Genomic DNA, 55,425 nt, shown 5'->3' with positions numbered 1-55,425 from the left:
ACCCCCCCATGCACGAAGCACGCGCCGCATCCTAACCTGAGGCGGTTCCATGTCCACCAGCACCTCTCCGCTTGCCCTGCCGTTCCCCGCTCTGCCCGCAATTGATGGTGTCACGTTGCGCGTCGCGCGGGCGCGGTACAAGAACTGGGATCGCTGCGACCTGACCTTCGTCACGCTCGATCCGGGCACCAGCGTTGCGGGCGTGCTGACCAGCAGCAAATGCCCCTCGCCCGAAGTCGAATGGTGCCGCCAGGCGCTGCCGCTCGGGCAGGCGCGCGCGCTGGTGGTGAATGCCGGCAATTCCAACGCCTTCACCGGCAATCGCGGCCGCGCGGCGGTGGAGGCGATTGCCGCCCGCACCGCCCGCCATCTCGGCTGCGAACCCTCCGACGTGTTCGTCGCCTCCACCGGCGTGATCGGCGTGCCGCTGCCGATCGACAAGGCCGAAGCCGGCTTGGATGCAGCCTATGGGGCGGAGCCGTGCAGCTGGGAAGCAGCCGCCGCGACGATCATGACGACGGACACCTTCGCCAAGGGCGCCGTCACGACTGCGGTGGTCGATGGCCGCACGGTGACGCTGGCCGGCATCATCAAGGGGTCGGGCATGATCGCGCCGGACATGGCGACGATGCTGGGCTTTATCTTCACCGACGCCGCGATCGAGCCCGCCTTCCTCCAGCGCGCACTGGCCGACGCCAACGGCACCAGCTTCTCGTGCATCACAGTCGATGGCGACACCTCGACCAGCGATACGGTGCTCGCCTTCGCAACCGGCAAGGCGGGCAACGCCCCGCTCGCAAGCGATGACGATGCCGGCGCCGATGCCTTCCGCGCCGCGCTGGCCGATCTCTGCCGCCAGCTCGCGCTGCTGGTCGTCCGCGACGGCGAAGGCGCGCAGAAGCTGATCGAGATCACCGTCGAAGGCGCTGTGTCCGACGCCAGCGCGCACCGCATCGCCATGTCGATCGCCAATTCGCCGCTGGTGAAGACCGCCATTGCCGGCGAGGACGCGAACTGGGGCCGCGTGGTGATGGCGGTCGGCAAAGCCGGCGAACCCGCCGAGCGCGACCGGCTCGCCATCCGCTTCGGCACCACCCAGGTGGCGCGCGAGGGGCTGGCGGTCGAGGGCTATGACGAGGCGCCGGTCGCCGCGCACCTGAAGGGCCAGGAAATCGAGATCGGCGTCGATCTCGGGCTCGGCGAAGGCCGCGCGACGGTTTGGACCTGCGACCTGACCCACGGCTATATCTCGATCAACGCCGATTACCGGAGCTAATTGCAATGCATCACCACCACGCGGCCGTTGCGCAACTGATGCACACGGTTGCCAACTCTGTAATCTTACCGCGCTTCCGCAACCTCGCCACGCACGAGGTCATAGAAAAGACGCCGGGCGAACTGGTTACGATTGCCGACCGCGAGGCGGAACTACGTCTGACGGAAGGCCTTGCCGCCATCGACGGCGACGCGGTGATCTTCGGGGAGGAAGCCTGTGCCGCCGATCCTTCACTGATGGCGCAGGCGACGGCGGCACGCGCCTGGATCATCGATCCAATCGACGGCACCGCCAATTTTGCGAACGGAGAGCCTCCGTTCGGGATCATGATCGCGCTGGTCGAAGCGGGGGTGACACAGGCGGGCTGGCTTTATGACCCGGTGGCAGGGCGGATGTGCCATGCGGTGCTGGGCGGCGGCGCGTTCATTGATGATGTCGTTGTGCGCGCTCGACCGAGCGGCAGCAGGCCACTGGGAGCCGTGTCGCACGTCGGTCAGTCGGCAGAAGACTATACCGCCCGCGCTGCGCGGTTCAGTGAACAGTTCGACCTGGTGCCGCTGCCGCGCTGCGCGGCGGAAAATTATCCCCGGCTGGTGCTGGGGCAGAATGACATCGCCGTTTTCCGTCGCACGCTGGTGTGGGACCATGCGCCCGGCGCCCTCTTCCTCACCGAAGCCGGCGGCTATGTCGCCCGCTGGGACGGCAGCCCCTATCGCATCGGCGATGACGGGATAGGCATCGTCGCTGCCTCCACCCCCGAACTGGGCCGGCGCGCGACGGCATTGTTGTTCGGCTGAAGCACACGCTCCCCTCCCGCAAGCGGGAGGGGAGCGAAGACTGGGCAAGGCTCAGTCCCTCAAAGTTCCTTTTCGATCCACTGCTTGATCGCGCTCTTGGGCAGCGCGCCGACCTGGGTGGCGGCCTGCTGGCCGTTCTTGAACAGGATCATCGTCGGAATGCCGCGCACGCCATATTTGGTCGGCGCGTCGGGATTCTCGTCGATGTCGATCTTCACGATCTGCACCTTGTCCGCCAGTTCCTCGGCCAGTTCTTCCAGCGCCGGCGCGATCATGCGGCACGGGCCGCACCATTCGGCCCAGAAATCGACGAGAACCGGCTTGTCCGCCTGCAGCACGTCGGTTTCGAAAGTGGCGTCGGTGGTCGCCAGGGTGGCGGTACCCATATCATAATCTCCTGAACTTCGTGTTGGCCGGTAATCTATGTACGCTGCCGCTTTCGCTCAAGCGCGTAGTACCAAGCTTTGCTCCTACCCCGCGTAGCCCGGCTTGTGCGCGTCGAGAAGGGCTTCCGGTAATGCGTACAGCACCGGCCCGGCGGCATAGAGTAGCGCAGCCTCCACGTCCCGGCCCGGAAAGATCACCCGGAGCGCCGCGACATAGGCCGCCATCTGGCGCAGGTGATAGGCGGGAATGTCCGCCAGCGTGGCCGGCGCCCGCCGCCCGGTCTTGAAATCGACCACCCGCACCCGGTCGGGCAGCACCACCAGCCGGTCGACCGTGCCGGAGACGACAACGCCGTCCGCCACCACCGCCGCAATCGGCGCCTCGCCCAGCGAATCTGGCCCGAACAGTTCGGCAAAGCGCGGGTCTTCCGTCACTGCCAGCGCCGCGTCGATCAGCGCGGCGCGATCCCCGGGCTCGGCCAGCCCGCCCGCCCCCACCAGCCAGCGATCTGCAGCGGCGCGGCGCGCGTCGGGAGCGACACTCGGCAGCCTCTCAAACAGGGCATGAAGTAGCCGCCCCCGCTCGGCAGCGGCGCGCATCGCGGGGCCGGGCGGCGGATCGGCGACCTGATCCTCGCCCAGCGACGAAGGCGCCAGCGGGCGCGGCGGGCGCGATTCCTCCGGCGCCGAGGCGTGGAGCCAGCCTGGCAGCACAGGCGCAGGCCGCGACGGCGCTGGTGCGGGCGCCGTGACCGCCCTGACTGGCGCCTGCGGATGCAACCCTTGGAAGCTGCGCACCCCTGCCTTGTCCGCCGCGACGCCCAGCGCGTCGAACGCAGCAGCGCTCGCGGCATACCAGCTCTTTTCCGGCGGCTGGCCCTTGGCTTGCGGCCCCAGCGCGCCGGCAATCACCAGCCGCTCCTCCGCCCGCGTCGCCGCGACGTAGAAGAGCCGCCAATGCTCCTGCAGCTCACGCGCGTCCGCCTCGGCCAGCGCCTCGGCCAGCGGCCCGTCGCGCTCAGCACTGCGCGGGCGGAAGATCGGGAATTTCTCGGCTTCCTCCGGCGCCCATTTCAGGAAGCTGCGCGGGCTGCGCGTCGGGTCCACCGTGGCATCGGCCAGGATCACCAGCGGCGCCTGCAATCCCTTCGATCCATGCGCGGTCATCACCCGCACCGCCGGCTGCGGCTGGGCGGCATCGCGCACGATCTCGACATCGCCGCGATCGAACCAGTCGAGGAAGCGCTGGAGCGACGGCGTCGCCCGCGTCTCGAAGGTCAGCGCGGCGTTGAGCAGTTCCTCGATCGGATCGCGTGCTTCCTCGCCCAGCCGGAGCAGCAGCTTGCGTCGCCCCTGCAACGGCCCCGACAGGATTTCCTCCAGGAACCGGTACGGCGTGGCGATGTCCGCGCGGCGTAGCAGCTCGTACAGCGGCGCCAGCCTTTCGGCCGATTGGGTAGCGCGCAAATGCCGCCAGAGCCCGCCATGCGGCCGCACCGCCGCCGCCATCAGTTCCTCCTGGCTCCAGCCGATAAGCGGTGAGACCAACACAGCGGCGAGCGACAAGTCATCTTCGGGCTGAAGCACGAAGCGGATCGCCGCCAGCAGGTCCTGCACCGCCAGCGGCGCGTTGAGCCGCAGCCGGTCGACGCCCGCCACCGGCACGCCCTCGGCATAGAGCCGCGCGACGATCAGCGAGGCGAGCTCACCGCGCCGCTTCACCAGCACCATCACATCGCCAGGGGCGAGCAGCCGCCCCTTGCTCTCCAGCGGCAGCGTGCCGACCCAGTCGCGGATCTGGCGCGCGATCTTCGTCGCCAGCGCGCGAGTGGCGTCGCCGATCCAATCCTCTTCGTCCGCCTCGCTGCCACCATCGGTGACGGGCGGCCACAGCGTTACCGTGCCCGGCCCCGGCACTTCGCTGGCATGCGGCTCGCGGTCGCTCATCGGCCCCATGCCGGGCGCCGGCAACGCGGCAAGCGCGGCATCGACGAATTCCAGCACCGGCCGGGTCGAGCGGAAGCTGTGGGTAAGCGACAGCGATTCGAGCGGCGGCGCCTCCACCTCATAGTCGCTATGGATATTGGCCAGCGCCTTGAACCGCTCAAACGCGGCGCGGAAAAAGACCGGGTCGGTGCCCTGAAAGCCGAAGATCGCCTGTTTATAGTCGCCGACGGTGAACAGCGTCCGAACCATGTCGCCGCGCGCGCCCTCGCCGGCAAAAAACTCGTCGGCCATAGCACCGACAATCGCCCATTGCCGCGGATTAGTGTCCTGCGCCTCGTCAATCAGCAAATGCTCGGTCGTCTGGTCGAGCTTGTAACGAACCCATTCGCCCATTCCCAGCTGGCCGAGCAGCGCGATGGTGCGGCCGATCAGGTCGTCGAAATCGACCGCACCCAGCCGCCGCTTCGCCGCGGCATAGGCGCGGGCATAGTCGCGCCCTGCCTCCAGCCCGCGCGCGAGCAGATCGACATAGCCGGCGCGCACCTGCATCGCGAGCAGTTCGCCGCACCGGCCGTACAGGCGCATCGCCGCTTCGGCATAACCGGGCTCCTGCGGCGCCTGCCCCTTGGCGAAGCTGCGCGGATCGCCCTTGGCGGTCGCCCAGACGAGGTGCAGCTGGTCGAGCATCACGGCGCGTTCGACGGGCGAGCGGGCAAGCCAAGCGGCGATCACATCGGCACGTTCAAGACCGCGTGCGGTTCCCCATTGCGAATTATTCGCAGCGATAATGCGTAGCGTTCGCACATCGAACAGCTCATCGGTACAGCAGCGCTCGACCTCTTCGCCGATGTCGCCCTGGGGCAAATCGAAGGCGCGCCGTAGCCAGGGCTGGATGCCGGCGGGCAGCGCCTCCAGCGCCTCGCCGGCCCGCGCGCATTCCTGCAGGAAACCTTCCGCCCCGCCCTCGCCCAGCCGCAGGCTGAGCGCGCCGATCGCTTCGATCACGCCTTCGCGCCCCTCGCGGCGGGCATCGACCAGCATCTCGGCCAGCGTCTCGCGCGCCAGCACCGCTTCCTCGCGTGCCTCCAACGGGCGAAAGCCCGGGACCAGCCCCGCCTCGACCGGGAAGGCCGACAGCAGCGACTGGCAGAAGCTGTGGATCGTCTGGATGCGAATACCGCCGCCCGGCGCGTCGAGCACCTTGGCGAACAGCGTGCGGGCACGGGCGAGGTGCGCAGGAGCGATGCTTTCCCCCAGCGCCTCAAGGTCCGCAACTAGCTCCTCCGGCTTGGCCCGCACCCAATGCGCCAGCTTGCCGGTGATCCGCTCGGACATTTCCGCGGCGCCAGCCTTGGTGAAGGTAAGGCACAGAATCGCCGACGGATCGGTGCCCGCGAGCAGCAAGCGCCACACTCGCGCGGCAAGCACCTGCGTCTTGCCAGTGCCGGCCGAGGCCGACAGCCAGACATGCCGGCGCGGGTCGCTGGCGAGCTTCTGGTTCCCCCTCAGCGGATGGAGCTTGGCGGGGCCGCGGGTCATTCGAGCCCCCCAACACCAGAACGGCGGCAGCATGCGCTCCCCTCCCGCTTGCGGGAGGGGTCGGGGGAGGGGCTAAACAGTCGCTGCGCTTCTACTACGTCGCCCCCTCCCTCGCCCCCTCCCGCAAGCGGAGGGGGAGCGAAATTCGGCACCGCTCTAGTCCCGCCCATACCACTCGTCCCGGCGCATCAGCTGGTCATATTCGGCGTACGGCGCATATTCCGGCACCAGCTTCGCGGTGAACGGTCGCTCGCCCGTCAGCCAATCCTTCGCCGCCTCGGCAAATTCCCGCGCGGCGATGCTGACGAAATCCTCCACCGGGATCGGGTCGCGCTTCTTCGGATCGACCGGCGAATCGACGAAGCCGAACCCGCCGCTCCTCGGATTGCGCGCCAGCGACCAATATTCGAAGCAGCGCGCCTCACCCGCTATCCCCTCGAACCCGCCGCGCTCGGCGATCAGCCCCAGCAGGCCGAGTTGCAGGCTGAAACCCGCCTTCACTGCGCGGCTGCTAGGCGGCTGGCCGGTCTTGTAGTCGACGATCGCCAGGCTACCGTCGCCCAACCGGTCGACGCGATCAAACTTGCCGCGCAGCGTCACCCCGGCGAAATCGATCGCGCCGTCCCGCTCCACCGCCAGCACGCGGCGGCCCTTGGCGACATTGGCGGCCAGTTCGTCGGCAATCCAGTCGATCGCCTCCATCAAGCGCGGCTGCCACAGCGCGCGGATCAGCGGATGGGTGCGCGTGTCTGTCAGCATCGCCTCGGCACGCGCGCGCAAACGGTCGGGGCGGCAATCATCCTCCTCGAACCAGCGTTGCAGCACGTCGTGCACAGCCGTACCGCGCCACGCGGCGCTGGGATCGGCATCCACGGCATCGAGCGGCATCAGCCGCAGCATCCGGCGGGCGTAAAAGGCATAGGGATCGGCCTTCAGCCGATCGACCTCGGTCACAGAAATGACCTTGGGTCGATCCTTGGCGGGCGGCGCGGGTTCCGGCCGGGCCACGGGCGCGAAGTCCGCCGGTGCATCGATCGCCGCCAGCCATTCGGCAAGATCGTCCGCCCGCTCCAGCCCGCCCGACAGCGCCTCCAGCCGCAGCCAGAAGCGCGAGGCGATGGTCGGCGCGCTGGCGTCGCGGCGCGCGCGGGTGAGCAGCACCTGCTTCGCACCCAGCCCGATCGCCAGATCATGCGCCGAAACCCCGATCCGCCGCTCCAGCCCCGGCAAACCCAGCTCGGCGCGGATGCGCGGCGCCAGCCACGGGTCGGGCGCGGGCAGCCCCGGCCAGACGCCTTCGTTCAGCCCGCCCAGAATCATCAGGTCGGCGCTGTGCAGCCGCGCCTCGATCAGGCCGAGAATGGCCAGTCGGGGGTGTCCGCCCTGCGGCGGTCGCACGGCGACCTCGTCCATCAGCGTGCGCAGCATCGGCGCAAGGCTGTCCGGCTCTACCAGCGCCGGACCATGCGCTGCCTCGCGCTCCAGATCGTCGAGCAACGCGGCGGCCGCACGGCCATCCTCGCGGCTCCACAGCATGTCGCCGCCCAGCGCCTGTGCCGATTCTCGCATAACGGCCACGAGGCCGGGTAGCGGCTGCATACCGGCGGCGAAGATCGCCTCCAGCGGCGCGAGCAACGGCCGTGCCATTTCCCACCAACCGGCCGCAACGCGGCGAAGCGCCCCTTCCCGCCCGCTCTGTTCGGCCAGATACCGGTCGACCCCCTCCAGCCCCGGCGCCGGCCGCGGCCCGCGCAACGCCAGGTCGAGCGCGCGCGCGCCTTCCAGCCAATTTGCGCGGGCGTCCGGCTGGACCAGCGGGTGCTTGAGCAGTGTAAGCAGCGGCATCGGCGCAAAGCCCTGCGCGGCGGCATCGGCCAGCGCGAGCAGCAGTGTGCCCGGCGGGGTGAGCGACAGCGGCTGACCGGCAGAATCGTCGACCATGATCCCCCAGCGCGCGCAATGTGCTGCTACCCGCCTGGCAAGCGCCCGATCCGGCGTTGCCAGCGCGGCCGTGCGGCCTGGAGTCTCCACCGCTTCGCGCAACGCCAGCGCGATTGCCTGAGCCTCCTCTGCAGGCGTAGCAAGCTCCAGCGCGCGTACGCCGTCCAGCCGGCGTTCACCGGCTGGCAGGTCGGTCCAGCGATGCGTCAGTTCGGGCGGTTGCATCGCCGAGGCGATCGCCTTGCTGCGCGCCGGCGGTGCGTCCAGTTCGCTGGCCACTCGCCAGACATCGAACTCGTTGCGATGCACACCCATCCGGTCGAGCAGCAGCTTCAGATGAAATTGCGGATGCGCCTCCAGGCTGCGGCGTCTCCGACCGGTGACCGGATCGGGCACGTGCGGGCCGAGTGAGTCCCATTCGGCATCGTCCATACCGGTGGCGAGGCCCGGCAGTACCACCATGCCGGTCGGTAGTCCGGCAACCACCCGCAACAGCCGCGCAATTGCCGGCGCGCTGGTGGTGATGCCGGCGGCGCAGACAAAACCGGCGGGCGGCGCGTTTTTCCACCGCGCGGTCACACGCGCCAGCAACTGCCGCCGCCGCTCGGCCAGATCGATTCGGCCGAGCTTCGCGAGCTCCTCCGGCCAGCGCGACAGGACGATTTCGAACAGCGCCAGCGAGCGCTCCCAATGCGCCGACAGCTCCGGCCCCAGATCGAGTTCGCGGAGGCGGTGCGGTGGCACTTCCTCTACAAGCAACTGGTCGAGCGTCGTCGCCAATTCCCCGGCCAGCCGCACCGCCTCGGCCGCGTCGAGCCGGGTATCGTGCGCCTGGATCAGCCGGGCGAGGATCATCCGCCGCTGCAGCGGATCGACGGCAGGCGGAACGGGTTCGCTATCCTCCACCGCCTCGAACACCGCTTCGTCGAGTTCGGGATCGCCCACGGCCACCAGTCGCGGCAGCAACAGCCCGCCGCCGCTTTCGCGTACGAATGCATCCTGCATCGCCCGCTTGGCGCGGTTGTTCGGAAGCAGCACCACACCGCGCGCCAGCCGGAGCGGGTCAGCGCCGAACCGCCGGATCAGCCCGATCGCCAGCGCATCGGCAAAGGCGCGGTGCGGCGGGATGGTGTAGAGGTGCAGGCGGTGCGGCATCCGGCTCGGCGGCAAGGGAACGGAGCGCGAACCTTAGCGGCTCGCCACCCGAGCGCAACCACCTGCCTGCCCTTTCCCCGACCGGAAAAGGACAGGAACGATCACATCTCCGCCAGCGCGGCCTGGGCTTCGCGGATCGCGTGCGGTGAACCGACATCGAACCACAGGCCCTGATGCACCGCACCCCATAACCGCCCGGCTTCCAGCGCGCGGTTCCAGAACAGGTTGGTGGAGAAAGGTCCCTCCGGCCAGTCATGAATCAGGCGCGGCGACAGGATCTGGACGCCGGTGAACACGAACGGCGCCAGCCGGCCCGGCTTCCGCCGCTCGAGGATGCGGCCGAACGGATTGAGCCGGAAATCGCCGCGCCCGCTATGGCAATAGGCGCGCGCCAGCGGCACCAGCAGCAGCAGCGCATCCATCTTCGCATCGTCCCACTGCGCCGCGAGCAGGCGGATCGCATCGCTGGGGCCGTCGATCCACAGATTGTCGCTGTTCACGCAGAGGAACGGCTTGTCGCCCAGCATGTCGCGGGCCTGCACCAGCCCGCCGCCGGTTTCCATCAACTGCTTCCGCTCGTCCGAGATCAGCAGCTCCATGCCCTTCACCCGCGCGCGCAAATGCGCCTCGAGCTGATCGGCAAGATAGTGGACATTGACCACCGCCCGGCCGACTCCCGCCGAACGGAGACGATCGAACACATGGTCGATCAGCGGCTTGCCCGCCACTTCGATGAGCGGCTTGGGCCGCGACGCCGTGAGCGGGCGCATCCGCTTGCCCAACCCCGCTGCCATCACCATCGCGGTTTCGGGCACCACCACCGCAGGCTGCGGGCGGAGCGAATAGGTTGCGGAGGTGCTCATGCCGCTGCCACCAGCGCCATCGGGTCGCCGCGCAGATCGGCGGGCACATTCGCCGCGAACCAGTCCGCCACGGGCTTGAGCGCGGGATGTTTCAGGTCGCGCTCCAGATAGGTCCAGACGCGCGGGCACAAGCCCGGATAGCGGGGCTTGCCGTCGCGCTTCCACAGCCGGGTGAAAACGCCGATGATCTTTGCGTTCCGCTGCGCGCCCAAGACATGATAGGCGACATCGAAGGCATCGCCCGCGCCGGTGATCCGCTTATAGCGATCGAGCATTGCCGTCTCCAGCGCGGGCGCCACGTCGCGGCGGGCGTCCTGCAGCAGCGAGACCAGATCATAGGCGGCATGCCCCGCCACCGCGTCCTGGAAATCGAGCAGGCCCAGCGTCTCGCTGCCGTCGATCAGCATCAGATTTTCGGCATGATAATCGCGCAGCACGGTCACTGCACGGGTGTCGGCGAGCAATGGGGTCAGCACCTTTTCCCAGGCCGCCTTATAGCCTTCCGCATCGACCGAGAGGCCGATCGCCGGGCAATACCATTCGGGGAACAGTCCGGCCTCGCGCTGATACTCTGCCATGTCATAGGCCCGCGCCACGCCCGCAGGCTGGTTGTGGAGCCGCACCAGAAGATCGACCGCCGCCTCGTACAGCCGCAGCTCGCTTTCGGGCGCCGCGTCGGCGGTTTCGCGCAGCCGCGCGTCGCCGAAATCCTGGAGCAGCACCAGCCCCTCGCCTAGATCCTGATGCAGAATTTCGGGCGCTGCGAAGCCATGATCGGTCAGCCAACGCGCCACATCGATGAACGGGCGCGGGTCTTCGTGCGGCGGCGGCGCGTCCATCAAAATCGCGCTGCGGTCATGATCGACCACGCGAAAATAGCGACGGAACGACGCATCGCCGGCAAGCGGCAGGATCTGCGCGCCTTCCCAGCCAGCCGAAATCAGGAAATCGGGCGCCGCAGAAGGCGGATTCATGTCAGGGGCCATCGGTCCTTCCATGCCGCCGGCACTCGCGCTGTCAAGGCGCGCGCGCCATCCGGCAACACTTCCAGGCTAAGCCACAGCGCATCGCGCCACCAGTTTTCGCCCAGCCGCTCGGGCCATTCGACCAGCAGCAGCGAGTCACTGCGGGCATCGTCAAGACCCAGTTCCTCCGCCTCTGCCGGATCGTCGATGCGGTAGAGGTCGACATGCAACACCGGTAGCCGCACCTCGGGCGGATCGTAGGGCTGAACGATCGCGAAGCTGGGCGAAGGCGCCTCGCCCTCCAACCCTAGCGCGGCGAGCAGCCCGCGCGCGATGCTCGTCTTGCCGGCGCCCAGCGGGCCGGAGAGAGCGATGGCATCACCCGACCGCACCACGGCGGCCAGTCCCTCGCCCAGCGCCAGCGCTTCCTCCAACGATCCTAGCCGGATGGTGGTCATCCGCGCGGCAGCTCGACCGTGACGAGCGTGCCCTCGCCCGGTTCGGAGATCATTTCGATCCGCCCGCCATGGGCATCGACAAACTGCTTGGCGAGCGGCAGGCCAAGCCCCAGCGCCCGCTCGCCACTGCGCGGCGCGCCCACCTGCGCGAAACGGTCGAACGCCCGCGCCACCGCCTCCCGTGACATGCCGGGGCCGTCGTCGGACACGATGATCCGGGCGACCCGGGCATTGCCATCGAGGTGAAGCAGCACGCGACCGCCGTCGCCAGTACCGGCGACGGCATGACGCAGCAGATGCTCCACTACCTGGCGAATGCGCCGGGCATCACCCTGCACCTGTCCGGCAGTGCCGGTGTCTTCCACTGCCAGATCAATTGTGCGGGTGCGGGCCAGCGGCCCGATCGCCTCGGCGGCAGCACCGGCCGCAACCGCGATGTCGACCTGGCTGCGCTCCAGCGGCTCGCCTTCACTCAGCGTCAGATCGAGCACGTCATCAACCAGTCCGCCCAGCCGGTCGACCGACATCAGGATGGCATCGACATATTCGGCACCGTCGGCGCTCAGCTTGCCGGCGAAGCCGCCCTGCAGCATCTCGGCAAAGCCCTTGATCGAGGTAAGCGGCGTGCGCAGCTCATAACTCATATTGGCGACGAAGGCGGTGCGGACCCGGTCGGCAGCCTCCAGCGCTTCGTTCCGGTCGCGCAGCGCCCGTTCCACCCGCTGGCGATCGGTTGTGTCGAGCATCGTCACCAGCGCATTGCCGTCCGGCAGCGGCACGGCGGCGACATCGAAATGGCGGCCATTGGCGAAAACCAATGCCGAGCCGCGTTGCTGCCTGTCCTTCGCGGCAAGTCGGATCAGATCGCCGAGCGTATCCGCCCGTGCGGGATTTGCTAACTTGCCGCCGGCGGCCTTGATCAGCGTCGGGATCTGCGGGTGGCCATCAAGGAAGCCATCCTCGAAGTCCCAGACCTGACGGAACTTGCGGTTCCACAGCTGCAACCGCCCCTTGCCAAACACCGCAACCGCCTCGGCAAGGCTGTCCAGCGTGGCCGTGCGCACCAGCTGCATCTCGCCATGTTCGCGCTGCAACTCAAACTGCTGGGTCTGATCTTCGAAGATCAGCAACAGCCCGCCTTCCGGCAGCGGCTGGGCGACGACGCGCAAATGGGTGGTGCCGATGCTCCAGCTTTCCTCGACTGCATCGGGCGCGGTGAACCACTCGCGCCGCTCCGCCTTCCACGCGGGAAAGTCGCGCACGTCGGGCAGCTTGCGCGCTTCGCGCATCCGTTCGAGCACGCGGTCGAATTCGGGGCGGTCGGCCAGCCACTCGTTGCGCATCGCGAACATGCGGCGGAACGGCTGGTTGCAGAAGACGAGCCCGCGATCCGACCCGAACTGCGCGACGCCCGAGGACATGCGATCGAGCATTGCCCGCTGCGCGTCGGCAAAGCGCTTCATGCCGCCGCGTGCCTGTTCCAGTTCCTCGATATCGACGGCGAAACCGGCAATGCCGCCGGTCGGCAGCGGCACGTCATGCAGGCGCAGCATCCGCCGCGCGCCCGCAATCGTCGCCGGCATGGCCGCCGACTGCGGTTCCTGCGTGTCGCGCGCGATGGCCGCATTGGCGAGCGGTCCGCCCAGGCCGGCGCCTTCCACCAGTTCCAGCCCGCGCGCCACGACATCCTCGGCATCGCGCCCCTCGACCGCACGGACATAGGCCGAATTGACCATCAGCAGCCGAAGATCCGGACCGCGATACCACATTGGCATCGGCGCCGCCTCGATCAGCGCAGTAAGCGCGTCGAAGGCCGTGCGCAGGCGATCCGCTTCGCGCTCCAGCCGGCGTACCTCTGCCTGATTTTCGGTCATGTCGAGAAACCACAGCACCACACTGCCCGGCGCCTCGACCAGTTCGGACGCACGCTCACCCAGGATCATCAGCGTCCGTTCGGAGCCGCGCGCCTGCACCGCCATCGTAAAGGGCTGCGCCGCGCGATGGGCAGCATTCACCCGGTCAGCAAGCAATGCAGCCTCCTCCTCGTCGAGCCCACCTTCCTCGCCTGCCAGTTCGCTTAGCAACCGGGGCATTTGCTCGAGCCCAAGCCAGCCCGCCAGCTTGCGCGACAGGTCCAGCCGCCCATCGGCACGCACCACCATGGCCTGGGCAGGTGCAGCGCGGGAAAAGGCGAGCAGCCGGCGATTCTCGTCATAGGTGGCGCGCGCCTCGGCCCTTGCGCGCAGCCCGGCATAGAGCGCCCAGGCAGCACCCAGCACGGCAAAGGCAATGCCCGCGCCTGCCAGCGCCGCGCCAGTCTGCGATACCAGGATCACGGGTGCCCCAACCGAACGTCCATCGCACTGTCCTTAGGGCAAAGCACCGGCATACGAAAAGGGGCCCGGCGCAGGCCGAGCCCCGAAAGATGCAACCGCAGCGGAATATTTCCGCCGGCGGGCGCCTTAGTAACGATAGTGGTCCGGCTTGAACGGCCCTTCGACCGGCACGCCGATATAGGCAGCCTGCTTGTCGCTCAGCTTCGAAAGCTGGACGCCCAGCTTCTCCAGGTGCAGCGCCGCGACCTTCTCGTCGAGGTGCTTCGGCAGGACGTACACTTCGTTCTTGTAGTGCTCGCCGCGGGTCCAAAGCTCGATCTGGGCAAGCGTCTGGTTGGTGAAGCTGGCCGACATCACGAAGCTCGGGTGGCCGGTGGCGCAGCCCAGGTTCACCAGGCGGCCCTTTGCCAGCACGATGATCTGCTTGCCGTCCGGGAATTCGACCAGGTCGGTACCCGGCTTCACTTCGGTCCACTTGTAGTTCGACAGGGCCGAGATCTGGATCTCGCTGTCGAAGTGGCCGATGTTGCAGACGATCGACATCGGCTTCATCGCCTTCATGTGATCGGCGGTGATGACGTCGGCATTGCCGGTGGCGGTCACGAAGATATCGGCGCGCTTCACGGCCTCATCCATGGTGACGACCTCGAAGCCTTCCATCGCCGCCTGCAGCGCGCAGATCGGGTCGATTTCGGTGACCATCACGCGGGCGCCGCCGTTGCGCAGCGACTGGGCCGAGCCCTTGCCCACGTCACCAAAGCCGGCGACGCATGCGACCTTGCCGGCCAACATAACGTCGGTAGCGCGACGGATCGCGTCGACCAGCGATTCCTTGCAGCCATAGAGGTTGTCGAACTTCGACTTGGTGACGCTGTCGTTGACGTTGATCGCCGGGAACGGCAGCTCGCCCTTCTTGGCGATCTCGTAAAGGCGGTGCACGCCGGTGGTGGTCTCTTCCGAAACGCCCTTCAGGTTCTGCACCGTCTTGGTGAGATAGCCCGGATACTTGGCGACGAACGCCTTCAGCGCGCGCTGGAATTCGACTTCCTCGTCATTTTCCGGCTCCGGCAGGGTCGCGCCGGCTTCGATCTTGGCGCCCCACAGCGCGAACATGGTCGCGTCGCCGCCGTCATCGAGGATGATGTTGGCGGTGGTGCCGTCGGTGTCCGCACCCCAGTTGAAGATGTCGCCGACATAGTCCCAATATTCGCCCAGGGTCTCGCCCTTCACCGCGAACACGGGCACGCCCGTCGCGGCAATGGCGGCGGCAGCATGGTCCTGCGTCGAGAAGATGTTGCAGGTCGCCCAGCGGACCTGCGCGCCCAGCGCGGTCAGCGTCTCGATCAGCACGGCGGTCTGAATCGTCATGTGCAGCGAACCGGTGATCCGTGCGCCCTTCAGCGGCTGCGACGGGCCGAATTCCTTGCGGAGCGCCATCAGACCCGGCATTTCGGTCTCGGCGATCTCGATCTCCTTGCGGCCGAAATCGGCGAGCGCGATGTCCTTGATGACATAGTCGTTGGTAGCCACGGGCTGCTTCTCCAGTTCAAGCAAAATGCAGGCGCACCGGGAGTCTATCCCGGCCGCATAGGTGCGCACCTAGCCGCTTCGCGCCTACCGCGCAACGACAATATAAAGATATCTTTATATGTACTATGCCGGAGGCGATGCCAGCCGAAGCCGCTTGCACGCGGGAGAATTCCGAAACATCCTCCCCCCATGCCTATGCCATTGCTGCTTTCGCTTCTCGGCCTTCTCGCTTCGACGCCGTCACCGGACGATCCTTTCGCCAGCATTCCGAATGTGAAATTCGTCTATTATGACGTGAGCGGAAAAGACGCGAACGCCATTCGCAAAGACATGAACAGCAAGCGCTTTGTCGATGAGGCAGATGGCAAGGCCGTCGACTCGCTGAGCCGCTGGTATTATGGCTGGCGGGTCGGCCGCAAGAATGACCAATGCGACCCCGCGACTGTTGAGATATGGTTCGGTGCGGAAGTAAAGCTACCCCGCCTCGCCGCGCCCGAAACTGTTCCGGAAAAAGTCCAGGCCCGCTGGAACCATTATTATTCGTCCCTGCTCACGCACGAATATGGCCATGTTGGCTATGCCTGGTCGCGTCACGACGCGATACTGGCCGCCATGAAGGCCAGCACGTGCGAAAAAATGGGTGTCACCTTCAAGGAGCAACTGGACGCAGTCAGCGCCCATGATCGTCGCTATGACGCAGAGACGCACCATGGCGCCACCCAGGGCGCAGTGTTTCCCTGATTCAGGCGGTGCCCGAACTCCCCGCAAGCAGCCGCGGATCGATCCCCGCCGACGCAAAGCCGGCTGACCACCGCCCTTCCGCGGGTTCGTCATAGATCAGCGCCGGATCGCCCGCCATGTTGAACCAGCCATGGCGGGTCAATTCGCCCTCCAGCTGCCCTTCGCCCCAGCCGGCATAGCCAAGCGCTACCAACCAGCGGCTGGGCCCGTTGCCTCCAGCAATAGCGCGCAGAACGTCGACCGTCCCCGACAGCGCCCAGCGGCCGGCCACATCGATCGTATCCTGCCCGCCCCAGTCGAGCGTGTGCAGAACGAAGCCCCGTTGCGGCTCCACCGGCCCGCCGAAATGCACCGGCGCATCGGGTGCGGCGCCCGGATCGATCTCAAACTGTTCGAGCAGCTCGTGCAGACTGACGCCTTCTATCGTCGCACCAATCCCTATTCCCAGCGCGCCTTCGACATCATGGGCGCACATCGCGATCACGGCGCGTTCGAACCGCGGGTCGCCGATGCCGGGCATGGCCAGCAGGAACTGGCCGGTAAGCGAGGGTGTCGACTCCATATCCCCCACATATCGCTACCGCTTCGGCGTGGCCAAGCTTGAAAATGCCGCGCCACATGCCGATGGAGGCGGCGGCCGGGCATCCGCGCACGGCCGCAGGATTCGCAGGAGTGAGCAGCATGACCATCCAGACCGGTGACCGCATTCCCGACGCCAAGCTCGTCAAGGTGACGGCAGAAGGCCCCGAACAGGTCGAAGCACCCGCCTATTTCGCCGGCCGCAAGGTCGCTCTCTTTTCGGTGCCGGGCGCCTTCACCCCCACCTGCTCGGCCAAGCACCTGCCGGGCTTCGTGGAGAAGGCGGAAGAGATCAAGGCGAAGGGCGTGGACGAAATCGCCTGCACCGCCGTCAATGACTTCTTCGTGATGAAGGCCTGGGGCGATGCCAATGGCGTGGCCGGCAAGGTGACGATGCTGGCCGACGGCAATGGCGGCTTCGTAGAAGCGCTCGGCCTGACGCTCGACGGCTCGGCCTTCGGTCTCGGCACGCGCGGCCAGCGTTTCTCGATGATCGTCAATGATGGCGTCATCGAACAGCTCAACGTCGAACAGGGCGGCCAGTTCGAAGTGAGCTCGGCCGAGTATCTTCTGGGCCAGCTCTGATCGATTTCCCGGAACCGCCCCCTGTCGACAGAGTTGACAGGGGGTTGATTCCGAAGGGAAAGGACAGACCCATGGCTACCGATCTGACGTCCAACGTCGCGAGCGAACCCGCTGCCGGGCAGCAGGACAAGCCCTTCATCGCCCAGGCACAGGAAAGCGTAAGCAACGCCTGGGATGCTACCGTCGCCGCCGTGCGGGAACGTCCCGTCACTGCTGCCGCCATCGCCGCCGGCGCGGTCGCAGCGATTGGCGGTGCGGCCTATGCAGCGACCCAGCTGCGCGGCAACGGCGCGCCGGAGAAGTAATCCGAACTGGAATGACGTGCCCCTCCCGCCTGCGGGAGGGCGCACAACTGCGCCGCGTACACCGGCGATGTCTTGCCAGCGTCATCATCTGCCATTAGCCATGGAAGATGACACAAGCCTCCGATATCGTCGCCGACCTTGATCGGCTCTATCGCGCCTCAGTCGAACGGCTTCAGCAGGCGCTCAATCGCTACATCACCGATGGCACCACGCCTGATCCGGAAAGCCGGACCGACGGTTCCTTCGCATACCCGGAACTGCGCATCACCTATCGCGGCGGTCCAGCCAAGCCGACGCCGCGCCGCTCGTTCGGGCGGCTGGTGGAGGCCGGCGACTATCGCATCACGGTCACGCGACCGGCAATGTTCGCCGACTATCTCACCGAGCAGCTGACCTTCCTGATCGAGGACTTCGACGTGGAAGTGCACGCGGTGACCGGCCGCCAGGAAATCCCGTTCCCCTATGTGCTCGACCCCAGCACGATCCTGAGCCTCGACGATATCTCTGCCACCGAGCTGGGCCGGCATTTCCCCGCAACCGAGCTGTCGCACATTGGCGACGAGATCGCCGACGGGCTATGGATCAGCCAGGACGGCACCCGCCCGCTCGCGCTGTTCGATGCGCTGCGCACCGATTTCTCGCTGGCTCGGCTGAAGCACTATACCGGCACGCCGGTCGAGCATTTCCAGCAGTACATCCTGTTCACCAACTATCATCGCTATGTGGATGAATTTGTGCGCTGGGCGTGCAGCCAGCTGGGCGAGGAAAGCCGCTTTACCGGCGTGTCGGGCGCGGGCGGCATCGTGATCGAGGATGCGGCGGACGCCGACCGGCTGGTCAGCGACGGCGCATGGCGGCGGCACCAGATGCCCGCCTATCACCTGATGGCGCCGGGCGGCACCGGCATCACGCTGGTCAATATCGGCGTCGGCCCGTCCAATGCCAAGACGATCACCGACCATCTCGCGGTGCTGCGGCCCGAGGCATGGCTGATGATCGGCCATTGCGGCGGCCTGCGCCCGAGCCAGCGGATCGGCGACTATGTCCTCGCCCACGCCTATCTGCGCGACGATCACATCATGGACGACGTGCTGCCGCCGGAAATCCCGATCCCTGCGATCGCCGAAGTGCAGCAGGCGCTAGCCCGCGCGGCAGAGACGGTGTCGGGCCAGTCGGGCGACGAGCTCAAGCAGCGGCTGCGCACCGGCACCATCGTCACCACCGACGATCGCAACTGGGAACTGCGCTATTCGCAGTCGGCGCTGCGCTTCTCACTCAGCCGCGCGGTGGGCGTGGACATGGAATCGGCGACGCTGGCGGCACAGGGCTATCGCTTCCGCGTGCCCTATGGGACGCTGCTCTGCGTCTCGGACAAGCCGCTCCACGGCGAACTCAAGCTGCCGGGCCAGGCCAACCGCTTCTACGAGCGCGCGATCGCCGAGCATCTGAAGATCGGCATTGAAGCCTGCGAGGAACTGCGCCGCGAAGGCGCCAAGCTCCACAGCCGGAAATTGCGGGCGTTCAACGAGCCGCCGTTCCGGTAAGAGCAGGTCGGTAGCCCTCCCCCTTCCCGCCGCCGCGGAAGGGTGAGGGCGACCGGACCAGCGGACATTCCCGCCAACCGATGCGTTCTCCCCTTGAGGAGATGCATCATGGCCAACCCCGAACGAACACCCGAAGAGCACACAGACGCCAAGGGCCACGCGCATCAGCCCGACGGCACTGACAGTTCCGAAGAGTGGAACGCCCGGATCGCCGACGAGAATATGATCCCCGACGATCCGGAAGAATAACGCCCGGCGCCGCCAACGCGCCGGGCATCAAGTCTTATTGGGCCAGTTCGAATTCGACGACGATCGACTTTTCGACGTGCACGGCGCCCTCAGGGTTCTTGAACAGGTTGGCCAGCGCCTGCGGGCCCTTGCTCATTGCCTCTTCCATCTTGGCCTGAAAGCCCGGCAGCAGCAGGTTGTTACCAACTTCGCTGATCCGGACCACGCGGTTCACGCGCAGCCCCATTTCCTTGGCATAGGCATCGGCATCGGCACGCGCAGTGCGCAGCGCCTTGGCCTTCGCCTGACGCTGAGCCGCAGCGAAGCCCGCGTCGTCCAGTTCCGAATTTGTTTCGCCGACGGTCACGTCGAGCTTTTCCAGCGCCGCCTTGACGGCTTCTGCCTGCGCTGCGGAGGCTACCGTCAGCTTCTTGGCTTCGGTCGCAGAGAATTTCGGATCCTTGGCGTCAGCGTCTTCGCTGTCGTCGTCGCCGCTGCCCTTGCCGCTGGCGAGCATGATCTTGGTCTGCTCGGACGCCGAGAGATCGCTAAGCGCCGCGCTGGTCAGGCCCTGCGCCTTCAGCGCCGCCTCTACCTTCGCCATCTTGGCGGTGCGGGCCTTGTCGGCAGCGTCCTGGGTCTTGGCTTCTTCGGTGAAACTGATCGTCATCGTCAGCTTGGTCGCCGTCGCATCGACACCGCCCGAAGCGACGATTTCCAGCGCAACCGGCTGTGCGGGCTTCCCCACCTGCGCCAGCGCAAGGCCCGGCGACAGCAACGCAAGCGCGGTAACGAAATTCGTGATTCGCATGGATTTCTCCCCCATTACGGGCTGCTCCTGCCTGAAACGGGGGAGAAAGTCTTGCAGATTCACCAGCACTCCGACCGCGTCACCATCCCTGGGGCTGCCCCTTATTCTGCTCGTCGAGCCATTTCTTCAGCGGCGCGAAATATTCCATCATCGCCTTGCCGGAGATTTCGCGCGTGCCGGTGAACGCCTCCAGCGCCTCGGGCCAGGGCTTTGACGCGCCCATTTCCAGCATCTTGTTCAGCCGCGCACCGACTTCCTTGTTGCCGAAGAACGAGCAGCGATGCAGCGGCCCCTTCCACCCGGCCTGGTCGCACGCCGCCTTGTAGAACTGGAACTGCAACAGCCGGGCAAGGAAATAGCGGGCATAGGGCACGCTGCCGGCGACATGGTATTTCGCGCCCGGATCGAACTTGCTGTCGTCGCGCGCGACCGGCGGCACGACGCCCTGATATTGCAGGCGCAGCTTGTTCCAGCCGGCCTCATACTGGCTTGCCGGGATCGTCCCGTCGAAGACCTGCCAGCGATATTTGTCGACCAGCAGGCCGAACGGCAGGAACGCCACCTTGTCCATCGCCTGACGCAGCAGCAGGCCGATGTCCTTGTCCGCGCTCGGCACCTGCGCGCGGTCGAGCAGGCCGATCTGCACCAGATATTCGGGTGTGATCGACAGCGCGATGAAGTCGCCGATCGCTTCGTGGAAGCCATCGTTCGCGCCGTTGCGATACAGCGCCGGCATCGCCTGATAGGCGCGCTGGTAGTAATTATGCCCCAGCTCGTGGTGGATGGTGACGAAATCGTCCGAATTCACCTTGATGCACATCTTGATGCGGACGTCGTTCTTCTCGTCGATGTCCCAGGCGGAAGCATGGCACAGCACTTCGCGATCCGCCGGCTTCAGGAACAGCGACCGCTCCCAGAAGGTCGCCGGAAGCGGCGCGAAGCCGAGCGAGGAATAAAAGCCCTCGCCGGTCTCGACCATCTTCTTCCAGTCGTACTGCTTGGCGGTCAGCAGGTCGCCGACTTTATAGCCCAGGTCGCCCGCTCCCTGGGGCGCGACCAGGTCATAGACATTGCCCCATTCCTGCGCCCACATATTGCCTAGCAGGTCGGCGCGGATCGGCCCCGTCTTGGCCTGCACCGCATCGCCATATTTCTCGTTGAGCTTGCGGCGGACATAGGTGTGGAGCGCGACGTAGAGCGGCTTCACCTCGTCCCACAATTTGTCGGTCAGCTGCGCGAACTGCGCCGGCGTCATGTCGTAGTTCGAACGCCACAGCGCGCCGGTGTCGGCAAAGCCCAGTTCCTGCGCGCCCTGGTTGGCGATGCCGACCATCCTGGCGAAGTCGCCGCGCATCGGCGCCCCGACATTGTCGTGCCAGCTGACCCACATTTCCTTGAGTTCGTCGGGATCGCGGCTCTTGCCCATCGCCGCTTCGATGTCGCTGCCGTTGATCGGCTTGCCGCCGCGCGTTCCCTTGCCCTTGGCATAGGCCGATCCGAGCTTGGTCGAAATGTCGCTGAGTTCCTGCGCCGCGCCCGCGCGGGTCGGTGCCGGCAGGACGAGGCCAGCGCGCAGCATGGTGAGCTGCCGCTTTTGCTCGGCGGTCAGACCCGGCGCCTTTTGCAGTCGCGCCGCCTCCAGCGCGAAGCGGACCGACATTTCGGTGCCCTTGGCGCCGACGTCCGATGCCAGCGCATCGGTATCGTCGGTGATATAGGTGGCGTTGACCCAGGCGATGCGCTGCGCCGTCAGGTTATACGTCGTAATTTCCTGCTGCACGCGGTCGAGAAACGCCGTGGCCTCGGCAGCCGTTGGCGCTTTGGCAGTTTGCGCATGCGCCGGTCCGGCCAGCGCGATACCCAGCGCCAGCAGCGAAAGTCCCTTGCGGATCATAATGGTAGTCCCCGAAATCAAGAAAGGCGCAACCTTGCCGCGCCTCCCCTGTACCCGTCAACCAACCAGAAAATCGGCGATGGCGTCGCCCAGTTCGGGCCGCGTCACGGCACTCATGTGGTTGCCGGGAATCTCGACAAAATGCCCCCAGGGCAACAGGTCCGCGACTTCCTGTGCGGAGCCATTGTCATAATCGTCCGCCCCGGAGATCACCACGGTCGGCTGGCCGATCGCGGCGATGTCATCGCGCGGCGTATCGACAAAGGTGTCGAGGATCCGCAGCAGCGCCACCGGATCGCCCTTGGTCGTCTTCAGGAACGCCTCGGTCAGCCATTCGGAGCTGCCGCGCTCGAAGCTGCCGAGATTGGTGAGCACCCGGTGGAAATAGGCGCCGCGCCCCTTGGTCGCGACCAGCCCGTCCAGGCCCATGCCCGAGAGCACCACCCGGTGCGGCGCGGCGCCGTTGGCCAGCATCCGCACCACCGTCCGCGCGCCCAGCGAATAGCCGCCCAGATCATAGTCGGTCAGGCCCAGATGCGCGATCAGCGCGAAGCCGTCGCGCATCAGCACGTCGGGCGGATAGGCGGCAGGATCGTGCGGCTTGTCGCTCTGCCCATGGGCACGCAGGTCCGGCATGATCACCCGGCAACCGCGCGCGGCCAGCTTGGCGGCATGGCCGTATTTGATCCAGTTGACCTCGGCATTGGAAAAATAGCCGTGGATCAGCACCACCGGCCGCCCCTCGCCCATCTCCGTCCAGGCGATCTCGACCCCATCGAAGCTGGGGAAGCGGTAGGTTTCAGTCGGGAAGTCTGCCAAGGCTATGCATCCAGCGTTGTACGACATTGGGATTGTCCTCGGTCCGGTATCTGGGCAGCGCCGTCGTGTCGAGCCACTGTTCGTGCATGCTTTCCACGCCGAAATGGTGCGTCGGCTGGAACCGGCCCGGTGCATCGAGGCTCCCGACCGTCAGATCCATGGTTTCGCTGTCGGGGAATTCGAACGTCAGCGGAGTCCCGCACTCGCGGCAAAAGCCGCGCTTCGCGATCGGCGAGGACGCATAGCGATCCGGCTCCTGTTCCCACCGGACATCGTCTTTCCGCACATTTTTAAAGGCGATGGAAACGCCGCCAGTTGCCCGCTGGCACATGCGACAATGACACAAATACGCGTCGGTATCGCGTACCCGCACATGATAGCGGATGCGGCCACACTGGCACCCGCCGCCCAGTTTCTCATCCATTCTCACCCTCCATTCACGGACAGAATCGACCGGTTCACCCGCTTGAAGTTAATAAGCACCCTTATTATCTGTGCCGTCATGACCGAAACTCTGGGCTTCCTCATCAGCGATGTCGCGCGCCTGATGCGGCGGCGTGCCGACGAACGTGCGCGCTCGCTCGGCGCGAGTCTAACACAATGGCGCGTGCTGAAGATCCTTGAGCGCGAGCCGGGGCTCAACCAGGGACAGATTGCCGAACTTCTCGAAGTCGAGCCTATCACCTGCTGCCGGATGATCGATCGGCTGGAGGAATCAGGACTGGTCGAGCGTCGCCGCGATCCCGCCGACCGGCGCATGTGGCGCATCCACCTGACGCCCCGCGCCACCCCGGTGCTGGAAGAATTGCACATCGTCGTCAGCGGCTGGCTCGAAGAAATTCTTGCCGGCTTGAACGATGAAGCGCGCGCGGCGTTGCGCCAGTCGCTTTTGACCATTCGCGACAACCTGTCGCAATCCGCAGAAATCAAAGAGGCGGCTCATGGCTGACGCAGACCCGAAATTGCGCTCCCCTTCGCAAGACGAAGCCGCCGCGGCCGTTGCCACGGAACAGCCTGCGCGCCGCCGCCGGCGCAACTGGCTCCGCCCGGTGCTCATGCTGGGCGTGCCGTTGGTGCTGGTGCTGGTCGCGGGCTATTTCTGGCTGACCTCCGGCCACAGCGTCTCGACCGACAATGCCTATGTCCAGCAGGACAAGGCGTCGGTATCGTCCGACGTGGCGGGCCGCATCGTCGAAGTCGCGGTCCAGGAAAACCAGCACGTCAACGCCGGCGACTTGCTGTTCCGGATCGATCCCGAGCCCTATCGCATCGCCGTCGAGCAGGCGAAGGCAGCCATCGCATCCGCACAAGTGCAATTGAACACCGATCGCGTCAGCTATGAAGGTACTGGTGCCAACATTCAGGCGGCGCGCGACCGCATCCAGCAGGCCAAGGAGGATTATGATCGCCAGGCTGCACTGATGAAGGCCGGTTTCACCACGCGTGCCAATTACCAGGCTGCCGAACATGCGCTGGAGCAGGCCCGCGCCACGCTGGAGAATGCACAGGCGAGCGCGGCCGAGGCACGCGCCAAGCTGGCAACCGGCAATGCCGTGCCGGGCGAAAACCCCGCCATCGCCGCTGCCCGGGTCCAGCTGGCCAAGGCCGAGCTCGACCTGCAGCGCACCGTCGTGCGCGCGCCGATCAGCGGCATCGTGAGCCAGACCAAGAGCCTGCAGGTCGGCCAGCAGATGATCACCGGCCTGCCCGCAGTCTCGATCGTGTCGGACAAGCCCGCCTGGATCGAGGCCAATTTCAAGGAAACCGATCTCGACAAGATGCGCGTCGGCCAATGCGCGACCGTCCGCTTCGACGCCTATCCGAAGCTGAAATTGCGTGGCCATGTCCAGTCGATCGGTGCGGGCACCGGCTCCACCTTTGCGGTGCTGCCGGCGCAGAACGCCAATGGCAACTGGGTCAAGGTGACGCAGCGCGTGCCGGTTCGCATCGCCATCGACGGCAAGAGCCCGCGCGAGATGATCGCGGGCCTGTCGGCCGATATCGACGTCTCCTTCACCGGAAAGTGCAACTGACGATGGCGACTGCGGCCCCGGGCGGCGCCAGCCGGGCGGGCGCAGCACGCGCCCGGCCTTCCGGGCCGCAGGCCGGTGTCGCTGCCCTGCCGGTAAAGTATCGCGGCCTGTTGACCCTGGGCGTGATGATGGCGACGATCATGCAGATCCTCGATACCACCATCGCCAATGTCGCCCTGCCCCATATGCAGACCGCGCTGGGTGCGACCTCCGACACGATCACCTGGGTACTGACCAGCTATATCGTCGCCTCGGCAATCGCGATCCCGATCACGGGCTGGCTGGCCGACCGGGTCGGGTCGCGCAACCTGTTCCTTGCCTCCACCATCGGCTTCATCGTCGCTTCGGCGCTGTGCGGCGCGGCGCAGAGCCTGGAGGAGATGGTCGCCTTCCGCCTGTTGCAGGGCATCTCGGCGGCGTTTCTCAATCCGCTCAGCCAGACCGTGCTGCTCGACATCAACCCGCCCGAGCGCCAGGCCAAGGCCATGTCGATCTGGGGCATGGGCATCATGGTCGGCCCGATCATGGGGCCGCTGATCGGCGGGTACCTTACCGATAATTTCGAATGGCGCTGGGTGTTCTACGTCAACCTGCCGGTCGGCGTGGTCTGTTTCGCGATCTTGTGGTGGCTGCTGCCCAGCCGGCCGATCCGGATGCGCCCGTTCGACCTGCTCGGCTTTTCGCTGCTATCGACAGGCATTATCGGTTTGCAGTTGATGCTCGACCGCGGGCAAAATCAGGACTGGTTCGCCTCCACGGAAATATGGATCGAACTGCTCCTTGCCGTCATCGGCTTCTGGACGTTCGCGGTCCATCTCTTCACCGGCCGACAGCCGATGTTCGACCGGGAGCTGTGGAAGAACCGCAACCTCGTCACCGCCATTTTCTTCATGCTGGTCATCGGGCTTGTGATGATGGCCACCATGGCGCTGCTGCCGCCCATGCTGCAAGCGCTCTATGGCTATTCGGTGTTCGATACCGGCCTGCTCCTGATGCCGCGCGGCATCGGCGTGCTGATCACCATGTATTTGGCCGCAACCCTTACCCAGCGCGGCTTCGATCCGCGCATCCTTGTCGGTGGCGGGCTCGCCGTGGCGGCGGTATCGCTGTGGCAGATGTCGCAATGGACGATCGAGATGGGCTCGACGCCCTTCATCATCACGGGCTTCGTGCAGGGCCTGGGACTGGGACTGGTGTTCATGCCGCTGCAGGGGCTGGCCTTTGCCGGCCTGCCCGCCCATTTCCGCACCGAGGGATCGAGCCTGATGAACCTGATGCGTAACATCGGCGCGTCGGTCGGCATCTCGATCGTGACGGCCATGCTCGCCCGCAGCACCCAGACGAGCCATGAGTATCTGGGCAGCCATGTCACCGCGCAAGCGCTGAACGGGCTCGACCCCGGCCTGCTCCGCGCACTGGGCGGCGCCGGTGCCAGCGCGCTGGCGATGCTCGACAGCGAAGTAACGCGGCAGGCAGCCATGATCGGCTATCTCAACGACTTCTGGCTGATGGCGATCGTGACGGCAATCAGCGTGCCGCTGGTACTGCTACTCCGCCGCCCCAAAGGGCCTGCCGAAAAGCCGGATCCCTCTGCAGCAGGGCACTGAGCGACCGGCGCCTGAACGCATTCACTGCACCCGGTCCGTTTCCTCTCCCGCGAACGGGAGGGGAAACGGACCGGGATCAAGAGGTCAGGCCTTCTGCAAATGCCGCCGGCCGAGCAGTTCGGCGATCTGCACGGCGTTCAGCGCGGCGCCCTTGCGGAGATTGTCCGACACGCACCACAGCGACAGGCCATTGTCGACCGTCGAGTCATCGCGGACGCGGCTGACATAGGTGGCATATTCGCCGACGCACTCGATCGGCGTGACATAGCCGCCATTCTCGCGCTTATCGACCAGCATCACGCCCGGCGCCTCGCGCAGGATCTTCTGCGCGTCCTCGGCGGACAGCTCGTTCTCGAACTCGAGGTTGATCGCCTCCGAATGGCCGACGAACACCGGCACGCGCACGCAGGTGGCAGTCACCTTGATCTTGGGATCGAGTATCTTCTTGGTCTCGGCGACCATCTTCCATTCTTCCTTGGTCGAGCCATCGTCCAGGAAGCTGTCGATATGCGGGATCACGTTGAACGCGATCTGCTTGGTGAACTTGGCCGGCTCCACCTGATCGCCGACGAAGATCGCCCGGCTCTGGTTGAACAGTTCGTCCATGCCCGCCTTGCCGGCGCCCGATACCGACTGATAGGTCGCCACCACCACGCGCTTGATCTTCGCGGCGTCGTGCAGCGGCTTTAGCGCCACCACCATCTGCGCGGTCGAACAGTTCGGATTGGCAATGATGTTGCGCGCCTTGTAGCCGTCGATCGCCTCCGGGTTCACTTCCGGCACGATCAGCGGCACGTCCGGGTCCATGCGGTAGAGCGAGGCATTGTCGATCACCGTGCAGCCGGCGGCGGCGAACTTCGGCGCATAGATGGCGCTGCCTTCCGAGCCGATCGCGAACAGCGCCATGTCCCAGCCGGTCGGATCGAAATGCTCGATGTTCTGGACCTTGTACTGTTTCCCGGTCTCGCCGAAATCGACCATATCCCCGGTCGAGCGCGACGACGCCAGCACGGCGAGATCGTCGATCGGGAATTCCCGCTCGGCCAGGATGTTCAGCATTTCGCGACCGACATTGCCGGTGGCGCCTGCGACGACGACACGGTAACCCATCTGTACCTCTTTCTTGCCAACGCCGGCAGTGCGGCGTGGGTGCTCTTTAGTGTGAGAGAAAGGTGGAATGCACGTGCATTCCGCTGCTTCGCTGCACAAGCGCAGCTATCGCGCCCGATTACGGGCGCGGGGTAATTCGCGTGAATGTGGCGCGTTTTCGAAGCATCGGAGGCCCGCTAGCAGAAACAAAGCTGCGTGGCGAGCCCCTTCCCTTGAAAAAATAGAACAGAAGTCAGGTCCGCACGCGTCGCAACGCTGTCAGCGGACACAGGCGCGCGAGCGCCACGCCCATTCCATAGGCCCCGTCAACAGGCCCGCTATTTGTAGAGAATATCGATGTGCGCAGCGTCACGAACCGGCACAGTTTCGTCGCCACACAAAAAAGCTCGCCCCCGCTTCGAACGGGGGCGAGCCGCCAGTCTGCGTTTCACCCGGTAGGCAGGCGATCAGAAGCTCGCCCATTCCTCCACATCGGCGCTCACCTGCCGGACGGTAGAAACCGTCGCGGCGTGCGGCTTCGAGGAAGCGACCGGCAGTGCATGCACGGTCGAGCGCACCGGCCGGCGTGCCGCCGCGCTGCGGCCCGTGTTGAACCGTGCGGCGCGTTCGGAAAGTGAAGCGACTTCGCTGCTCAGATTGCGTGCCGCAGCCGATGTCTCTTCAACCATTGCTGCGTTCTGCTGGGTCGACTGATCGATCGCGTTGACCGCAGTTGCAACCTGGGTGACGGCTGCCGCCTGCACCTGATTGTCATTGGCCATGGTCGACAGCAGCGAATGGACTTCGTTGACGTCGCCGACAATGTCGCCCAGCGCGCCATCCACGCGGCGGACCATGTCCACCGCTGCGGTGATGTCCGTCTGCGTCGCAGTCAGCTGGTCGCGGGCGCGCCCGGCTTCTTCCTCGGCACGCATGGCCAAGGCAGAAACAAGGTCGGCCACCACCGCAAAGCCGCGGCCTGCCTCGCCGGCGCGACCGGCTTCGACCGCTGCGTTCATCGCCAGAACCCGGGTCTGGAACGCAATCTTGTCCAGGCCCTCGATGACGTTGTCGATGCCTTTGGCGCTGTCCGACACGCGGCTCATTGCCTGCACCGCTTCGTCCGCCACCGAACGGCCGGAATCGACCACCCCGATCGCGCCGTTGGCACGGTCGACCGTGCGGCTCGCAGCAGAGGCCGTCGCCTTGATCCGCTGGTCCATTTCGCTCACCGCAGCCGAAGTTTCTTCCAGGCTGGCGGCGGCACTTTCGGTGCGGCGCGCCAGATCCTCCGACGCCTGGGCGATTTCCGCCGAACCGGTCGAAATCGCCTCGGCGCTGTCCATCACTGCCGAGATCAGATCGCGGAGCGCAGTGACGGCGGCGTTGAAATTGCCCTTCAGGCTCTCATACTGCGCGGCAAAGGCGGTATCGATCGTGGCGGTCAGATCACCATCGGCCAGTTTGCCCAGACGATCCTCGAGCGTGTCGACTACCACCTTCTGTTCGGCATCGGCGCGCTGCTTGGCTGTGGCCGCGACAGCCTGTTCGATCGCCGCTTCCTTGAAGACGAGCACCGACTTCGCCATTTCGCCCACTTCGTCGCGGCGGTCGATGCCCGGCACGTCGACGCCATTGTTGCCAGCAGCCAGCGCCCGCATCGATTCCTGCAATCGAACCAGCGGAGTGCTGATCTGACTGCGTGCCACCAGCACCGCAATCCCCATTACGCCCAGGATCGCAATCAGGGCCGTCACCAGCAGGCTGGTCCGCGTGCTTTCAGCGGCATCGCTCAAAGCGTTCGACTGCGTGCCTGCGTCCGCAACGCGACGGTCGTTGAAGGCACGAAGCTCCTGCGTCAGGCGCTGGATCACCGGGTCGGCCTTCACCAATAGCTGACGCGCCTGCTCGTCCTGATTGTTTTTGCCAAACTGGATCGCTTGGTTCAGCAAATCATGCAGCTGGTCGAGCTGGTTGCGAAACCCGCCCAATGCAGCGGCAATTTCCGGCTGCGACTTGGCGACCGCCTCGATTGCCGCAACGGCCTGATTATACGTTTTCGGTTCTTCGGCTGCGGCGGCGCGTGCTTCCGGTGAGCTGCCCTCATAAAACATGACGCGATACGTGTCATAGACCATGACCACCGCCATCCGGTTTACCCGCACCATTTTGATGGTGTCCGGAAGCCGGTGATCGACGAGAAGGCTGTAGTCGCCGTCCGCCTTCATGATGCGGCTGCCCGAATATACCGCCATACCAAGCGCCAGCACGCCCAGCAGGCTCAGCAGTAACATGATCTTGAACTGTATCTTCAGGTTCGCGAAAACGTGCACGTTGGCGTCCTTCCAGAAAAGCCTCGCGCCGCGTTCGCAGGCGCTATTGTCCCTTCTGGAAGTTATAGAGGGCAAAGGCACCTTAAGCGCCTCTCTCCCCTAAGGATTTTTACCGTGTCTATCGCACTCGCCGGGGATCGTTCAGCGCATTATCGAGAAATTTCAAGATCGTTCCCCAAAGATGTTCACTAATTCCGGGGCCACCGACACGATGGGTGTAACCGGGATATAGCATCATTTCGAAAGGGATATTCTTCTTCTGCAACGTCGCCACCATGGCAGTCGTGTTGTCCAACACGACATTGTCGTCGGCCATACCATGCAGAATCAGCAGCGGATCGGCGATATTGTCTGCATCGGCAATGGTACCCGCGCGCAAATAGGCTTCGGGCACCTTGTTGGGATCACCCATATAGCGCTCGGTATAATGGGTGTCGTATAGCTCCCAGTTCGTCACCGGCGCGCCCGACACGCCCGCCGCAAAGGCGCCCGGCGCCGCTTCGAGCATCTTCAGCGTCATATAGCCGCCATAGGACCAGCCATAGGTGGCAATGCGCTTCGGATCGACGAAGGGCAGCGATTGCAGATAGGCCGCGCCGGCAAGCTGGTCCTGCACTTCCACCGTGCCCATGGCATGCCAGATCGCGCTTTCGAACGCGACGCCGCGATTGGCGGAGCCGCGATTGTCGATCTGGAACCAGATATAGCCCTGGCCGATCAGATATTGCTGCAACGCGCCGCCCCAGGCGCGGCTTACAGTCTGCACATGCGGGCCGCCATAATGCTGGAAGAACACTGGATAGCGTTTGCCCGGCTCCAGCTTCGGCGTAATCATTTCCCAGTGCAGCTCGGTGCCGTCAGTGGCCTTGATCGTGCCGAAGGTCCGCTCGCGGTGCGCTGCCAGATAGGGGTGATAGGGATGTGCCGGATCGGTGACGGCATTTTCCATCACCCAGGCCAGCCGCTTGCCATCGGCATCGGCCAGATAGACCTGACGCGGCTGGTTCGGGCTCGACCGGCCGATGATCGCGCGGGTACCCCCGGCATCCATCGACGCACCATTCCACCAGCCACGTTCGGTAAGCCGGGTGATGGCCCCGGGCTTGCGATAATCGACCCAGTAGAGATGCCGCTCGAGCGGATCGTCCTTATTGCCCTGAAAGAATAGTCGGCCGGATTTCTGGTCGACGCTCACCGCCTCTGCGGTGACTTCCCAGGGGCCGCGGGTCAGTTGCGTCCACTCGCCCGCGTTCCAGCGATAGAGATGGCCATGGCCGTCGCGTTCCGACCACCAGATCAGGCTGCCGTCCGCCAGTGGCGTGAAGGCATTGGACAGGTTGATCCAGCTTTTCGGCGCCGCCTTCTCGCTGAACAGCAGCCGCGACGCGCCGGTCGCCGGATCGACCGCCAGCAGGTCGAGCTGGGTCTGGGCGCGGTTCTCACGCTGGACATAGAGCGTCTTGCCATCGGCCGACCAGTTCACCCGCGCCAGATAGATGTCGGGATCGCTCCCCAGATCCACCTTCACCCGGCCGCCATGACGCGGATCGATCACATAGAGTTCGACCAGCACATTGGGCGTGCCCGCCTTCGGATAGCGCTGCTGGAAAATGCTCGTGCCGTTGGCGCCGATCGCCGCGCGGGTGACGATGCCGACCGGCGCCTCATCGAACCGCTCAACGGCGACATAGGCATCGGTGGGCGCCCACCAATAGCCCTGATCGCGCGCCATTTCCTCCTGGGCGACGAACTCCGCTTCGCCCCAGTGCACCGTCCCGGCGCCATCCTGCGTCAGCCGGGTCGGCTTCCGGGTGGCGAGGTCCATGACGACCAGATTCTGGTTCTGCACATAGCTGGCATAGGTGCCGGCCGGACTGATCGTGGCGTTGAGCTTCGTTCCCGGAGCGGCCGGCAGCTTGTCGACCTTACCGTCCGTGCCTGCGCGAAACAGTTCGCCTTCCAGCGGGACGAGGACCGATTTGCCGTCGGGCGCCCAGTCGTAGCTGACAATGCCCCTGGTGCCGCTGATCCGCGCGCGTTCGCGCTGCATTTTTTCGGCTTCGGACAATTCGGCACCCGAACCGAGCTTTCTGGAATCGACCAGCATTCGCCACGCGCCCGTAGCGGTATCCATCGCCCAGAGGTCGTAGCGCTCTTTCTCGTCGTCACGGTTGCGCAACAGGGTCAGCAACTTGCCGTCGGGCGACAGTTTCAGCGCACGGGGTGCCGGTCCGTCGATGGCTGGACTGGCGAATACGCGCTCCAGCGTGAGCGGCTGCGGTTGGGTCTGTGCCATCACCTCACCCATGCCTGCCAACACACCACAGCTTCCGATCGCAAGTCCGGTCATCCATTTGCGCATTCCAACGCTCCAGAGGGCTAAACCCGCATGCGGGCGAACGGGACTTATCGCGGGGCCGCGCCGACCCGTAAAGAGGCTGGCCTTGCGGCCAAGAACTCAGAAAAAATGCCCATCATGGCGAGCCAAGCTGCAACAAAATCTTCGTAAGCACGTTGTTAAAATTTCTCATACTAAAATCATTCTAGGCCCTCCCTCCGGATTATACCTACCTTTTTATATTTCGCGGTATAAAATAGCCCTGATGCGACTGATGTAACCTTGCAGCAGCCGGATATTGGTGGCGCGAAAAGCGCGAATCCGCCGCGGTTGCGACATCTTAAGGATTTTTTAACGATTCTTATTTAGAGCTTAATCAACGGCCTAAAGGCATGAGATCGGGGCGCAGTAAGTCCATTGAAGGAGTATCGGCCGGATGTCTTCGGACGGCCAGATGGGCACGCGTAAACAGGCGCCAGCGGAAGCCGCCGCCCGATTGCTGCAGGAAAGTTGGCCAGCACTGACCGTGCTGACGCCAGCCAGCCTCGGCTTGGGCAACGACACCCGCTCGACGATCCAGTTTCTCGAGATCGTGCAATCGCTCAGCGACTGCGGATTCCTCACCTATGAGGCGCTGCTGGTCCAGCCGGGCGGGCCCGCTGTCATTGATGCAGCGCTAACCGCGCGCGGTCGCGCCGCACTTGCGGCACGCACCTGGCCTGTCGACTGACGGCCAAATTCTATCGTAGTGGGGTGATGCGTGTCCGGCGGCTCAGTTGAGCTGCTGAACCGCTTCGGGCGCGCGTTCAGAAATCCCGGCGGCCAGCCAGCGCAGTGCGGCGATGTCGTCGCGGCAGAAGGCCCGCGCTTCCTTGCGCAGAACGGTCAGCATGCCGACCTGGCGATGCCCAGCACGAAGCGGCACGCTGATCTGGGAAATATAGCCATTGCGAAATGCAAGAGCAGGCTGGGCGAGCACGGCGTTCGGGATGGTTGCGTCCAGTCCCCGCTCGGAACGCGCAATCGTACCAACCCGGTCCATCCGAGCAATGGCAATATCGCCACCTACAAGCCCGAGCGCAGCCTCTGCCAGCTTGTCGAGATGGGACTTCGTCCAGGCATCCCCGATCAGGAAAGCATCCTCACGAAGAGGAGGCATCGCGACATCGATAGTTTCCGGACGCCCCGTCATTTTACTTACTCCCGTACAGCCCCCAGCGCCGATCTATGCGATCGCACCCCATTGTATCGATTACGGATATCTACCCAACGCGACTCTACGCACCCCACCGGGTTCGAGCATTACTAACAATAGTTAGTAATGTATTAACGCACCGGAGCCTGAAATGACTATGATCTCGGAAATGTTTAAATCTCAAATCAAATCCGGTCAGAAGACCGGTTTTTGTATCATTATGAGTAGATGGTATAACCAATAGCGGTTATCGAAAAGTTACCTCCCAGTTCGCTGAACCCGTTGACAAAAGCACCAACGCGAAAAAAGGCCAACCGTTTGCACAACGCAAAGGGCGCGCAAACCTTTCGGTCGCGCGCCCTGCAATTTGATAATCGGGAACCGATTTATTCGGCCGCCTGGGTCTCCGTACGGGTATCCCGGCGCTCGGCGATACGCGCCGACTTGCCGGTGCGGCCGCGCAGATAATAGAGCTTCGCACGACGCACGACACCGCGGCGGACGACTTCGATCGAATCGAGGTTCGGCGAATAGAGCGGGAACACGCGCTCGACGCCTTCGCCGAACGAGATCTTGCGAACGGTGAAGTTCGAACCCATGCCCTTGTTGGCGCGGGCGATGCACACGCCTTCGAAATTCTGCACGCGGGTACGCTCGCCTTCGACGACCTTCACGCCGACGCGAAGGGTGTCACCCGGACGGAATTCCGGAATCTTCTTGGCTTCGTTGAACTTGGCAATCTGCTCGGCTTCGAGCGTCTGGATGAGGTTCATCTCAGTCAGTCCCATTTTATCGCCGCGCGCCAGAGGGAGACTGAACCCGAACGCCCTCGTGGCGCTCCCAAAGGTCCGGCCTCCTTAGCCGTGTATCGCTCTCTGCCATGGCGCGTCGCCAGGCTTCGATCTTCGCATGATCCCCCGATCGCAGCACTTCGGGGATCGTGCGCCCTTCCCATTCGACAGGTCGGGTATATTGCGGATATTCGAGCAGCCCCGTTTCGAAGCTCTCGTCCATACCGCTGGAAGCGGCGCCCATTACGCCGGGAACAAGCCGAATGCAAGCGTCGAGCAGCGTCAGCGCCGCCATTTCGCCACCGGAAAGGATATAGTCGCCAATCGAGACTTCCTCGATGTCGCGTGCCTCGAAGATTCGCTCGTCAAATCCCTCGAAGCGGCCGCACAGCACAATGGCCCCCGGCCCTGCCGCCAGCGCCCGCACCCGATCCTGCGTCAGCGGCCGCCCGCGCGGCGTCATCGCCAGCAGCGGCCTCCCCTCCCGCGCCACGCTGTCGATGGCGGCGGCAACCACATCGGCGCGCAGGACCATTCCCGCCCCGCCGCCCGCCGGCGTATCGTCGACCGAGCGATGCTTGTCGGTGGCGAAATCGCGGATCTGCACTGCCTCCAGCGACCACAGTCCTTCGCGCAGGCCACGCCCGGCGAGCGAAATGCCAAGCGGCCCGGGAAACATTTCCGGGTACAGCGTCAATATGGTGGCGGCGAAGGTCACAGCGTCCAGTTCTCGATTTTCAGGCCCGGGATGTCGGCGAAATCCCGTTCATTGTTGGTGATGAGCGTCAGCCCGGCCGCCAGCGCCTGCGCGGCGATCAGCCGGTCGAGCCTTGCCCGCCGGAACGGCAGCCGAGCATAGGCCTCCGCAGCGGCGGCGTCGAAGGGTAAGGCCTGCACGAGCCGGAAAAACCGTTCGACGACGAGCCGCCCCGCAGCGTCGCTTTCCGGCACCCCGCGCAACACTTCCGCCATCACGATGGTGGAACTGACAACGGAACCCTTTGCCTGTGCCTCTACCGCCCTCGCGGCCCGCCCTTGCGCGTCGTTGAGGATGTAAATGCAAATGTTGGTGTCGAGAAGAAAGCAGGGTTCAGCCATCGCGCCGCAGCTTGCGCCCTTCCCAATCGAGTTCCCGCTCCTCTAATTCGCGATCCTCAGGGGGTATCGGCTTCAGCCACGGCAGTGCGCCGGCGATGCCGGTAAGGTCGATCTTCTCCTCGCTATCCACCGGCTCGACCGAAAAGCCACGGCGCTCCTCGCGCAGCACGACTTCGGCGCCCTCTTTCAGGCCAAGCGCCTTGGGCAGGCGCAGCGCCAGCGAATTGCCCGACTTGAAGATCCTGGCGCGATATTCCTCGCCCATATGCCGCCTCCGTATATACGGCATGTATATACGCGGCCGCCAAAAGGCAATGCTCAGAACCAGTCCTCGATCCGTAGCCCCGGCACCTTGCGAAAATCGCCGGCATTGTGCGTCACCAATGTTGCGCCCAGCGCCAGCGCATGCGCGGCAATCAAGCGGTCGTACCGCCCCCGCGCCAAACGCGCCGCCGGAAAGCTACGCGCGGCCTCTGCATCGAAGGCGGCGACCGGCACCTTCTCCAGCAGCGCTTCCAGCGCCGCGAGCCCCGCCGCCCCACCTCGCGCAGCGCCGTCGATCAGTTCGGCATGGCTGATCGACGAGATCGCGATCGTCCCCCGCTCCGCCGCTGCAATCCGTCGCGCGACCGGCGCGCCGTCGCCCTGCAGCAGGCGAATGCAGACACAGGTATCGAGCAGATAGTCAGGTGCAGCCATATGCCGCCTCTAGCATCCCGGCCGGGAACCTGTCCCCTCCCCCGCGCGCTCGCACCGCATGGACGATTGCATCATCATCGGCGGCGGCCCGGCGGGGCTGACCGCTGCCATCTATCTCGCCCGCTTTCACCTGAAGATCCGCCTGTTCGATTGCGGATCGAGCCGCGCCGCGCTGATCCCCTGCACCCGCAACCATGCAGGTTATCCTGACGGCATTTCGGGCATCGACCTGCTGGGGCTGATGCGCACCCAGGCCGAGAAATATGGCGCCGTGCGCGAGGCAGCCAAGGTGACGAGGCTGGAGGTGCTGGACGAAGGCTTCCGCGTCGCAATCGGCGAACGAGAGGCAAGTGCGCGGGCGGTGCTGCTGGCAACCGGCGTGATCAATCACCGCCCGGATATGCCCGATGCCTTGCACGACGCAGCACTCGCCCGCGGCCTGATCCGTTATTGCCCGGTCTGCGATGGCTATGAAGTTACCGACAGGCGCGTGGCTGTCCTCGGCACCGGCATGCACGGCGCGCGCGAGGCACTGTTCGTGCGCAGCTTCACGCGGGACGTGACGCTGATCGCGCCGGACCGCCACGACCTGCCCCCGGACCAGATCGCGCAGCTCGACGCTGCCGGAATTGAACGGATCGACGGTCCCGTAACCGGCTGGGCGATCGAAGAGGACCAACTGGCGCTTTCCACGCCGCGGGGACGCATGCGCTTCGACAGCCTTTACCCGGCCCTCGGCTCACACATCCGCTCGGAACTGGCGGTAGCGGCGGGCGCGCGGGCCGATCCCAGCGGCTGCCTGGAGGTGGACGATCACCAGCGCACCTCCCTCCCCGGCCTGTTCGCGGCGGGCGACGTCGCCAGGGGACTCGACCAGATCAGCCATGCGATGGGCGAAGCAGGCGTCGCCGCGACGACGATCCGGAACATGCTGCACGCGCAGCAGCCGCTGCGGCGTTAGCTGCTGCAACCGCCACAACCACCGCCGCCACAGCCGCCCCCGCCACAGCCGCTGCTGCTTCCGGCGCCGGTATCACCGCCGGCGGTACGAAGCCGATGGAGCGCCTCCCAGCCGGAGCCGATCAGCACCGCCGTGCCGAACAGCGCGACGCCGAGCGCGGCCTCCCCGGCGGTGGGGGCACGCCGCAAGCGATCATGGCGCACACGCGCCTCCTCCAGGGTGGCGCTGCCGGCAAGCGTGCGCCGGTCCGTGCCGGCAAAGCGGATCACCGCGATCACTATGGTAAGGATAAGGGCGAGCGCCAGAAAGCCGACAGGGCGCCCGCGCGCTTCGCCGATCATCAATTTGATCAGGCCGAAACCGGCCAGCAGCAGGAACGGCATCGCCCGCGCCAGGCGGAGCTGCCATAGCGCGTGATCCTGCATCAGCAGCCCGCGCGCCACCAGCCGCGCCCGAATGGATCGCCCGCTATCGCGCAGCGCCCGCTCGACAGCCGGCCAGCGCAAGGGCGCGGGCAAGGCCCGAAGCGTGCGGACGGTCGCGCTTCCCGAGGCGTTGGCGGCAACGGCAAGTTCGTTCTTGCCGCGCACGATCAGTTGCCCCGTCGATAGCAGATCCGCGGCGACAACCTCGCTATGGCGGGGCAAGTCTCCTGCCAGCACCGCGATTTCCTCGGGCGTCAGGCTGCCCGAAAACTGCCCTTCCGGCCGCAGCCGCTGCGACAACCAATTGCTGGCAAACCAGGCCAGTACGAACAGGGCCGCATAGAGTGTGAGAAACGGCCCGCCGGAAAGATCGAAGGGTCCTGGTGACATAGGTCATCCACTCCCATGGAGGAATAGCCCGACGAGGAGGATCGCCAGCACTGCCGCAATGACTAAGGCAAGCGCCAGCGCCAACCGCCGGGGCACGATGATTGCGTCGCGCAAATGCACGCGGCGCGCCTTGTGGTCCTGGTTCAGCCGCCGCCCCGCGTCGGGCCACAGGTCCGCAGGCGGCGTGCCGAAAACGTGCTCATAGCTGCGTAGCGTTTCGGCATATTGCAGGAAGAAACGGTGCTGCTCATCCGCCCCGCCGGCGGTCGGGCCGTGGTGCAGCGGCCGGCCGAGCACGTGCGGGCAGAACCGCTCCCAATAATCGCGGGTGTACGTCAGGTGCAGGTGCCACACCTGATCGACTGCATCAGACGGCGTGACGGCATGGCCGCAAGTGACCGCCAGAAAGCAGAAACGGCGATATTCCTCAATCGCCCGCGCGGCAAAGGCCGGGGACCAGCCATTTTCGCGCGCTAGCCGTTCCGCAAAGGACAGTTCTGCGTGTTCAGGGCCGATTTGGTAATGGGAAAGCGCATTCCAGACCGGATGGTCGGTAGCGATTGTGAGCGGGCCCTTGGGCGCATGCATCTATTTCCCAGTATCACACTAGGAAATTGTCGTCCAGCCTATTCCACAAATGCGGTAGCGACGACGAGCCGTTCGTCATTCCAACTCGGCACCGCTTCGGGCCGCATCGGCACCATGAAGCGCTTGCCGTCGGGGCGCTCGATTTCGATCACGTCGCCCGCGCCATAATCATCGATCGCGACGACCCGGCCGAGCGCCGCGCCATCCTCGCCCAGCACGGGGAGGTCGAGCAGGTCGACATGATAATATTCGCCCTCGCCGAGCAGCGGCAGGGCGGAACGCGGCACCGTCAATGTGGTCCCGCGCAGCGCCTCGGCGGCATTGCGGTCGCTCACTTCGGCGAACCGGGCGATGGCACCGTTCGGGCCATCGCGCAGCGCCTTGAGCGTCAGCGTGCCGCCATTGAAGCGTTTGTGCGCCGCCAGATCTTCGGCAAACACCTTAAGCCGCACCTCACCCGCAATGCCGTGCGCGCCGATCACGGCGGCAAGCGTCACCGGGCGATCGCCGCGGCGCGAAGGGGATGAGGGTTCGGGCATGATGTAGCGAACGCGCGACGCATAAGGCGTCCCTCCCGCGCGCGGCGGGAGGGAATGTCAGCCTCAGGCCTCGGCAGCTTCTTCGGCCGGTGCGGCAGCGGCTTCGGCAGCGGCCTTGGCCTTCTCGGCGCGCTCTTCCGCGCGTTCCTTGGCCTTTTCGCCCGGGACCGCCTTGTTCGGGTTGTTGCGGGCCGCACGCTCCTTGATGCCCACGGCGTCGAGGAAGCGCAGGACGCGATCGGTCGGCTGGGCGCCGACGCTCAGCCAGTACTTGGCGCGCTCGCCGTCCAGCTTCACGCGCTCGGGCGAATCCTTGGCGAGCAGCGGGTTATAGGTGCCGATCTTCTCGATGAACTTGCCGTCACGGGGCGCACGGGCGTCAGCAACGACGATCCGGTAGTACGGGCGCTTCTTGGAGCCGCCGCGCGACAGACGCATGGAGAGAGCCATTCTACTTCACTTCCTTCTTGAGATACAGTTGAAACCAGTTGAACTAATTTACTTCTTCTTCAGCAAATTTTCGAAGCCAGGGGGCAGTTTCGCGCCACCGGGAAGACCCGGCAGGCCCGCGCCCACCTTGTCCATCATGTCGCCGATCTCGGCGCCGCCCAGCGCATTACCGATGCCGCCCATGCCGCCGCCGGGGCCGCCCTTGCCCAGCATGCCGAGCATGCCCTTCAGCCCGCCCATCTTCTTCAGCCGCTTCATCGCGGTCTGCATCTCCTGATGCATCTTGATGAGCTTGTTGACGTCCTGCACGGTCAGCCCGCTGCCCTTGGCGATGCGGATCTTGCGCTTGGCGTTGAGCAGTTCGGGCTTGGCGCGTTCCTTGGGCGTCATCGATCCGATGATCGCGTCCATGCGGATCAGCACCTTGTCGCCGCCGACCTGATCGACCGCCGCCTGCGCCTTCTTCATGCCGGGGATCATCCCTGCCAGCGCACCCAGCCCGCCCATCCTGCGCATCTGCGCCAGCTGCGCGCGCAGGTCGTTCATATCGAACTGGCCCTTGGCGAGCCGGTTCGCCATGCGTTCGGCATCTTCCTGCTCGATCGCGGCCGCGGCCTTTTCGACCAGGCTGACGACGTCACCCATGCCCAGGATGCGGCCGGCTACGCGCTTCGGGTGGAACGGCTCGATCTGGTCGAGCTTTTCGCCCATGCCGGCGAACTTGATCGGCTTGCCGGTAACGGCGCGCATCGACAGCGCCGCACCGCCGCGGGCATCGCCGTCCATCCGCGTCAGGATCACGCCGGTCAGCGGCACCTGTTCGGAGAAGTTGCTGGCGACGTTCACGGCGTCCTGGCCGGTCAGCGAATCGACGACCAGCAGGATTTCCTGCGGCTTGGAGATGTCGGCGACCGCCTTCATCTCGTCCATCAGCGCCTGGTCAACGTGCAGACGGCCCGCAGTGTCGAGCATCAGCACGTCGAAGCCCTGGAGCTTCGCCGACTGGAGCGCGCGGCGGGCGATGTCGACCGGCTGCTGGCCCGCGACGATCGGCAGCGTCGTCACTTCGGTCTGGGTGCCGAGCACGGCCAGCTGTTCCTGCGCGGCCGGACGGTTCACGTCCAGCGACGCCATCATCACCTTCTTGCCCTGCTTCTTCAGCAGCTTGGCCAGCTTGGCGGTGGTGGTGGTTTTGCCCGAGCCCTGCAGACCGACCAGCATGATGACGGCCGGCGGAGTAACGTCGATCGCCAGTTCGGCGGTGTCGGCGCCCAGCATGTCGACCAGCGCATCATGGACGATCTTGACGACCTGCTGCCCCGGCGTGACCGAACGCAGCACCTGCTGGCCAACGGCCTGCTCGGTTACCTTGTCGACGAAATCACGGGCGACGGGCAGCGCGACGTCGGCTTCCAGAAGCGCCACGCGTACTTCGCGCATCGCGGTCCGGACATCGGCCTCGGCGAGCGCGCCACGCCCGCGCAAGCGTTCAAAGACGCCGCCCAGCCGATCGCTCAAACTCTCGAACATGATGCCCAGATCACTCCAAATTCAGTCTCGTACCGCCAAACGCAAAACACGCCGGCGGACGAAACCTCGTCGGCCGGCGTCACCCCTTGGGGTGGCAAATGTCGCGCGTTCACCAGGAACGGTTGCGCTGGCCTTTAGACGCAGCCCCCGGCGATTGCAAGCGCTACGGGTTTAACCTGATCTACACTCTCGCCATGGGAGAAGGCCCCATTCAAATCCTTGGGGGATGTCCTCCGGCAATGGCGCTGGCTTTAGACGAAGATCTTGATCGGCAGGAAACACGGCGCTCCGGTATTATAGCCGGTGCGACGAGCGTAGCGGCGATTCTTCTGTTCGTCGGCACGGGAAGCGCCGTGCTGTCGAAGACGCTGCAGCATTATGCGGAGGGTACGCCCCCCGCAGACCGCACGCTGGTGATCGCGCTGCTTCTCAATGTCGCGCTGATCCTGTTCGGCTGGCGCCGTCACCATGCGCTGAGCATGGAAGTGGAAATGCGCGCCGCAGCGGAGGAGCGCGCGCAGCATCTTGCCAGCCGCGATCCGCTGACCGGTTTCCTCAACCGCCGCAGCCTGGCCGAAGAAGGCGCTGCCATGTTCCTCCGCGCGGAACGGCGGCGCAAGGCGATGGCGATGATCGTGCTCGATCTCGACCATTTCAAATCGGTCAACGACATGCACGGCCACCCGGTCGGCGATTCGCTGCTGCGCGCGGTTGCCGGCGAAATCGCCGGCGCCCTACCGCCGGTGGCGCTCACCGCGCGGCTGGGCGGTGACGAATTCGCCTGCGCCTTCCTGTTCGACCCCGGCGAACCCGCAACCGTCGAGCGAGTCGCCGAACGCCTGGTCTGCCGCATGGCACAGCCTTTCGAGGCGGAAGGGCTGCGCCTGCACATCAGCTGCTCGGTCGGCGTCGCCCGCAGCGATTTCGACTGCGCCAGCATCGACGCGCTGATCCGCTCGGCCGACATCGCCATGTACCAGGCGAAAAAGACCGGCCGGAACCGCTATGCCTGGTTCGATCAGTCGATGGAGCGCGAGCTGCAGACGCGCAACGAGCTGGAAAGCGGGCTGCGCCTGGCCATTCCACGCCAGCAGATCGTGCCCTATTTCGAACAGCAGATCGATCTCCCCTCCGGCCGGCTGCACGGCTTCGAAGTGCTCGCGCGCTGGGAACACCCGACCCGCGGCACGATCAGCCCCGAACTGTTCATTCCCATCGCCGAGGAAACGGGCATGATCGGCGACATGTCGCTGTCGATCATGCAACAGGCATTCCTCGCCGCGCGCGACTGGGATCCGGCATTGTCGCTGTCGGTGAACATTTCGCCTTGGCAGCTACGCGACGCCTGGCTGGCGCAGAAGATCATCAAGGTGCTGACCGAGACCGGCTTTCCTGCCAACCGGCTGGAAGTCGAGATCACCGAAAGCTCGCTGTTCGACAATCTCCCGCTGGCCCAGTCGATCGTCGGCAGCCTGAAGAACCAGGGCGTTCGCCTGGCGCTCGACGATTTCGGCACCGGCTATTCGTCGCTTGCCCATTTGCGCGCCCTGCCCTTCGACCGGATCAAGATCGACAAGAGCTTCGTCACCTCGCTCAACCAGAGCGCGGATTCGGCGGCAATCGTCAACGCGATCGTCCGGCTTGGGGAAAGCCTGAACCTGCCGGTCACCGCCGAAGGCGTGGAAGACGGGGCGATCGAGGAACGGCTGCGTGCGCTCGGCTGCGCCAAGGCACAGGGCTGGCATTATGGCCGCCCGCTCTCCATCGCGAGCGTGCGCCGTTTGCTCGCCGAACGCCGCCTGATCCTGCAGGCAGCCGCGCCCGAAAGGCCACGCCCGGTCGTTACCGACGCCGCTACCAGCCGACGCCAGGCTGGCTGAGCCAGGCTTTCTCCTCGGGCGTCGAGTCGCGCCCGAGCGCGGCATTGCGCGTGGGGAAACGCCCGAACCGCGCAATCACCTCGGCATGTTCACGGGCATAGGCCAGCGGCTGTGCCAGCCCCAGCCCGGTAAAGCATTCCAGGCTGCGCGCCTGCAGCACCGGGTCCTCGGCATGCTCGAACGGCAGATACAGAAACTGGCGCCGCTCTGCGGGCATGTCGCGGTCCCAGCCCATCTCCACCGCCTCGCTGGCCAGCCGCTGCGCCAGCGGGTCGGCAGCGAAGGCCGCGGCCTTGCCGCGATGGATGTTGCGGGAAAACTGGTCGAGCAGGATCACCGCCGCCAGCAGCGTGTCGGGCGCCGTGTCCCACCCCGCCGCGCGGCGCGCCAGCACCGTGTCGCGCAGCTTGCCGAAGCGCCGGGCGATCTCCGCATCCAGCGTGTCGCATTTGGCAAACCATTGTTCGGGCATGAGCGCGTCGAACCAAAAGGCCAGCACCAACGCTGCCTTCGCGTGGACTTCTGCGGTCGGCGTCTCTAGATCGCTCGCCAATGTCGCTCTCCTCGCCCCTCATCCTTAACATGGGTTGCCGGCTGAACCTAGCCGAAGGCGAGTCGATCCGCGCACTGCTGGCGGACCGTGACGCCATCGTGGTGAACAGTTGTGCCGTAACGTCCGAGGCCGTCAAACAGACCCGGCAGGCGATCCGTCGTGCCCGGCGCGAACGGCCCGATGCCGAACTGGTCGTCACCGGTTGCGCGGCGCAGATCGACCCGGCCGGTTTCGCCGCCATGCCCGAGGTGGACCGGGTGATCGGCAATGCCGAAAAACTGCTGCCCGCCGCCTGGGCGAACGAAGCGCGGGTGCAGGTGCAGGACATTATGGCCGTGCGCGACACCGCGCCGCATCTGGCCGCCAGCTTCTCCACCCATGCCCGCGCGTTCGTGGAGGTGCAGAATGGCTGCGACCATCGCTGCACCTTCTGCGTGATCCCGCAGGGGCGCGGCAACAGCCGCTCCGTGCCCGCGGGCGCCGTGATCGACCGGATCGCCGCGCTGGCCGAGGCGCATGGCGAAGTGGTGCTGACCGGGGTGGACCTCACCAGCTACGGCCATGATCTGCCGGGCAGCCCGACGCTGGGAACCTTGGTCGAGCGCATCCTGCGCCATGTACCCCGGCTAAGGCGGCTGCGGCTCTCCTCGCTCGACGGCATCGAAGTCGACGACCGGCTGTTTGCGCTGCTGACGCAGGAACCGCGGGTGATGCCGCATGTCCATCTCTCGCTGCAGGCCGGCGACGACATGATCCTCAAGCGGATGAAGCGCCGCCACAGCCGCGTCCAGTCGGTGGCGCTCGCCGAGCGACTGCGCGCCGCCCGGCCCGACATCGCGATCGGCGCCGACCTGATCGCCGGCTTCCCGACCGAGGATGAGGCGATGTTCGCCAACACGCTCGCGCTGATCGGCGATTGCGGCGTGGTACATGCGCACATCTTCCCCTATAGCCCGCGCCCGGGCACACCCGCTGCGCGGATGCCCCAAGTGGCGCCGGCCGTGGTGCGGGAACGTGCGGCGCGGCTGCGCGCGGCGGCTGCGGCGGAACGCGCGCGCTGGCTCGCGGGTCTGGTGGGCAGCCGCCAGCAGATTCTGGTGGAGCGACCGGGCGACCGGGGCCATGCCGGCAATTTCGCTGAAGTGCGCCTCACTGCCCCCGCCCCGATTGGAGATATTGTGGACGTGACGATTGCAGGCGTGTTGGACGGAAGGCTGGCGGCATGAGCGGGACGAGCTGGCACGAAAGACTGCTCGGCGGCTTTCGCAAGACGTCGGACCGGCTGCTGGGCAACCTTGCCGGCCTTTCTGGCGCGCGGCTCGACGACGCGACGCTCGATGAGATCGAAGAAGCGCTGATCGCCTCCGATCTTGGCCCCGCCACGGCGGCACGGGTCCGCGCGCGGCTGGCCGAAGGGCAGTTTGAGCGCAACATGGAAGAGCTGGGCATCCGCCTGGTCGTTGCCGAGGAAATCGCCAAGGTGCTCGAACCGGTGGCAAAGCCGCTGGAGATCGAAGCATTTCCGCGCCCGCAGGTAATCCTGGTCATCGGCGTCAACGGATCGGGCAAGACGACGACCATCGCCAAGCTCGCCAATCGCCTGCTCGACCAGGATTACAGCGTGATGCTGGCCGCCGGCGACACGTTCCGCGCCGCCGCGATCGGCCAGCTCAAGACCTGGGCGGAGCGGATCGGCGTGCCGATCGTCTCCGGCGCCGAAGGTGGCGACGCCGCGGGCATCGTGTTCGAGGCCGTGAAGCGCGCGACCGAGATCGGTACCGACGTGCTGATCGTCGATACCGCCGGGCGCCTGCAGAACAAGCGCGAGCTGATGGACGAACTGGCCAAGGTTCGCCGCGTGCTCGGCCGCCTCAACCCGGCGGCGCCGCACGACGTGGTGCTGGTGCTCGACGCCACCACCGGCCAGAACGCGCTCAACCAGATCGAGGTGTTCAAGGAAGTTGCGGGCGTCACTGGCCTGGTGATGACCAAGCTCGACGGCACCGCGCGCGGCGGCGTGCTGGTCGCGGCGGCGGAGAAATACGGCCTGCCGATTCACGCGATCGGGGTCGGCGAAAAGGTCGACGACCTGCGCCCGTTCGATGCCAACGAAGTCGCCCGCATCATCGCCGGCGTGGAGGAACTGACCCGTGGCTGAGCCGCAGAGCCCCCGCCCCGCCCCCCAGCCCGGCCTGCGCATGGCGCTCGATTTCGGGCCGCTGCTCCTCTTCTTCGCGGTGAACGCCCTGGCCCATGGGCCGGCACTTGCGCGCGCACTGACCGCGACGCTCGCCTTCATGGTCGCGATGGCGATCGCACTGGCGGTTTCGTGGTGGAAGACACGGCATATCTCGCCAATGTTGTGGATCACCGCCGCGCTGGTGCTCGTATTCGGCGGGCTGACGCTCTATTTTCACGATCAGGCCTTCATCCAGATGAAGCCGACCTTCGTCTACGCGATGTTCGCGCTGATCCTGGGCTATGGCCTGATCGCCGACAAGCCGCTGCTCCAGATGCTGCTGGAAGCCGCCTATCCCGGCCTGAGCGCAAAGGGGTGGCGGCTGCTGACCATCAACTGGACGGCATTTTTCGTGGCGATGGCGATCCTGAACGAGGTCATGCGGCAGTGGCTGACCTGGGATCACTGGGTGGCGTTAAAGACCTGGGGCGTGATTCCGCTCACGCTGGTATTCGCGGCCGCCAATATCCCGATGCTGCTCCGCCACGGACTGCAGCTCGAAAAGCCAGAAGACGTTCCGCTGCCGCCGGAAGGCTGAAGCGAGAATGGGCGTTCCGCACCACCCCGCATCCTATCGCGCGGTGCGGGCGGCAAATGGTCTGCGCCGGCAGATCCGGTCGAGCAGCCTGTGGTTTCTGGTGCTGGCAGTTGCCGTCGGTGCCGCCGCCAGCTTCGCGGCAATTGCGATCGGTCAGTCGGCCCGCGGGCTGCAGCGGCTGCTATTCGGCCTGAACATCGGCGAACATCTGAGCGCAGCAAGCCATCTCGCCCCGTTGCGCCTGCTTGCCCTTCCCGTGGGCGGCGCGCTGCTCGGCGCGACCTTGTGGCTGCTCCGCCGCCGCAAGACGATCGACGTGGTCGAGGCGAATGCGCTGCACGGCGGCCGCATCCCCGCACGCGACACGGCCACGGTGGTGGGGCAGACGCTGATTTCGAACGGCTTCGGTGCTTCGGTGGGCCTGGAGGCCGCCTATGCCCAGGCCGGCGGTGGCATCGCATCCCTGCTCGGCCAGCGGCTGAAGCTGCGCCGCGCCGATCTGCGCACGCTGATGGCGGCAGGTGCCGGTGCAGGGCTGGGCGCCGCCTTTGGTGCCCCGCTTACCGGCGCCTTCTATGCCTTTGAGGTTGTGCTGGGCGCCTATACACCCGCGACCGTCGCGCCGGTGGTGCTGGCCTCGCTGACCGGCGCATTGATCGCGCGGGCGCTCGGCATCGCCCCCTATGTCATTAGCGCAGGCGGCACGCATCCGATGAACTCTGCCGACTATGCCCTGTACGGACTGCTCGGCCTGTGCTGCGCCGGCTTCGGCATTGCGCTGATGCGACTGGTCTCACTGGTGGAAGGCAGCGTGCGGCGCACTGCCCTGCCGCCGGCGCTGGCACCGCTGATCGGCGGCCTGTTGTTGATGCCGCTCGCACTTGCCTCGCCGCAAGTGCTGTCGAGCGGGCATGGCGCGCTCAACCTGAATCTGGCAGCGCAAGCGACGATCCTGTCACTGGGCATCGCCATCCTGCTGAAACTGCTCGCCTCGGCGGTTTCGCTCGGCTTCGGTTTTCGCGGCGGCCTGTTCTTCGCTTCGCTGTTCCTCGGCAGCCTGGTCGGCCGCTTCTATCAGCTCGTTCTGGCGCAGGTTCCGCATCTCCATCCGCTGGTGGCGGACGACGCCGCCGTCGTCGGCATGGCGGCGCTGGCGGTCGCGGTGGTGGGCGGCCCCATCACCATGGCCCTGCTGGTGCTGGAAGTGACGCATGATTTCTCGATCACGGGCGTCGCCATCGCCGCTTCGCTGATCGCGAGCACGATCGTCCGCGAACTGTTCGGATACAGCTTCTCGACCTGGCGGCTGCATTTGCGCGGCGAGACGCTGCGCAGCGGCCGCGATGTCGGTTGGGTGCGCGCCCTCACCGCAGCCCGCATGATGCGCAGCGATATTGCGCAGATTGCGGCGGATACCGGCGTTGCCGCCTTCCGAAAGCGATTTCCGCTAGGCTCCACCAAGCGCGTGGTGCTGCTCGACAACGCCGGCCGCTATGCAGGCATCGCCGAGACCGCCGATTTGTGGAGCCCGGCGGCCGATGCCGTCGCGCAAGTGGGTGCGCTGGCCAAGCTGAGCGACACCGCGCTCGCCCCGGGGATGAACATTGCCGAGGTGCTGGAAGCCTTTGACGCCAGCGTTGCCGACGATCTGGCCGTGCTGTCGCCGGACGGCATGGTGCTGGGCCTGATCACCGAGCGTCACGCCCGGCGTCGCTATGCCGAAGAGCTGGAGAAGGCCCAGCGGGAATTGTACGGGGAAAGTTGAGGCAGAACCATCACCCTCACCCTTCCCATCGCTATCGCGATGGGCCCCTTCCCTCTCCCATTGGGAGAGGGAGGGAGGCGCGAAGCGCCGGAAGGGTGAGGGTGAATGGCGAAATCAGCCCTGGTCGGCGCGTGCTGCACCTTCGCCGTCGAGGTTCTGAGCAACGAAGTCCCAGTTCGCCAGCTTGGTCAGCACCGTGTCGACGAACGACGGGCGGGCGTTGCGGTAGTCGATATAATAGGCGTGTTCCCACACGTCGATCGTGAACAGCGGCTTCACACCGTGCGCGACCGGGGAGTCGCCGTCGTGGAACGACGTCACCTTCAGCGTGTCGCCATCGAGCACCAGCCAGCCCCAGCCGCTGGCGAAATGGCCGACGGATTCAGCCTTCAGCTTTTCGATCAGCGCTTCATGGCTGCCGAAATCACGGGTGATCATCTCGGCCAGCTTGCCGGTGGGCGCCGCATAGTTGGGCGTCAGGCACTGCCAGAAGAAGCTGTGATTCCAGATCTGCGAGCTGTTGTTGAACAGGCCCTTGTTGCCCTTTTCCTTGGCATACTGGATCACCTGGGTCAGCTTGGCACCGGCGAGTTCGGGAATGTCGGCAACCAGCTTGTTGCAGTTGTCGACATAGGCCTTGTGGTGCTTGCCGTGGTGGAAGTCGAACGTCTCGGCCGACATGTGCGGCGCGAGTGCATCCTTGGCATAGGGCAGTTCTGGCAGTTCGAAGGCCATGTCATCCTCCTGGTTGGGATTGGAAACCGTTCCGGTCGCTCGCCTAACGCACGGGACGCGCCGACGCCGCAACATTTTTTGTTTCGGACGTGATCGAATATGCCGATCTATGCGCCCGCGCTGAGCAGATCATGCCGCCGAAGCGCGTGGCGCAACTGGTCATAGGTGAGGCCAAGCGCCTCCGCGGTCGCCCGCTGATTGTAGCGATGCTCGGCAAGCGCGCCGGCGAGCAATTGCCGCTCGAACCGCGCCACGCGCGTCTTGAAGTCGCCGCCGTTGTCGATCGGTTCGGCGGGCGCGGGTAGCGGCGAAGGCTCGAGCGCGGGCGCGGGCTTCTCCACCGGCCCGCTTGCCGAACTGGCCATGGGTTTCGGCCGGAAGGGCGAGGCGAAGGGATCGATCTCGATCGCGTCGATCGGCCCTTCGCGCTCCCAGCGATAGACCGCCCGCTCGACGACGTTGCGCAGTTCGCGGACATTGCCCGGCCAGTCATAGGTCAGCAGCGCGTCCAGCGCGTGCGGGCCCCAGCCGGGCCAGTCGCCGCGGCCCAGCTCCGCCGCCATGCGCCGACCGTAAAAGTCTGCCAGCACCTCGACATCGCCCTTGCGTACGCGGAGCGGCGGCAGCGTCACCACCTCGAAGCTCAGCCGGTCGAGCAGGTCGGCGCGGAAGGTGCCCTTTTCCACGCGGTCGGGCAGATGTTCGTTGGTGGCGGCGACGATCCGCACATCCACCCGCATCGGCCGCGACGAACCGATCCGGGTCACTTCGCCATATTCCACCGCGCGCAGCAGCCGCTCCTGCGCACCCATCGACAGCGTGCCCAGCTCGTCGAGGAACAGCGTGCCGCCATCGGCCTCCTCGAACCGCCCCACCCGCGCCTTGGTGGCACCGGTAAAGGCACCCGCCTCATGGCCGAACAGCTCCGCTTCGATCAGCGTTTCGGGCAGTGCCGCGCAGTTCATCGTGACGAGCGGCTGGTCCCATCGTCCGCTCAGCCGGTGGAGGCGCTCTGCCACCAGTTCCTTGCCGGTACCACGCTCGCCGATCACCAGCACCGGGCGGTCGAGTGCGGCGGCGCGACTGGCGCGTTCCAGCGCGTCGAGAAAGACGGATGACTGGCCAATGACCTGGGTAACGCGCTCCATTCCCCAAGCTTGGCGAATTTTCCCAACAATTGGCAAGGGAAATTTCCCAACTCTGCGCCATCACCGGCAAAAAGGCACGGAAATCCACCGTTTTCGCGACTTGGCACGCTCCCTGCAAAGCTGTGGGCAAGCCCGGCGACGGGCACCGAAACAACGCTTCAAGGAATGCCACCATGCACTATCAGGTCATCAAGCTTCGCAACGTCTTCGTCGCGGTAAGCTTCGCCTTTCTCGCCAGCGCGGTCTTCATGGCCGGCGCAGTCGGCCCCGCGGTCGCCTGAGGCACACGAGGTCTCCCCAGCCCGCTGCTTCCCTCGGCGGGCCGGGTATCGCCGGAGGGGGATCTTCCCTTCCCCCTCCGGCGGACACCAGATTACGAAGGAGAGTTCAAATGGGCATCTTTTCGCGAACCCGCGATATCATCGCCGCCAACGTCACCGACCTGCTCGACAAGGCGGAAGACCCCGCCAAGATGATCCGCATGATCATCCTCGAGATGGAGGAAACGCTGGTCGAAGTTCGCGCCAGCGCCGCGCGCACCATCGCCGACCAGAAGGAAATGCGCCGTCACATCGCCAAGCTGGAAAAGCTGCAGGAAAGCTGGACCGAAAAGGCCGAGCTGGCGCTTTCCAAGGACCGCGAAGACCTGGCCAAGGCCGCACTGGTCGAAAAGCAGAAGGCCGCCGACATGTGCGACCAGCTGCATCAGGAAATCGCCGTGCTCGACGATGCGCTGAAGGCCTCGGAAGAGGACATCAACAAGCTGCAGAACAAGCTGCGCGAGGCCCGTGTCCGCCAGAACTCGATCGTCGCCCGCCTGGAAAGCGCGAACAACCGCGCCCGCTTGCGGGAAATGACCAACGGCGCGAAGATGCAGGATGCCTTCTCGCGCTTCGACATCCTCGAACGCCGCGTCGATCTGGCCGAAGGCCGCGCCGATGCGATGGGCCTGGGTGGCGCGCCGAAGACGCTGGAAGAAGAAATCGCCGAGCTCCGTTCGTCGGAGAAGGTCGATGCCGAACTCGAAGCGCTGAAGGCCCGGCTGAACAAGGGAGCGTGAGGCGATGGAGGACGTACTGATCCCGGTGCTCGTCTGCGGGATGCTCTTCATCGGGTTGCCGTGGCTGGTCTTCCACTATGTCACCAAGTGGAAACAGGCCGGCACGATCACCCGGGAAGACGAAAATCTGCTCGACGACCTCTATCGCACGGCGCGGATGCTGGAAGACCGGCTGAACACGGTCGAGCGGATCATCGCCGCCGACAACCCCGATTATCGCCCGCTCTCGGCCCAGCGCCCCGAGCCCGGCCCTTATGATCCTTCACGGAGGAACTGAGATGTCCGCTCGCACCAAATTCTACCTGGACAAGCAGAACGGCAAGTTTCTGGGCGTCTGCGCCGGGATCGCGGATTATACCGGGATCGACGTGACCTGGGTTCGGGTGGCCACCGTGCTGCTCACCTTCGCCACCGGCTGGGCCGCGCTCGGCTATTTCGTGATCGCCTGGATCGCCAATCCGAAGCCGGCCGGCCTGTACGACACGCCCGAAGACGAACGCTTCTGGCAGGGCGTACGCTCCAGCCCCAAACGGTCCACGGCGGAAGTCCGCTCCAAGTTCCGCGACATCGATCGTCGGCTGGCCGATATCGAGATGTACTATACGAGCCGCAACACCCGGCTCGCCGACGAAATCGACAGCCTGCGCTGAGGCGAAGGGCTGCAACAGGGAGGCAAGACGATGGACCTGGGGATTTTGGTACCCATTACCGCAATCGCCGTCGGCCCCACGGCCTGGGCAGTTTCGGTCTGGGCACGCACGAAGCACGGTTACCCCATCCGCGAACGCAACGGTGAAATCACCACGCGCGGGGATATGGAGAGCGACCGCAAGATCGAACTGCTCGCTGCCGAAAATGCGCGCCTGACCGGCCAGGTCAGCCGCCTCGAAGACCGGATTGCGGTGCTCGAACGGATCGCCACCGATCCCGCCGAGCGCACCGCCCGCGCCATCGACGCGCTGCGCTGAACCGGGAGAGACAAGATGATCGAAATTACCCTCGCCCCTTTCCTCCCCTGGATCATCCTCAGCGGCATTGCGCTGGGGTTCATGGGGGTCGGTGGGTGGCTGTTCACCACCTGGCTCCGCGTCAAGAACGGCTATCCGCTGGAAAACAGCTGGGGCAAGGCCGTCTACCCGCAGCGCAACGATGAGGCGATCGAGCGGATCAAGCTGCTCAGCCAGGAAAATGCGCAACTGCGCGCCGAACTCGGCTCGATGAAGGACCGGCTGGCCAATGTCGAACGGATCGTAACCGACAGCGCCCACCAGCTCGACCGCGACATCGAAGCGTTGCGCAGCAAGACGAACTGAAAGGAACGACCATGATTTCGCCGCTCCTCATCCCGATCCTTGGCATCAGCTGCGGCCTCGTGGCCATCATCGGCGGCGTGTTCGTGAAACCCTTTCTGAAGCTGCGCGAACGCCGGATGGAAATGGAAGCAGGCATGGCCGCGGAAAAGGCCGCCCAATATGCGGCGCAGATCCAGCGGCTGGAACAACGGGTACAGGTTCTCGAACGGATCATCACCGATCGTGGTGCGGGTCTGGCAGAAGAAATCGAACGACTGCGCGATGCACCGCTGAACTAGGGCGGATCGCGCCTAACCAGAAGGAATATTTCGATGATTATCGTTCTCGCAGTGCTGACGGCACTGTGCGGGGGAGCTATTTACCTCGCCGAAAGCCGTGATCGTCCCCGTCGCCGCGCTATCCGCGCCGCCGAGGCATCGCAGAATAACTGAGCGCCAAGAGCGCAGAAGAGGGGAGTTGAACAATGGCTTGGTCGGAAATGATCGTAGCGATCATCCTGATTGTAACGGTCGGCAGGGTCATTCAGGCGCGCTACGGCGTGCAACGGGTACGCGGCCGCCATGCCCCGGCGGAGCCGGACGCGGTCCAGGTGGCGGAAAACGCCCGCCTCCGCGACGAGATCCGCCAGCTCAAGGACCGCGTGCAGGTGCTCGAGCGCGTCATCACCGACAATGAAACCAGCCTGCGGCTCGACCATGAGATCGAGAAGCTGCGCGACAAGAACCGCATCTGATTATGACGGGAGCAGGAATCATGACCAGCGATCCCCAACTCTATCTGACCATGGCGGTATCGGGCCTCGCCGGCCTCGCGATGCTCACCGCCGCGGGTCTCTCCGGCTGGCGCGGCTGGCTGGCACTCAAGCACCGCGAACTGGTGGAGCGCAGCCGCGGTTCGGAACCGCAGCCCGCCCTGCCTACCGCCGCCTCGCGCATCGAAATTGCGGACCTCAAGGAACGCATTCGCAAGCTGGAGGCGATCGCGGCGGGTGTCGATCTGTGAATTCCGCCGATCGCCCCGCGAGCGGCCAGCAGAACCAGCCGGCCGCGGCCCCTGCCGCCGAACGCAGCCCCCGCCCCCGGCTGGGCCTGCGCTTCGGCGGCACGCAGGCGAAGTGACGCGGCGACTGGAAATGCCGCCGCTTTGGCTCTAGCGCGAACGGCATGACGAGCATTGCCGATCTTCAGGAAGAATATGGGTTTCTCGATGCAGACGACCGCTATCGGCTGCTGATCGATCTGGGCCGCGGGCTGGAAGACATGCCCGATGCCCTGAAGACCGACGCCACGCTGGTGCGCGGCTGCTCGGCCTCCGTCTGGGTCTATCCCACCCGTACCGACGATGGCCGGCTGCATTTCCTGGCCGACTCCAACGCCGCGATCACCAAGGGCATCATCGCGCTGGTATTGCTGACCGTGCAGGACCGGACACCCGCCGAAATCGCCGCGACCGACATCGAGGCAGCGCTCGCGCCGTTCGACCTGAAGAACCAGCTCAGCTCGAACCGCACCCAGGGCATTCCCAACATGATCGCACTGATCCGCGACACGGCAGCACGCCTGCACGACTGATACCTAGTTGCGTTGATAAGAACCCATCGCTGTTTCACCAAGCGTCACCCCGGCGAAAGCCGGGGTCCATCGGGGTCTCGCTATCGGCTCTTGCTGAGAAGGAGAGGCAAATGGATCCCGGCTTCCGCCGGGCTGACGGAGAAAAGCGGGATGAGTCGCCACCCATGCACCTTGGTATGAAATCCCGTCCCAGGCCGGCAGCAGGGCGACCGCCTATAGGGGGCAGGAAAGCAGCGCCCCTACTACAGGCTGCGTTGACGTGGACTCACCCGTGTATCGCAATCCTTTCCACCAGCCGTCACCCCAGCGCAGGCTGGGGTCTTCGGGGGGCTGGGCGATACCGGAAAAGCGCACCTGCGGAAGATGCCAGCTTGCGCTGGCATGACGATGGGGATGGGGCACCATCCACGCAGTTTTGTAAATACCCTCGTCACCCCCAGCGCCTTGTTCCAGCGGGAGATGCCCCATCAGCCCCGCTGCAACGCGAAACTGCCTTTCAGCCCCGTTCCTTCCGCCGAAGGTGCAACCCACACGTCGAATGTGCCGGGCTCCACGGTCGGCTTTTCTTCCAGCCCGATGAATTCGAGCTGCGCCCGCTTCAACCGGAACGTCACGCGCTCTGAAGCCCCCGGCGCCAGCGTCAGCTTGCGGAACGCCTTCAACTCCCGCACCGGCCGGGTCACGCTGGCGGTACGGTCGTGGATGTAAAGCTGCACCACTTCGTCCGCCGCGCGGGTGCCGCGGTTGGTCACAGTCGCGCTGACCACCACTTCGCCGTCCCACGCCATCGCCGGCGTTACCTGCAGATCGGCATAGTCGATCTTGCCATAGGTCAGGCCGTGCCCGAACGGGAACAGCGCCGAGTTCGGCACGCCGCGATAATGCGTCTTGTACGGCTCCAGCTTGTCGTCGGAGGGGTTCGGCCGTCCCGAATTCTTGTGCGCATAATAATAGGGTTGCTGCCCCGGCGCGCGCGGGAAGCTGCACGGCAGGCGGCCGGAAGGACCATGGTCGCCGAACAGCACGTCCGCGATGGCATTGCCGGTCTCGCTGCCCAGGAACCAGGTGACGAGGATCGCCGGCGCATCCAGCACCGCGCCTTTCAGCGCCAGCGCGCGACCGTTCTTCAGCAATACGACAACGGGCTTGCCGGTAGCGGCCACCGCCTCGGCCAGCGCCTGTTGCGGCGCCGGCAGCACGATGTCCGCACGCGACTGCGCCTCGCCGGACATGCCCTGCGATTCACCCACCGCCAGCAGCACAACATCGGCAGCCTTGGCCGCCGCCACCGCGGCGTCGATCCCACCCGGAATCGGCGTCTCAAAGTCCGATCCCGGCGTTACCGTGACCAGCGCCGGATCCTTCACCGCTGCCTTCACGCCAGCGGCAAGATCGACCGACTGTTGATCGTCACCATAAATGACCCACGGGCCGACCAGATCATGCGCGCCTGCCGCGAACGGACCGATGATCGCAATCCGCTTGCCCGCCTTGGGCAAGGGCAACAGATCGCCTTCGTTCTTCAGGAGCACGATGGACTTGCGCCCGGATTCCCGCGCCAGATCGATCGCCGCCCTGGTGCGGGTCCGCGCCTTTTCGCGCTTCGGGTCGATGCGCCGGAACGGATCGTCGAACAGGCCCAGAGCGGCCTTCGCAGCCAGCACGCGCCGCACCGATGCATCGAGCAGCGCCATCGGCACTTCGCCCTTTTCGACCAGATCGGGCAGGTGATCGCGATAGAAGCCGCTGGTCATGCTCATGTCGACGCCGGCGAGGAAGGCGATCTTGGCCGCATCGCGCGCATCAGCGGCAAAGCCATGCGCGATCATCTCCATATCGCCGGTATAGTCGGACACGA

The 55,425-nt window shown here is 65.5% G+C and carries 57 protein-coding genes (1 of these 57 cut by a window edge); 26 read left to right on the top strand and 31 right to left on the bottom strand.

What is annotated here, in order from left to right; translation table 11 throughout:
* Window positions 1-49 precede the first annotated feature (49 nt).
* Together argJ and ACT53K_RS04595 are read left to right on the top strand one after the other, a co-directional pair.
* On the top strand, window positions 50-1,276 hold the full coding sequence (gene argJ, locus ACT53K_RS04600; protein WP_476227380.1) for a bifunctional glutamate N-acetyltransferase/amino-acid acetyltransferase ArgJ: 1,227 nt from the start codon (window positions 50-52) through the stop codon (window positions 1,274-1,276).
* Between the two features lie 5 nt (window positions 1,277-1,281).
* Complete coding sequence (locus tag ACT53K_RS04595) at window positions 1,282-2,073, top strand: inositol monophosphatase family protein (RefSeq protein ID WP_476227379.1); 792 nt, start codon at window positions 1,282-1,284, stop codon at window positions 2,071-2,073.
* 59 nt (window positions 2,074-2,132) lie between these two features.
* On the opposite strand, the gene trxA is transcribed toward ACT53K_RS04595, so the two are convergent.
* The 8 genes from trxA to ahcY all read right to left on the bottom strand — a co-directional run bounded on the left by trxA (window position 2,133) and on the right by ahcY (window position 15,208).
* The gene (gene trxA, locus ACT53K_RS04590) at window positions 2,133-2,459 is read right to left on the bottom strand and encodes a thioredoxin (RefSeq protein ID WP_476227378.1); all 327 of its coding nucleotides are present in this window, start codon (window positions 2,457-2,459) and stop codon (window positions 2,133-2,135) included.
* Between the two features lie 84 nt (window positions 2,460-2,543).
* Window positions 2,544-5,945 (bottom strand): double-strand break repair helicase AddA, encoded by a 3,402-nt coding sequence (gene addA, locus ACT53K_RS04585; RefSeq protein ID WP_476227377.1) that lies wholly within the window; start codon window positions 5,943-5,945, stop codon window positions 2,544-2,546.
* Window positions 5,946-6,101: 156 nt separating this feature from the next.
* Window positions 6,102-9,041: a double-strand break repair protein AddB gene (gene addB / locus ACT53K_RS04580; RefSeq protein WP_476227376.1), complete on the bottom strand. Its 2,940-nt coding sequence runs from the start codon at window positions 9,039-9,041 to the stop codon at window positions 6,102-6,104.
* 101 nt (window positions 9,042-9,142) lie between these two features.
* Complete coding sequence (locus tag ACT53K_RS04575) at window positions 9,143-9,904, bottom strand: nucleotidyltransferase family protein (protein WP_476227375.1); 762 nt, start codon at window positions 9,902-9,904, stop codon at window positions 9,143-9,145.
* Window positions 9,901-10,878 carry an aminoglycoside phosphotransferase family protein gene (locus ACT53K_RS04570; protein WP_476227968.1) on the bottom strand — a complete coding sequence of 326 codons (978 nt, stop codon included), beginning with the start codon at window positions 10,876-10,878 and terminating at the stop codon, window positions 9,901-9,903. Before ACT53K_RS04570 ends, ACT53K_RS04575 begins: the two co-directional genes overlap by 4 nt.
* Entirely contained in the window at window positions 10,875-11,327 is a 453-nt protein-coding gene (tsaE, locus tag ACT53K_RS04565) for a tRNA (adenosine(37)-N6)-threonylcarbamoyltransferase complex ATPase subunit type 1 TsaE (RefSeq protein ID WP_476227374.1), read from the bottom strand. The genes ACT53K_RS04570 and tsaE overlap by 4 nt, the downstream gene beginning before the upstream one ends.
* A complete protein-coding gene (locus ACT53K_RS04560; RefSeq protein ID WP_476227373.1) occupies window positions 11,324-13,663 on the bottom strand; it encodes a sensor histidine kinase in 2,340 nt (779 codons plus the stop codon). The genes tsaE and ACT53K_RS04560 overlap by 4 nt, the downstream gene beginning before the upstream one ends.
* Before the next feature lie 126 nt (window positions 13,664-13,789).
* Window positions 13,790-15,208 carry an adenosylhomocysteinase gene (gene ahcY / locus ACT53K_RS04555; protein WP_476227967.1) on the bottom strand — a complete coding sequence of 473 codons (1,419 nt, stop codon included), beginning with the start codon at window positions 15,206-15,208 and terminating at the stop codon, window positions 13,790-13,792.
* Window positions 15,209-15,382: 174 nt separating this feature from the next.
* Between ahcY and ACT53K_RS04550 the strand changes: the two genes are divergently transcribed.
* A complete protein-coding gene (locus ACT53K_RS04550; protein WP_476227372.1) occupies window positions 15,383-15,934 on the top strand; it encodes a DUF922 domain-containing protein in 552 nt (183 codons plus the stop codon).
* A 1-nt stretch (window position 15,935) separates the two neighbouring features.
* On the opposite strand, the gene ACT53K_RS04545 is transcribed toward ACT53K_RS04550, so the two are convergent.
* On the bottom strand, window positions 15,936-16,496 hold the full coding sequence (locus ACT53K_RS04545; RefSeq protein WP_476227371.1) for a YqgE/AlgH family protein: 561 nt from the start codon (window positions 16,494-16,496) through the stop codon (window positions 15,936-15,938).
* A 119-nt stretch (window positions 16,497-16,615) separates the two neighbouring features.
* On the opposite strand from ACT53K_RS04545, the gene ACT53K_RS04540 reads away from it, so the two are divergent.
* The 4 genes from ACT53K_RS04540 (at window position 16,616) to ACT53K_RS04525 (ending at window position 19,196) form a co-directional block, all read left to right on the top strand.
* Entirely contained in the window at window positions 16,616-17,098 is a 483-nt protein-coding gene (locus tag ACT53K_RS04540) for a redoxin family protein (RefSeq protein WP_476227370.1), read from the top strand.
* Between the two features lie 71 nt (window positions 17,099-17,169).
* Window positions 17,170-17,403, top strand: a complete 234-nt coding sequence (locus ACT53K_RS04535) for a hypothetical protein (protein ID WP_476227369.1) — start codon at window positions 17,170-17,172, stop codon at window positions 17,401-17,403.
* Between the two features lie 107 nt (window positions 17,404-17,510).
* Complete coding sequence (locus tag ACT53K_RS04530; RefSeq protein ID WP_476227368.1) at window positions 17,511-18,947, top strand: AMP nucleosidase; 1,437 nt, start codon at window positions 17,511-17,513, stop codon at window positions 18,945-18,947.
* Window positions 18,948-19,055: 108 nt separating this feature from the next.
* Window positions 19,056-19,196, top strand: a complete 141-nt coding sequence (locus ACT53K_RS04525; RefSeq protein ID WP_476227367.1) for a hypothetical protein — start codon at window positions 19,056-19,058, stop codon at window positions 19,194-19,196.
* Between the two features lie 34 nt (window positions 19,197-19,230).
* Here ACT53K_RS04525 and ACT53K_RS04520 read toward each other — a convergent pair whose 3' ends face one another.
* The 4 genes from ACT53K_RS04520 to ACT53K_RS04505 form a co-directional block, all read right to left on the bottom strand.
* Window positions 19,231-19,986: an SIMPL domain-containing protein gene (locus tag ACT53K_RS04520; RefSeq protein WP_476227366.1), complete on the bottom strand. Its 756-nt coding sequence runs from the start codon at window positions 19,984-19,986 to the stop codon at window positions 19,231-19,233.
* Between the two features lie 79 nt (window positions 19,987-20,065).
* Window positions 20,066-21,880: a M2 family metallopeptidase gene (locus ACT53K_RS04515; protein ID WP_476227365.1), complete on the bottom strand. Its 1,815-nt coding sequence runs from the start codon at window positions 21,878-21,880 to the stop codon at window positions 20,066-20,068.
* Between the two features lie 57 nt (window positions 21,881-21,937).
* Window positions 21,938-22,699, bottom strand: coding sequence for an alpha/beta fold hydrolase (locus ACT53K_RS04510; RefSeq protein ID WP_476227364.1), 762 nt, complete (start codon window positions 22,697-22,699; stop codon window positions 21,938-21,940).
* Window positions 22,680-23,123: a GFA family protein gene (locus ACT53K_RS04505; protein ID WP_476227363.1), complete on the bottom strand. Its 444-nt coding sequence runs from the start codon at window positions 23,121-23,123 to the stop codon at window positions 22,680-22,682. The genes ACT53K_RS04510 and ACT53K_RS04505 overlap by 20 nt, the downstream gene beginning before the upstream one ends.
* Window positions 23,124-23,201: 78 nt before the next feature.
* Between ACT53K_RS04505 and ACT53K_RS04500 the strand changes: the two genes are divergently transcribed.
* From ACT53K_RS04500 to ACT53K_RS04490, 3 genes are read left to right on the top strand one after another with little or no spacing between them, the layout of a single operon-like run.
* Window positions 23,202-23,648 (top strand): MarR family winged helix-turn-helix transcriptional regulator, encoded by a 447-nt coding sequence (locus tag ACT53K_RS04500; protein ID WP_476227362.1) that lies wholly within the window; start codon window positions 23,202-23,204, stop codon window positions 23,646-23,648.
* On the top strand, window positions 23,641-24,732 hold the full coding sequence (locus ACT53K_RS04495) for a biotin/lipoyl-containing protein (protein ID WP_476227361.1): 1,092 nt from the start codon (window positions 23,641-23,643) through the stop codon (window positions 24,730-24,732). The genes ACT53K_RS04500 and ACT53K_RS04495 overlap by 8 nt, the downstream gene beginning before the upstream one ends.
* A 2-nt stretch (window positions 24,733-24,734) precedes the next feature.
* Window positions 24,735-26,339, top strand: coding sequence for a DHA2 family efflux MFS transporter permease subunit (locus ACT53K_RS04490; protein ID WP_476227360.1), 1,605 nt, complete (start codon window positions 24,735-24,737; stop codon window positions 26,337-26,339).
* 84 nt (window positions 26,340-26,423) lie between these two features.
* On the opposite strand, the gene ACT53K_RS04485 is transcribed toward ACT53K_RS04490, so the two are convergent.
* The 3 genes from ACT53K_RS04485 to ACT53K_RS04475 form a co-directional block, all read right to left on the bottom strand.
* Window positions 26,424-27,449: an aspartate-semialdehyde dehydrogenase gene (locus tag ACT53K_RS04485; RefSeq protein WP_476227359.1), complete on the bottom strand. Its 1,026-nt coding sequence runs from the start codon at window positions 27,447-27,449 to the stop codon at window positions 26,424-26,426.
* A 446-nt stretch (window positions 27,450-27,895) separates the two neighbouring features.
* Window positions 27,896-29,761 carry a methyl-accepting chemotaxis protein gene (locus ACT53K_RS04480; RefSeq protein ID WP_476227358.1) on the bottom strand — a complete coding sequence of 622 codons (1,866 nt, stop codon included), beginning with the start codon at window positions 29,759-29,761 and terminating at the stop codon, window positions 27,896-27,898.
* Window positions 29,762-29,879: 118 nt separating this feature from the next.
* Entirely contained in the window at window positions 29,880-32,057 is a 2,178-nt protein-coding gene (locus tag ACT53K_RS04475) for a S9 family peptidase (protein WP_476227357.1), read from the bottom strand.
* Window positions 32,058-32,535: 478 nt separating this feature from the next.
* Between ACT53K_RS04475 and ACT53K_RS04470 the strand changes: the two genes are divergently transcribed.
* A complete protein-coding gene (locus ACT53K_RS04470; RefSeq protein WP_476227356.1) occupies window positions 32,536-32,829 on the top strand; it encodes a hypothetical protein in 294 nt (97 codons plus the stop codon).
* A gap of 42 nt (window positions 32,830-32,871) precedes the next feature.
* Here the strand turns inward: ACT53K_RS04470 and ACT53K_RS04465 are convergent, their stop codons facing one another.
* The 6 genes from ACT53K_RS04465 to ACT53K_RS04440 form a co-directional block, all read right to left on the bottom strand.
* Window positions 32,872-33,291 carry a hypothetical protein gene (locus tag ACT53K_RS04465; RefSeq protein ID WP_476227355.1) on the bottom strand — a complete coding sequence of 140 codons (420 nt, stop codon included), beginning with the start codon at window positions 33,289-33,291 and terminating at the stop codon, window positions 32,872-32,874.
* A 389-nt stretch (window positions 33,292-33,680) separates the two neighbouring features.
* Window positions 33,681-34,067 (bottom strand): 50S ribosomal protein L19, encoded by a 387-nt coding sequence (gene rplS, locus ACT53K_RS04460; RefSeq protein ID WP_476227966.1) that lies wholly within the window; start codon window positions 34,065-34,067, stop codon window positions 33,681-33,683.
* A 16-nt stretch (window positions 34,068-34,083) separates the two neighbouring features.
* Window positions 34,084-34,803: a tRNA (guanosine(37)-N1)-methyltransferase TrmD gene (gene trmD, locus ACT53K_RS04455; RefSeq protein ID WP_476227354.1), complete on the bottom strand. Its 720-nt coding sequence runs from the start codon at window positions 34,801-34,803 to the stop codon at window positions 34,084-34,086.
* Entirely contained in the window at window positions 34,800-35,183 is a 384-nt protein-coding gene (locus tag ACT53K_RS04450) for a PIN domain-containing protein (protein WP_476227353.1), read from the bottom strand. Before ACT53K_RS04450 ends, trmD begins: the two co-directional genes overlap by 4 nt.
* The gene (locus tag ACT53K_RS04445; RefSeq protein WP_476227352.1) at window positions 35,176-35,448 is read right to left on the bottom strand and encodes an AbrB/MazE/SpoVT family DNA-binding domain-containing protein; all 273 of its coding nucleotides are present in this window, start codon (window positions 35,446-35,448) and stop codon (window positions 35,176-35,178) included. Before ACT53K_RS04445 ends, ACT53K_RS04450 begins: the two co-directional genes overlap by 8 nt.
* 53 nt (window positions 35,449-35,501) lie before the next feature.
* On the bottom strand, window positions 35,502-35,882 hold the full coding sequence (locus tag ACT53K_RS04440; protein WP_476227351.1) for a PIN domain-containing protein: 381 nt from the start codon (window positions 35,880-35,882) through the stop codon (window positions 35,502-35,504).
* Between the two features lie 58 nt (window positions 35,883-35,940).
* Here ACT53K_RS04440 and ACT53K_RS04435 point away from each other — a divergent pair, with 58 nt between their 5' ends.
* Entirely contained in the window at window positions 35,941-36,843 is a 903-nt protein-coding gene (locus ACT53K_RS04435; RefSeq protein ID WP_476227350.1) for an NAD(P)/FAD-dependent oxidoreductase, read from the top strand.
* Here ACT53K_RS04435 and ACT53K_RS04430 read toward each other — a convergent pair.
* The 5 genes from ACT53K_RS04430 to ffh form a co-directional block, all read right to left on the bottom strand.
* Entirely contained in the window at window positions 36,840-37,658 is an 819-nt protein-coding gene (locus tag ACT53K_RS04430) for a TIGR04222 domain-containing membrane protein (RefSeq protein WP_476227349.1), read from the bottom strand. The two genes, ACT53K_RS04435 and ACT53K_RS04430, sit on opposite strands and share 4 nt — an antisense overlap.
* A 3-nt stretch (window positions 37,659-37,661) precedes the next feature.
* Entirely contained in the window at window positions 37,662-38,246 is a 585-nt protein-coding gene (locus ACT53K_RS04425) for a glycine-rich domain-containing protein (protein ID WP_476227348.1), read from the bottom strand.
* Window positions 38,247-38,284: 38 nt separating this feature from the next.
* The gene (gene rimM, locus ACT53K_RS04420) at window positions 38,285-38,785 is read right to left on the bottom strand and encodes a ribosome maturation factor RimM (RefSeq protein ID WP_476227347.1); all 501 of its coding nucleotides are present in this window, start codon (window positions 38,783-38,785) and stop codon (window positions 38,285-38,287) included.
* A gap of 63 nt (window positions 38,786-38,848) precedes the next feature.
* Window positions 38,849-39,223 carry a 30S ribosomal protein S16 gene (rpsP, locus tag ACT53K_RS04415; RefSeq protein WP_476227346.1) on the bottom strand — a complete coding sequence of 125 codons (375 nt, stop codon included), beginning with the start codon at window positions 39,221-39,223 and terminating at the stop codon, window positions 38,849-38,851.
* Between the two features lie 60 nt (window positions 39,224-39,283).
* Window positions 39,284-40,765 carry a signal recognition particle protein gene (gene ffh, locus ACT53K_RS04410; RefSeq protein ID WP_476227345.1) on the bottom strand — a complete coding sequence of 494 codons (1,482 nt, stop codon included), beginning with the start codon at window positions 40,763-40,765 and terminating at the stop codon, window positions 39,284-39,286.
* Between the two features lie 239 nt (window positions 40,766-41,004).
* On the opposite strand from ffh, the gene ACT53K_RS04405 reads away from it, so the two are divergent.
* Window positions 41,005-42,645, top strand: a complete 1,641-nt coding sequence (locus tag ACT53K_RS04405) for a putative bifunctional diguanylate cyclase/phosphodiesterase (protein ID WP_476227344.1) — start codon at window positions 41,005-41,007, stop codon at window positions 42,643-42,645.
* Here the strand turns inward: ACT53K_RS04405 and ACT53K_RS04400 are convergent.
* Complete coding sequence (locus ACT53K_RS04400) at window positions 42,620-43,198, bottom strand: DUF924 family protein (protein WP_476227343.1); 579 nt, start codon at window positions 43,196-43,198, stop codon at window positions 42,620-42,622. The genes ACT53K_RS04405 and ACT53K_RS04400 overlap by 26 nt on opposite strands.
* On the opposite strand from ACT53K_RS04400, the gene mtaB reads away from it, so the two are divergent.
* Genes mtaB through ACT53K_RS04380 form a run of 4 tightly spaced genes read left to right on the top strand, consistent with a single transcriptional unit; the run spans window position 43,198 to window position 47,740 of the window.
* Window positions 43,198-44,424: a tRNA (N(6)-L-threonylcarbamoyladenosine(37)-C(2))-methylthiotransferase MtaB gene (gene mtaB / locus ACT53K_RS04395; RefSeq protein ID WP_476227342.1), complete on the top strand. Its 1,227-nt coding sequence runs from the start codon at window positions 43,198-43,200 to the stop codon at window positions 44,422-44,424. The two genes, ACT53K_RS04400 and mtaB, sit on opposite strands and share 1 nt — an antisense overlap.
* Window positions 44,421-45,356: a signal recognition particle-docking protein FtsY gene (gene ftsY / locus ACT53K_RS04390; protein ID WP_476227341.1), complete on the top strand. Its 936-nt coding sequence runs from the start codon at window positions 44,421-44,423 to the stop codon at window positions 45,354-45,356. Before mtaB ends, ftsY begins: the two co-directional genes overlap by 4 nt.
* Window positions 45,349-45,975: a septation protein A gene (locus ACT53K_RS04385; protein ID WP_476227340.1), complete on the top strand. Its 627-nt coding sequence runs from the start codon at window positions 45,349-45,351 to the stop codon at window positions 45,973-45,975. Before ftsY ends, ACT53K_RS04385 begins: the two co-directional genes overlap by 8 nt.
* Window positions 45,976-45,982: 7 nt before the next feature.
* Window positions 45,983-47,740 carry a chloride channel protein gene (locus ACT53K_RS04380; RefSeq protein ID WP_476227339.1) on the top strand — a complete coding sequence of 586 codons (1,758 nt, stop codon included), beginning with the start codon at window positions 45,983-45,985 and terminating at the stop codon, window positions 47,738-47,740.
* Window positions 47,741-47,854: 114 nt separating this feature from the next.
* Here ACT53K_RS04380 and ACT53K_RS04375 read toward each other — a convergent pair whose 3' ends face one another.
* Entirely contained in the window at window positions 47,855-48,475 is a 621-nt protein-coding gene (locus ACT53K_RS04375) for a superoxide dismutase (protein ID WP_476227338.1), read from the bottom strand.
* 107 nt (window positions 48,476-48,582) lie between these two features.
* The gene (pspF, locus tag ACT53K_RS04370) at window positions 48,583-49,623 is read right to left on the bottom strand and encodes a phage shock protein operon transcriptional activator (RefSeq protein ID WP_476227337.1); all 1,041 of its coding nucleotides are present in this window, start codon (window positions 49,621-49,623) and stop codon (window positions 48,583-48,585) included.
* A 391-nt stretch (window positions 49,624-50,014) separates the two neighbouring features.
* On the opposite strand from pspF, the gene pspA reads away from it, so the two are divergent.
* The 9 genes from pspA to ACT53K_RS04325 all read left to right on the top strand — a co-directional run bounded on the left by pspA (window position 50,015) and on the right by ACT53K_RS04325 (window position 53,567).
* A complete protein-coding gene (pspA, locus tag ACT53K_RS04365; protein WP_476227336.1) occupies window positions 50,015-50,683 on the top strand; it encodes a phage shock protein PspA in 669 nt (222 codons plus the stop codon).
* A gap of 4 nt (window positions 50,684-50,687) precedes the next feature.
* The gene (gene pspB, locus ACT53K_RS04360) at window positions 50,688-50,960 is read left to right on the top strand and encodes an envelope stress response membrane protein PspB (protein WP_476227335.1); all 273 of its coding nucleotides are present in this window, start codon (window positions 50,688-50,690) and stop codon (window positions 50,958-50,960) included.
* 1 nt (window position 50,961) lies between these two features.
* Entirely contained in the window at window positions 50,962-51,333 is a 372-nt protein-coding gene (gene pspC, locus ACT53K_RS04355) for an envelope stress response membrane protein PspC (RefSeq protein WP_476227334.1), read from the top strand.
* A gap of 30 nt (window positions 51,334-51,363) precedes the next feature.
* The gene (locus ACT53K_RS04350; protein ID WP_476227333.1) at window positions 51,364-51,651 is read left to right on the top strand and encodes a hypothetical protein; all 288 of its coding nucleotides are present in this window, start codon (window positions 51,364-51,366) and stop codon (window positions 51,649-51,651) included.
* 15 nt (window positions 51,652-51,666) lie between these two features.
* On the top strand, window positions 51,667-51,996 hold the full coding sequence (locus ACT53K_RS04345) for a hypothetical protein (protein WP_476227332.1): 330 nt from the start codon (window positions 51,667-51,669) through the stop codon (window positions 51,994-51,996).
* Between the two features lie 11 nt (window positions 51,997-52,007).
* Complete coding sequence (locus ACT53K_RS04340) at window positions 52,008-52,274, top strand: hypothetical protein (RefSeq protein WP_476227331.1); 267 nt, start codon at window positions 52,008-52,010, stop codon at window positions 52,272-52,274.
* Between the two features lie 185 nt (window positions 52,275-52,459).
* Window positions 52,460-52,729 carry a hypothetical protein gene (locus tag ACT53K_RS04335; protein WP_476227330.1) on the top strand — a complete coding sequence of 90 codons (270 nt, stop codon included), beginning with the start codon at window positions 52,460-52,462 and terminating at the stop codon, window positions 52,727-52,729.
* Between the two features lie 20 nt (window positions 52,730-52,749).
* Window positions 52,750-52,998: a hypothetical protein gene (locus ACT53K_RS04330; protein ID WP_476227329.1), complete on the top strand. Its 249-nt coding sequence runs from the start codon at window positions 52,750-52,752 to the stop codon at window positions 52,996-52,998.
* A 161-nt stretch (window positions 52,999-53,159) separates the two neighbouring features.
* Entirely contained in the window at window positions 53,160-53,567 is a 408-nt protein-coding gene (locus ACT53K_RS04325; protein WP_476227328.1) for a SufE family protein, read from the top strand.
* Window positions 53,568-54,034: 467 nt separating this feature from the next.
* Here the strand turns inward: ACT53K_RS04325 and ACT53K_RS04320 are convergent, their stop codons facing one another.
* A protein-coding gene (locus ACT53K_RS04320; protein ID WP_476227327.1) for a glycoside hydrolase family 3 N-terminal domain-containing protein crosses the window boundary here: on the bottom strand, window positions 54,035-55,425 show its 3' portion. Its footprint extends 898 nt past the window's final position; the window shows 1,391 of its 2,289 coding nt (coding positions 899-2,289); the start codon falls outside the window, past its right edge; it ends in the stop codon at window positions 54,035-54,037.

The sequence above is a fragment of the Sphingomonas sp. DMC8 genome (genome assembly GCF_056314185.1).
This window is presented reverse-complemented; position numbering and strand designations above follow the sequence as displayed.

Coding starts and splice junctions, on each gene's coding strand:
- argJ (WP_476227380.1), top strand. CDS start 50: ATGTCCACCAGCACCTCTCCGCTTGCCCTGCCGTTCCCCGCTCTGCCC.
- ACT53K_RS04595 (WP_476227379.1), top strand. CDS start 1,282: ATGCATCACCACCACGCGGCCGTTGCGCAACTGATGCACACGGTTGCC.
- trxA (WP_476227378.1), bottom strand. CDS start 2,459: ATGGGTACCGCCACCCTGGCGACCACCGACGCCACTTTCGAAACCGAC.
- addA (WP_476227377.1), bottom strand. CDS start 5,945: ATGACCCGCGGCCCCGCCAAGCTCCATCCGCTGAGGGGGAACCAGAAG.
- addB (WP_476227376.1), bottom strand. CDS start 9,041: ATGCCGCACCGCCTGCACCTCTACACCATCCCGCCGCACCGCGCCTTT.
- ACT53K_RS04575 (WP_476227375.1), bottom strand. CDS start 9,904: ATGAGCACCTCCGCAACCTATTCGCTCCGCCCGCAGCCTGCGGTGGTG.
- ACT53K_RS04570 (WP_476227968.1), bottom strand. CDS start 10,878: ATGAATCCGCCTTCTGCGGCGCCCGATTTCCTGATTTCGGCTGGCTGG.
- tsaE (WP_476227374.1), bottom strand. CDS start 11,327: ATGACCACCATCCGGCTAGGATCGTTGGAGGAAGCGCTGGCGCTGGGC.
- ACT53K_RS04550 (WP_476227372.1), top strand. CDS start 15,383: ATGCCTATGCCATTGCTGCTTTCGCTTCTCGGCCTTCTCGCTTCGACG.
- ACT53K_RS04545 (WP_476227371.1), bottom strand. CDS start 16,496: ATGGAGTCGACACCCTCGCTTACCGGCCAGTTCCTGCTGGCCATGCCC.
- ACT53K_RS04540 (WP_476227370.1), top strand. CDS start 16,616: ATGACCATCCAGACCGGTGACCGCATTCCCGACGCCAAGCTCGTCAAG.
- ACT53K_RS04535 (WP_476227369.1), top strand. CDS start 17,170: ATGGCTACCGATCTGACGTCCAACGTCGCGAGCGAACCCGCTGCCGGG.
- ACT53K_RS04530 (WP_476227368.1), top strand. CDS start 17,511: ATGACACAAGCCTCCGATATCGTCGCCGACCTTGATCGGCTCTATCGC.
- ACT53K_RS04525 (WP_476227367.1), top strand. CDS start 19,056: ATGGCCAACCCCGAACGAACACCCGAAGAGCACACAGACGCCAAGGGC.
- ACT53K_RS04520 (WP_476227366.1), bottom strand. CDS start 19,986: ATGCGAATCACGAATTTCGTTACCGCGCTTGCGTTGCTGTCGCCGGGC.
- ACT53K_RS04515 (WP_476227365.1), bottom strand. CDS start 21,880: ATGATCCGCAAGGGACTTTCGCTGCTGGCGCTGGGTATCGCGCTGGCC.
- ACT53K_RS04505 (WP_476227363.1), bottom strand. CDS start 23,123: ATGGATGAGAAACTGGGCGGCGGGTGCCAGTGTGGCCGCATCCGCTAT.
- ACT53K_RS04500 (WP_476227362.1), top strand. CDS start 23,202: ATGACCGAAACTCTGGGCTTCCTCATCAGCGATGTCGCGCGCCTGATG.
- ACT53K_RS04495 (WP_476227361.1), top strand. CDS start 23,641: ATGGCTGACGCAGACCCGAAATTGCGCTCCCCTTCGCAAGACGAAGCC.
- ACT53K_RS04490 (WP_476227360.1), top strand. CDS start 24,735: ATGGCGACTGCGGCCCCGGGCGGCGCCAGCCGGGCGGGCGCAGCACGC.
- ACT53K_RS04485 (WP_476227359.1), bottom strand. CDS start 27,449: ATGGGTTACCGTGTCGTCGTCGCAGGCGCCACCGGCAATGTCGGTCGC.
- ACT53K_RS04475 (WP_476227357.1), bottom strand. CDS start 32,057: ATGGCACAGACCCAACCGCAGCCGCTCACGCTGGAGCGCGTATTCGCC.
- ACT53K_RS04470 (WP_476227356.1), top strand. CDS start 32,536: ATGTCTTCGGACGGCCAGATGGGCACGCGTAAACAGGCGCCAGCGGAA.
- ACT53K_RS04465 (WP_476227355.1), bottom strand. CDS start 33,291: ATGACGGGGCGTCCGGAAACTATCGATGTCGCGATGCCTCCTCTTCGT.
- rplS (WP_476227966.1), bottom strand. CDS start 34,067: ATGAACCTCATCCAGACGCTCGAAGCCGAGCAGATTGCCAAGTTCAAC.
- ACT53K_RS04450 (WP_476227353.1), bottom strand. CDS start 35,183: ATGGCTGAACCCTGCTTTCTTCTCGACACCAACATTTGCATTTACATC.
- ACT53K_RS04445 (WP_476227352.1), bottom strand. CDS start 35,448: ATGGGCGAGGAATATCGCGCCAGGATCTTCAAGTCGGGCAATTCGCTG.
- ACT53K_RS04440 (WP_476227351.1), bottom strand. CDS start 35,882: ATGGCTGCACCTGACTATCTGCTCGATACCTGTGTCTGCATTCGCCTG.
- ACT53K_RS04435 (WP_476227350.1), top strand. CDS start 35,941: ATGGACGATTGCATCATCATCGGCGGCGGCCCGGCGGGGCTGACCGCT.
- ACT53K_RS04430 (WP_476227349.1), bottom strand. CDS start 37,658: ATGTCACCAGGACCCTTCGATCTTTCCGGCGGGCCGTTTCTCACACTC.
- ACT53K_RS04425 (WP_476227348.1), bottom strand. CDS start 38,246: ATGCATGCGCCCAAGGGCCCGCTCACAATCGCTACCGACCATCCGGTC.
- rimM (WP_476227347.1), bottom strand. CDS start 38,785: ATGCCCGAACCCTCATCCCCTTCGCGCCGCGGCGATCGCCCGGTGACG.
- rpsP (WP_476227346.1), bottom strand. CDS start 39,223: ATGCGTCTGTCGCGCGGCGGCTCCAAGAAGCGCCCGTACTACCGGATC.
- ffh (WP_476227345.1), bottom strand. CDS start 40,765: ATGTTCGAGAGTTTGAGCGATCGGCTGGGCGGCGTCTTTGAACGCTTG.
- ACT53K_RS04405 (WP_476227344.1), top strand. CDS start 41,005: ATGGCGCTGGCTTTAGACGAAGATCTTGATCGGCAGGAAACACGGCGC.
- mtaB (WP_476227342.1), top strand. CDS start 43,198: ATGTCGCTCTCCTCGCCCCTCATCCTTAACATGGGTTGCCGGCTGAAC.
- ftsY (WP_476227341.1), top strand. CDS start 44,421: ATGAGCGGGACGAGCTGGCACGAAAGACTGCTCGGCGGCTTTCGCAAG.
- ACT53K_RS04380 (WP_476227339.1), top strand. CDS start 45,983: ATGGGCGTTCCGCACCACCCCGCATCCTATCGCGCGGTGCGGGCGGCA.
- ACT53K_RS04375 (WP_476227338.1), bottom strand. CDS start 48,475: ATGGCCTTCGAACTGCCAGAACTGCCCTATGCCAAGGATGCACTCGCG.
- pspF (WP_476227337.1), bottom strand. CDS start 49,623: ATGGAGCGCGTTACCCAGGTCATTGGCCAGTCATCCGTCTTTCTCGAC.
- pspA (WP_476227336.1), top strand. CDS start 50,015: ATGGGCATCTTTTCGCGAACCCGCGATATCATCGCCGCCAACGTCACC.
- pspB (WP_476227335.1), top strand. CDS start 50,688: ATGGAGGACGTACTGATCCCGGTGCTCGTCTGCGGGATGCTCTTCATC.
- pspC (WP_476227334.1), top strand. CDS start 50,962: ATGTCCGCTCGCACCAAATTCTACCTGGACAAGCAGAACGGCAAGTTT.
- ACT53K_RS04350 (WP_476227333.1), top strand. CDS start 51,364: ATGGACCTGGGGATTTTGGTACCCATTACCGCAATCGCCGTCGGCCCC.
- ACT53K_RS04345 (WP_476227332.1), top strand. CDS start 51,667: ATGATCGAAATTACCCTCGCCCCTTTCCTCCCCTGGATCATCCTCAGC.
- ACT53K_RS04340 (WP_476227331.1), top strand. CDS start 52,008: ATGATTTCGCCGCTCCTCATCCCGATCCTTGGCATCAGCTGCGGCCTC.
- ACT53K_RS04335 (WP_476227330.1), top strand. CDS start 52,460: ATGGCTTGGTCGGAAATGATCGTAGCGATCATCCTGATTGTAACGGTC.
- ACT53K_RS04330 (WP_476227329.1), top strand. CDS start 52,750: ATGACCAGCGATCCCCAACTCTATCTGACCATGGCGGTATCGGGCCTC.
- ACT53K_RS04325 (WP_476227328.1), top strand. CDS start 53,160: ATGACGAGCATTGCCGATCTTCAGGAAGAATATGGGTTTCTCGATGCA.